The organism is Levilinea saccharolytica (assembly GCF_001306035.1).
Classification (GTDB): domain Bacteria; phylum Chloroflexota; class Anaerolineae; order Anaerolineales; family Anaerolineaceae; genus Levilinea; species Levilinea saccharolytica.
Genome location: NZ_LGCM01000029.1, coordinates 1 through 56009 on the forward strand (window position 1 = coordinate 1; position 56009 = coordinate 56009).

A 56009-nucleotide genomic window follows, 5' to 3' on the forward strand; every position below is an offset into this window, starting at 1 on the left:
TTGGCCAGGAATGGCCAGCGGATTGATGGCTGCGGGGGTCAGGATCCATTAGGTCCCTTTGCCGAATATTCCCAAAAACCGCCTGCTGTTTGCGTGCTAAATCACCAACCGACTTTGGGACAGACACCAAATTATTCCTATTTTGACAATTTTGGTAAAATCATGTATCATAATTTTGTTGTCACACACCAACCAGTCAATCCAATAAGCCAATATCCCCGTTGCGCAGTGTTACGGCTGAACCCGGGTGGATGCATGGGTTCAAATTGAGATCGAAGGCTGTAAGGCCCTGATGTACAGCGTTTCAAAATCATCTTTTGAGGAGAAACGGTATGAAACGACTCGATCCCTGGTACGGCGTCGTCTGGCTGTTCATCACTCTCCTGCTCATCCTGGGGGTCAGCTTCCAGCCTGCCGCAGCCCAGTCCGCTGTAGACGGAGATGTGGCTCGCGGGGCCGCCCTCTATGACCATTGGGCAGCCGTGCTGGAAACTCAGCCCCCTGCCGGCAGCATGCCCCTATGGGACAGCCAGTCCACCAACACCCGTTCCGGCGCGGATACCTGGCGCTGCTCCACCTGTCATGGTTGGGATTACCAGGGCAAAGACGGCGCTTACCGCGCCGGTTCCAATTACACCGGCTTTCCAGGCGTGCTGACCGCCGGGCAAAAAATGGACACCGCCCAAATCATGGCAGCCCTTCAGGGCAAAACCAACCCCCAGCATGACTTTTCCCCCTATCTGGACGATGCCAGCCTGAACGACCTGGCCGCCTTTCTGAAAGCAGGCGCGGTGGACGACTCGCAGTTTATTGACCCCACCAGCCTGAAAGTCCTCGACGGTAACCTAACCCAGGGTCAGACCCTTTACGGGCAGCGCTGTGCCAGCTGCCACGGCAGCGATGGGGCCAAGATCGCCTTCCGCTTTGAAGGCACCGATGCCACCCTGGGCACCCTGGCCGCCGTGGATCCCTGGCGTTTCCTGCACAAAACCCGCTTTGGCACCCCCGGCACGCACATGCCCATCGGTTATGAGCAAAACTGGACCGCCCAGGAGGGCCGCGACGTGCTCCTATATGCCCAGTCCCTCCCCGGCGCCCTCCCCGAAACCACCCAAAACCCGGCCCTGGAAGGCCGCCCCGATCTACCTGCCCCCTCCACCGGCGGGCCAGCCCAAAACTTCTTCACCGCCATCCTCACCGCCCTGGGGGCTATGGCCGCCAGCCTGGGCTTTGCGGTGCTCTTGGGCGGGGCCCTCATCGGCATCCTCCTGCTCATCGTGTGGTTCATCCGCGGACGGAAATAACGTTCACCGCTGCATCCTTTTCCTGATAAGGAGTCATGTATGGATAAAGTCATCGCCTTAACCAAACGGCCCGCCTTCCGCATCGGCGTAGGTTTGGTGCTGCTGGTTCTTCTGGCTGGCGCCGGCGGCGGTCTCTACCTTACCCAAACCCCACCCCCTCAGCCCATCCAATTCCCCCATAACCTGCACGTCGGCATCGGCGCCCAATGCCAATACTGCCACCCTGGCGTGGCCTGGGGGCCGACCGCGGGGCTGCCTTCCATATCCAAATGTTGGGGCTGCCACCAGCAGGTGCAGAAGAAGTCCCCCGAGCTGGAAAAACTGGCCGCCTATGTCAGCCGCAACGAGGCTGTCCCCTGGGTTCCTGTGGCCATCCAGCCCGATTTCGTTCATTTTAACCACCGCCCCCACGTGGCCGCCGGTGTCGCTTGCGAAAGCTGTCACGGCGATATCTCCAAAATGACTGTCGCCGAACCTCAACCCCGCCAAAACATGGGCTGGTGTCTCGACTGCCACAAAACCATGGCCCCCGAGAACTTCACCCGCCTCTCCGACTGCTCCATCTGCCATTACTAATCCTGGCTGCTGCGAAAGGATGCGGTATGACCCAAAAGTACACTCGCCGTGAATTCATCAAATTATCCGGACTCACCGCCGCGGCTGCGGCCGTGCTCACCGGCTGCGGCCCGGCCTCCCGCTACGTGGTGCGCCGTCCCTACACCGACATGCCGGAGTACCAGCAAACCGGTCTGAGCACCTACTTTGCCACCACCTGCCGCGAATGCCCCGCGGGCTGCGGCCTCATCGTCCGCACCCACGAAGGCCGCGCCATCAAGGTGGAGGGCAACCCCGCTCACCCCGTCAACCGCGGCAAAGTCTGCTCGCGCGGTCTCACCGCCGTGCAGGGCCTCTACAATCCCGACCGCATCACCGGCCCGCTTCAGAACGGATCGGAGATCTCTTGGGATCAGGCCGTTGCCCAGGTAAGTGAGGCTCTCAAAGCCGACCCGCAAGGCGTGGCCTTTTTCCTCGGCCTGGCTCCCGACCACCTCTTTGATCTGGTCTCCGAGCTGACCGCCGCCCTGGGCGCGCCGCCCCCTGTTCGCTATGGGGCCTACGGCATGTTCGACGCCCGCCGCACGCTCACCGAGGCGGCCAAGCTCACCTTCGGCGTACCTTCCATGCCCTTCTTTGACCTGGGCGAATCGGATTTCATTCTCTCCTTTGGGGCCAACTTCCTGGAGACCTGGGTATCCCCCCTGGCCTATGCCCGCGGTCTCAGCCAGATGCGCCGCGGCAAAAACAACGCCCGTGGCCGCCTGGTGGTGATTGAGCCGCGCCAATCCGTCACCTCCGGCACGGCGGACCTGTGGCTTGCCCCCGCCCCCGGCACCGAGGCGCTGGTGGCCGCCGCCCTGGCCAATCTGGTGGCAGCCCGCTTGGGTCTGTCACTGCCCGATGACCTGGCCAGCGTAGACCCCAAAGAGGCCGCCGCTGCCGCTGGAATCGCTTTTGAAAAGCTGCAAGAAGTGGCTGCTGGTTTTGCCTCTGCCCGCGCTCCGCTGGCCTTGCCCGGCGGCAGCGCCCTGGCGCATGCCAACGGCCTGGCGGCTGCCCGCGCCGTGCTGGTCCTGAACGCCCTCGTGAAGAACCTGGGCAGACCCGGCGGCGTCTTCCTCACCCCCGCTGACCCCGCCGCCAGCTCCTTTGCGGATGTTCAGGATCTGGTGGCCCGCATGAACGCCGGCAAGATCCACACCCTCTTCATCCACGGCGTTAACCCCGTTTTTGAGCTGCCCGCTGCCCTCGGCTTCGCCGCCGCTCTCAAAAAAGTGCCCCAGGTGGTCTCTTTCGCCTCTTTCCCCGACGAAACTGCCGCCCTCAGCACCCTGGTGCTCCCCGACCACACCCTGCTGGAATCCTGGGGCTACCAGCGCACCCTGGCAGGCGCAGACCGCGAAGCCTATTCCGCTGCCCAGCCCGTGGTCGTCCCCCTGCACAACACCCGCGCCGCCGCGGACGTGCTGCTGTCCGCCGCGCGTCAGCTTCCCACATTGGCCGCAGCCCTGCCCTACGCCGATGAGGTGGAATTCCTCCAGGCGCGCCTGCTGCCTCTGCTGGAAAGCCGCAAAGGTTTCTACGACGCGCCCGAAATCCTCACCTTCTGGTCTCAATGGCTGCAGTACGGCGGCTGGTGGCCGCAGCGGGCCGGGCTGGAAGCGCCCATTGTCGCCGAGCTGTACGCCGCTGCCGCCCCGCTGACCCCGCCTGCCCCCCTGGCCTCCGGCGAGCTGCATTTCTACACCTACCCCACCCAGCTGGGCGACGGCAGCGGGGCCAACCGCCCCTGGCTGCAAGAAACGCCCGACCCCATGACCACCGTCATGTGGAACTCATGGGTCGAAATCCACCCAGAAACCGCCGCCAAACTGGGCATCCACGATGACGACGTGGTGAAAATTGTCTCCGCCAGCGGCGAGATCGAAGCCGTCGCCTATCTGTACCCCGCCATCCGCCCCGACACGGTGGCCGTGCCCTTTGGCCAGGGCCATTCTGCCCTCGGCCGCTACGCCGAAGGACGCGGCGCCAACCCCGCCGCCCTCTTGCCGCTGTCGGTCAACGAATCGGGTGACCTTTCCTTTGGCGACACCCGCGTGTCTGTGCAACCCACCGGTCAGCGCCGCCCCCTCAGCCGCATGGAAAATCGGCACGGGGTCTACGATCACGCTGAATAATGGAATCAGGAGCGCATCTTATGGCTGAAGTGACTGAAGAAAAAATGAAATGGGGCATGGCCATTGATCTGGACGTGTGTACCGGCTGCAACGCCTGCGTCACCGCCTGCGCCATGGAAAACAACATCCCCTTCACCGGCGAAGATGAGTCCGGCTATGGGCGCGGCCTGCACTGGATTCGCATCCAGCGGTATTGGCACGGCGATTATCCTGAAATCAAGCCCGATTACTCCCCCATGCTCTGCCAGCAGTGCGGCAACGCCCCCTGCGAACCCGTCTGCCCGGTTTTCGCGGCGGTGCACAGCGAGGAGGAGCAAATCAACCTCCAGGTCTATAACCGCTGCATCGGCACGCGCTACTGCGCCAACAACTGCCCGTATCTCTCGCGCGTGTTCAACTGGTTCGATTATGAGATCCCCGAACCCATGGCCTATTACCTCAACCCTTCGGTCACTGTTCGCCGCCGCGGGGTGATGGAAAAATGTACTTTCTGCGTCCAGCGTATCCACGCCGGGCAGGAACAGGCCAAAGCCGAAGGCCGGCCTGTGCAGGACGGTGATATCGTCCCCGCCTGCGCCCAGGCCTGCCCCACCGATGCCATCATCTTTGGCGACCTCAGCGACCCGCAAAGCCGCGTCAGCCAAATGGCCCGCAGCCAGCGCAGTTTCCGCCAGTTGGAAGAATTGGGCACCGAGCCCCGCGTCATCTATCTGAAGGGAGGTGGACAATATGGCGGCTGAAGTCAAACCGTACCAGCGCGTCTATAAGCAATCCGAAGCCGAGGAAGAAGACCCCCGGCAGCATCTCATGTTAGACCCGCGCCCGCGCGAGGAGATGAACCACATGGTCATGGAAGCTATGACCACCACCTCCCGCCGCTATTGGATCATCGTGGGCGCCCTGGCCGTGGCCGTGGCGGTGCTTCTCTTCGGCGCCTGGGGCAACATGATCTTCACCGGCATGGGCATGGCCGGCATCCGCCGCCCGGTTTTCTGGGGTGTCTTTATCGTCACCTTCGTCTTCTGGATCGGCATCAGCCACGCCGGGACATTCGTTTCGGCCATCCTGCGCGTTTTTAAAGCCGAATTCCGCCGCCCCTTCACCCGTGCCGCCGAGCTGATGACCACCTTCGGCCTGGCCGCGGGCGCGCTCTACCCCCTCATCCACCTGGGCCGCGTGTGGGTCTTCTATTGGATGATCCCCTACCCCAACAGCCGCTGGCTTTGGCCCAATTTCCGCTCCGCCCTGGTGTGGGACTTCCTGGCCATCACCACCTACCTGCTCAGCAGCACCATCTATCTCTATCTGCCGCTCATCCCCGATGTGGCCATGGCCCGCGACCGATCCACCGGCTGGCGTCACACCCTCTATAAGCTCCTGGCCCTTGGTTTTCGCGGCACCGAAGCCGAATGGACCCGCATCCGCAAAGCGATTAACATCTTCGCCTTTGCCATCATCCCCGTCATGTTCTCGGTGCATACCATCGTGTCGTGGGATTTCGCCTCCACCAAGGTCGTCGGCTGGCAGTCCACCATCTTTGGCCCCTACTTCATCATCGGGGCCATCCTCTCCGGCGTCTCTGCCGTCATCACCATCCTCTTCGTGCTGCGCTACACCCTCAAGAACATGGATTACTTCATCCGCGAAGAGCATTTTGATGCCCTGGGTCTGCTGGTGTTGATTTTCTCAATGGCCTGGGCCTATTTCTTCTACAACGAATATCTCCTGCATTGGTACGGCGGCGGAACGGTGCTGAAACAGCTCCTCACCCTGCACGCCTCAGGTCCCTCGGCCTGGGTGTGGTATCTGATGCTCGCCTGCAACGTGGCCGTGCCCTGGCTGACTCTGTGGAACAAGAAGCTGCGCCGAACCCCCTGGGCCATCTTCATCGTCTCCATCCTCATCAACGTGGGCATGTATGCCGAGCGCTACACCATCATCCCCCTCACCCTCGGTCATCAGCGCTTCCCCTTCGACTGGGGCGAATACACCCCCCGCCTCACCGAAATCAGCATCGCCCTGGGCACGCTGTGTCTGTTCGTCCTCTTATACCTGCTGGCCTCTCGCCTCATCCCCCTCATTCCGGTGTGGGAAGTGCAGGAAGGGCAGGAATCCCATCGTCTGCGCAAGGTGGGTAAAACCCAGGTCCCATCCGTCAGCGAGTTGGAGTAGTCTTAAGGAGGCTCCCCTATGCCAGAAGATCCCGTCCATATCGCTTTATTTGAAGAAGACCGCATTGACCACGCCGCCGAGGCTCTCGACCGCCTGCGCGCCCTGGGGATTCGCGATAAAGATATGTCCGTTCTCTCCGGTGTGCCCTACTCTGATAAGATCCTGGGCCGACCGATGGCCTGGACGCGCGTGCCCATCATCGCCCTGGCAGGGGCGGGCGTGGGTTTTGCCGCCTCCCTCGCGCTGATCCTCATCGCCAACCGTCAATACCCATTGGTGGTCGGAGGCTTCCCCTACGTCGCCATCCCCACCATCATCCCGGTCACCTTTGAGCTGACCATGCTCGGCCTGCTCATCAGCACCTTCCTGGGAGTCTTCGTCGAAATGATCTCGCCCACCTACGGCCCCAAGGCCTACCATCCCAAAATCAGCGACGGCTACATCGGCATCGTCTTCACCTGCCCGCCCAAGCTGGACCAACCCATGCACGCCGCCCTCACCGAATTGGGCGCGGAGCTGGTGCATCAATCGGAGGTGCAGCCGTGACCAAACGTCTCATCCTCATCCTGGCGCTGCTGGCTCTCCCGCTGATTGTGGGCCTGCTTTTCACCTATGATGTCATCAAGATCGAATGGATCAGCCTGATGGAGATCCAACCCTCCTTTAACCCCCAGGAAGACCCCTTGCCGCTGCCGCCCAATTCGGTTCCCATCCAGGGCGCGGCCTACATTCCCAAGTTGGGCGCGCCGGTCAACCCCGTTGCCGCGGATGAGACCTCCCTGGCCCGCGGCGAGCAGCTCTATCAAACCCACTGCGCCCTGTGCCACGGCCCCGAAGGCAAAGGCAACGGGCCTTTCTCCGCCTTTCTGGTCAAAAACCGACCTGCCAATCTGCTGGAGGGCAACGCTGTGACTCAGAGCGACGGCGCTATGTTCATGGTGATCACGGACGGGGTAGCAGAGCGCATGCCCGCCCTCAAAGAAAACTTGCCCACCCCGCAGTCGCGTTGGGATGTGGTCAATTTTGTGCGCTCCCTGCAAAAGAAGGCCGCCCCCTGATCGCCGCATTCAACGATGCAGTCCTCGGGTCTGGAAGATCACTTCCAGGCCCGTTTTTTGTACTCACCCGCCGCGTGCCAGCCGCAGACCGGCGGCCGCCAGCGCCCCCAGCCCCAGCGGATACAATCCCAGCAAAAACACCCACGAAATCCAGCTCACCTGCTGCGCCGCTTTGCCCCAACCCAGTTCGCCTCCCGCCTTGAGGAAGTCGTACCAGGTGCTCAGCCCCAGCGCCCCCGCCGCCAAATTCATGGCCACCGCCCCCACCAACACCATCCAACCTGCCAAAAAAATCGCGCCCATCCGTCACTCCTTCCGTGCTGCGGTCAATCCGGCTTTTTCAGGCGCCAGTTTGGGGCTGACTCCCTGCGCCCGGTCCACCGCGTCGTTCAGGATCATCCGCCCCAGCCGCACCCCATACCCCGCCAGCCGGTCCACCTGATCCGCAGCGTCCATCTCGATCGGCTGCTCCAAATCCACCTGGAAACGCCGGAAATCCAGTTCCGGGAAGTAAGTCTCCACCAGGTGCACCTGTTGGTCGTAGGCCGACTGCAGAAAAGCCCCCAGCATGGGCATCAGCCAATCCCAGGCCCAAAGCTGCCCGGCTTTCTCCGGCGCATAAGCATGCGGCTCGCGCCCTGTTCCCAGGCTGATCAGGGTAGTCTCCGCCGGGTCCCACCCCAGGCACTGCTGGGCCTCATAGGCCGCCAGATAGCACGGGTTGGCATACGACCCCACCCCGCCGTCAATGTAGCGGTCTTCCACGACCGGGAAATAGGTTGGAACTGTGCAGGAAGCCTGCACCGCCTTGACCACCGGCCAATCGGCGTATTCCTCCTTCCAGGGTTTCACAAAGCGTGTGCGGTTCTCAGCCAGATCAAAAGCGGTGATGACCACATCCATCGGCGGTTGGCTGATCCAGAAATCGCCCATGCGCCGCTCCCCAAAATAGGTGTGCAGCGCCTCGGCCAACCCTTCCCCCGGATAGCGCACCTTGCTCAGTGGGAACAGGGCTGTGCGCCACGAGCGGCGGAAGATCTGCGGCCCTTCCTGCCGGTAGAGCTGCGTCATCTCCTGCGCGCGGATATGCGCCCCCAGCCCCGCAGCGATGATCGCGCCGGTGCTGGTACCCACCGCCAGTTGAAACATCTCATGCGCCGGTTTGCCCAGCGCCTCCTCCAACATGGCCAGCGCCTGCGTCACCACCACCCCGCGGATGCCGCCGCCGTCCACCGCCAGCGCCACATGTTTGCGAAAGGGTTTCATCTGCTGCCTCCTATCCTAAAACGGCCCTCTGGGCTGAACGGTGCATACTCAATGCCAGTTCGCTCACTTCATCATACAACATCCCCCGCTCAAACATGCCCCGTTGTAGCAGGTCAACGTTTAAAACAAAACAGCCGACGTATTCCGTCAGCTGTTGGGTCGAGCGGAGAGGGCGGGATTCGAACCCGCGTACCCTTGCGGGTAACGCGCTCTCCAGGCGCGCGCGTTAGGCCAGACTACGCTACCTCTCCAGAAGCCCGTCTTTCTTGGTGGGCGCGTGTGATTATACCATAGGAATTCCAGAACATAGCGTTTTTCCTCCCCGACTTCTTGCCCGTATCCCGTATAATTAACCTATTCAGGAGGCAGTCTCATGACAACCACCAGCCAACAAGACGAGCAGCTTCGCCGCACGTTTAAGTCGTTTAACCCCTTCATGGTACTCATGTGGCGCATGGGTCTGGGTTCCATGATCAACATCTGGCCCTCCCGCATCGGGCGCATCATGGTGCTGGCGCACACCGGCCGAAAAACGGGCCGCCGCCGTCTGACACCGGTCAATTACACCGAAATCAACGGCGAAATCTACTGCGTGGCCGGCTTTGGGGCCGTTGCCGATTGGTACCGCAATCTCCAGGCCAATCCCGCGGTCGAAATCTGGATGCCCAACGGCTGGTGGAACGCCAGCGCAGAGGATATCAGCGACCATCCCAACCGGCTCGACCTCATGCGCCAGGTGCTCATCGCCTCTGGTTTTGCCGCCCCCCTGGCCGGCATCCATCCCCTCACCGACACGGATGAGGCCCTGCAGGCAAACACTGCCGACTACCGCCTGGTGCGCATTCGCCGCAGCGCCGCCCGCACCGGCCCCGGCTGCGCCCGCCGCCTCCGCTCCCGAAATCGAGGCTTTGCGCGTGCGCATCCGCGAGCTGGAAACCGAAAAGTTCCAGCTGGCCCAAAAGGCCGCCCCCGCGGCAGCCTCCGCCGACCGCGACCTGCAATCTCTGCTTTCAGTTCAGGCTGAAGCTCAAAAGCTCATCGAGAAGCTGCAAGAGGAAAACAGCCAGCTGCGCGCCGATCTGGCTGGGCTGGGCACCGCGGGCAGCCAGCCCGTTGGCGGAGAGACCGCCCACATGGAAGCTGAACTGCGCCTGGCTTTGGAAGAAGTCGCCCACCTTCAAAATGTGCTGGCCGGGGCCAATATGAAAATCCTGGCGCTGGAAATGCAGTCGAAAAACCTGGCGGATGACAGCGGCGGCAGCCACGAAGTCATTCGCTCGCTCATTCAAGAGCTGCGCCAACCCCTTACCTCCGTCATCGGCTACACCGAGCTGCTCATGTCCGAATCGGTCGGCATCCTCGGCGCGCTCCAACGCAAATTCATGGAACGCATCCGCGTTTCTGCCACCCGCATGGACACGCTCATGAACGACTTGAGTAAGATTTCGTCCATCGAAACCGGTTCTGCCGCCGCCATCCGTGCCGTAGACCTGTACGAAGTTATGGATCACGCCGTCAGTGAAACGAGTGAGCGCGTCAGCCAGAAAGAGATCGCCCTGGAATTAGACCTCAGCGAAGATTTGCCCAGCCTGATCCTGGATCAAGACGCCGTGGAGCAAATTATCATCCAACTCCTGCAAAACGCGGCTTCCGTCACCCCTCAGGGCGGCACCATTGAGCTGAGCGCTCGTAAACAGGATATGGAGAGCCAAAGCTTTATCCTGGTGCAGGTCACCGATCAGGGCGGCGGTATCGCCGCAGATGACCTTCCCCGTTTATTCTGGCGGCATTACCGCAACGGCTCCCCCACCATCGCCGGCATCAGCGATAACGGCGTGGGTCTGTCCATCGCGCGCACGCTGACCGAAGCCCAGGGCGGGCGCATCTGGGTAGACAGCATCCCCAACAAATCGGCCACCTTCAGCATCTTGCTGCCCGTCACCCGCGCCTTGCCCCAGCCTGTTTTGGCCGATGAAAATCCTGCGTGACCTCTTCTCAGGCGTTTTGTTCGCCGCCGCCTCCTCCATTCTCGTCTTAGGGGCTGCTGCCCTGGCCCTGGTGGAGACCGGCAGCCTGCCCCTCGACCCCGATTCACTGCTGCCTTCGCTCACCCCCACCCGTCCCACCCAGGTGATCCTGTCCATCCGCACCGGAGTGCCCACTCAGATCTTCGCCACCCCCACCCCGGTTTGCCGCCCACCAGCCCGCTGGCAGCTGTACCTCATCCAACCCGGAGACACGTTGGAGAGCCTGGCCAAAGCCGCCGGAACCAGCCCCGAGCGCATCCGCGACAAGAACTGCCTGGTTTCGGATTCTCTGCCCGTCGGGTATGAGCTGTACCTGCCGCCCCCGCCGGACGCAAACCCGCTTGCTGCCAGCCGCACCCCCACCCTCACGCAAACCGTGTACCGCACTCAGCGCGTTTGCGGCCCTCCCGCGGGCTGGGTGACGGTCGTCGTCCAGCCGGGTGAAACCCTTTCCATGCTCAGCCGCGCCTATAATATCTCGATGGATCAGCTCCTCACGGCCAACTGCAAGACCAATGCCGATCTGATTTACGCGGGTGAAACCCTGTTCGTACCCAACGTCCCGCGCCTCACCTCCACCCTGGCGGCCGCCTCCCCCACCCCCATCCCCCCCACGGCCACCCGCACTCTGAACCCGCCCACCCCCACGGCAGCCCCCACGCAGACGTACAGCCTGCCTTCGCCCACCAATACCCCCTATCCCAATACGGACGAACCTCCGGCAGAGGGCGAACCCACCGACGCTGTTACCAATAATGATACGCAGCCCAGCCCCACGCCTTAGTGTTTCTGCCAACCTGCGCAGCGCTCTGATCCTCACGGTTGCGTTAACCGTGATGCTGGCCGCTTGCGGCGTTTTGCCATTCCAGCAAACCGCGCCCGCCGCGCAGCTGCCCGCCCAGGTGGATTTCACCGCCGCCACCCGCACCCCTTTCCAACCCCAGCCGCCCACCCCGGTGGTCACACGCTCGCCTCGGCTTACTCCCCTGGCCACCCCCAGCCCGGCGATCTCCCCCTCGCCCACCTCCGGCGGAACCCCTTTGGCGGCCCTCTACCCCCTGCCGCCCACCAACGCCAACGTCACCAACATCCTCGTCCTAGGTTCCGATCAGCGCCCCTATGACGGCGGTTTCCGCACGGATGCCATTTTGTTTGTCTCCATCCATCCCCAAACGTCCAGCGTGCGCGTGGTCTCTGTTCCCCGCGACCTGTGGGTGTGGATTCCCAACTGGGGCTACAACCGCATCAACACCGCCTTTGGCGTGGGCGGTTTTCCCGCCCTGGCGCAAACCTTTGAGGTCAATTTTGGGGTGCGCCCCGATTACTACCTCATGGTCAACTTCCGGGGCTTTATTGACATCGTCAACACCCTGGGCGGCATTGATGTGCACGCCGAAAAAGGCCTGCGCGACGCCTGTGCCCTGCCGCAGCAGTTGGGTGACGGCACCTGCCGCATCGAGCCGGGGGTCATCACCATGGACGGCGACACCGCCCTCTGGTATGTGCGCGCCCGCTACACCACCAGCGATTTTGACCGCACACGCCGCGAGCAGGAAGTGCTTTTCGCCCTCTTCCGCGCCATGATGAGCCTGGACGCCGTTCAGCGCGCGCCGGAGCTGTTCGCCATCTACTCGCGCAGTGTGGATACCGACCTGACCCTCGACACCATCCTGCCCCTGGCGCAAATTGCCCCTGCCCTGGTGGAAGGCAAGAATATCCAGCGCTACGCGATCGGCCCTGGCGAGGTGTACGATATGTTCATCCCCGAAAGCGGCGCCATGGTGCTGCAGCCCATCCCCGGCGCGGTGCAGGCCGTGTTCCAGCAAGCCGTGGCTGAGCCCTGATTCTGCCCGCCTGGTGTGATTGACATCCCCTTCGGAATCCATTAAACTATACGAAAATTAAGCAAGTGGAGGTTCCGTATGCCGCCCGAATCCACCCCCGCCAGCATCCATCTGAGCGCCCAGTCATCTTTCCTGCCTGCCATCCAGGCCTGGGAACAGTACCTGCAAGATCAGGCTCGCTCCCTCTACACCATCAAAGCCTTCACCGGTGATCTGGAGCTGTTTGCCAGCTACTTGCCCCCCGACCGCACCCTGGGAGCCGTCACCACCCGCGACATCAACCACTTCCTCCAATGGCTGCAAACCGGCCGCAAAGTGCCGTGCAGCCCCAAGAGCCTGGCGCGCCGCGTCACCTCGCTCAAGGCCTTTTTCCGCTGGCTCACCAAATACGGTGTGCTGCTGGTGGACCCCGCCGAAAAAGTGCTCCAACAAACTGTCATCAGCCCCTTGCCTCAAGTGCTGACTGTGGAGGAGCAGGCCAAAGTGCTGGAGATTGCCAACCGCTACCGCACAGCCAAGAAGCCCGATGCCCGTCCCTACACCCTCACCGCCCTGCTGCTGGCCTCCGGCATTAAAAAAGGTGAATGCCTGGGCATTCACCAAAATCATATTGACCTCGACACCCCCGACGGCCCGGTGCTGTTCATCCGCTACCCCGAGCCGCATAACCGCTACAAAGAGCGCAAGATCAACCTGCCTGGCGAATGGGTGGGCGCCTATCACGAATATTTAGCTCAATATCAACCCACCAGTCAGGTGTTCGCCTGGTCGCCCCGCCGCCTGGAATACATCCTGGAAGATCTGGGCAGCGCCGCCGGGCTGAGCAAGCACCTGTCTTTCGACATGTGCCGCTGGACCTGCGCCCTCAACGACTACCGCACCGGCACAGAAGCCGATCAAATCCGTCAAAAACTGGGGATTTCCAAAATCCAATGGCGTGAAATTGGCCTCAAGCTGCGCAAACTGGCCGAGAACGAAGCCGATTCTCCCCCCGCGGTGTAACCTCAGGCGGCCTTAGCCTTCGGCTGGGTTTCGGCTCAGCCGCAGATGAACCCAACGCCGTGTGGTTTCACTCACCCGGCAAAACTCCGCCGTCCGCCCCCCCGGAATCCAGGCGATCTCATCCGCGCTGCACACCAGCGGCCAGCCCGCCCGCGCTTCGCGCGGCACGCGTTGGTTCACCCAAAAGTCGGATAGTTTCTGCGAATGCCCCCCCATGCCGAACGGACAGAAACGCTCCCCCGGCCGGCCCGTGCGCACGCGCAGGGGCAGCCGCACCTGCTCCAGGTCCAGCCAGGCCTCCCAGGGGTCACCGCCCAGGTTTTGCGGCACCTCCTCAACCGCGGCCGCCGCCAGAATCCACCCCCCGCCCAAGGGCACCTCCCCGGGCACGCTCAAAACCACCTCACTGCCGGCTTCCATCTGCGGGTAATTGCGCCGCACGTCCCTGCGCTCCGGTTCGATGAACTGCACCTCACCGTAGCGCAGCCGCATTTCCAACCCGCCCGTCAGCTCCAAACCGCCCGTCTCCCCATCCTGCTGAATCAACCCCACCGCCTGCTCCACCTGAGAGAAGTCAAAATCGCGCAGTCCCGGCCGCAGCCAGCCCACCGCCCGTCGGATGATGCCCCGCTGCACGCCCAAAGGCGCAGCCCGCAGCCCATCCGCGCGCAGCCGCACCCAGCCGGGTTCCGCCCGAATCAGGCAGTCTTCCCAGGCGTGCTGCACCCGCTCCTCCACCAGCGCATAATCCGCCGCCAGCACCGCCGCCGTGCGCCACAGGCGTTCTTTGATCTGCGGGTTATACTCAGCCAGATACGGCAGCAGCTCATGGCGCAGCCGGTTGCGAAAATAGGTGGTGTCCGCGTTGCTGGCGTCCTGCACCGGCTCCAATCCGCGCGCCTGACACCAGGCTTCTGTCTCGGCGCGCCACACCCCCAGCAAGGGCCGCACCAGGGGTAGCTCTGATTCCCATTCATGCGCTGTCATGCGCGCCGCCATCCCCCGCAGTCCGGCCATACCCGCGCCGCGCAGCAGGTGCATGAGCACGGTTTCCACCTGATCATCCGCCGTGTGCCCCACCGCCACGGCCTGCGCCCCCAATCGCTGCGCCTGCCCAAACAGGGCCTGATAGCGCAGTTTCCGCGCCGCTTCCTCCACCGAAAGATGCTGGCTGGCCGCCGTCCCGCGCACATCCGCGTCTTCCACCATCACCCGCACCCCCCACTTCCGCCCCCAATCCACCACCCGCTCTGCTTCTGCCTCGGCTTCAGGCCGCAGCCCGTGGCGCACATGCACCGCTGCGGTCTGAAAGCCAGCTTCCACCATAATCCCCCACAAACTCAGGCTGTCGGCTCCGCCAGAAACACCCACCAAAGTGAGTGCGCTGGCATCCAGCTTGCACGTCTTTACCAAATGCAGCCTCATCCATTCCATATCCATACCGAAAATTATACGCCTTTTGGGGCACATCCCCTCGCTGTAAATGGGCGCAGCATCGCGCTTGCAAGCTTTTGCACTTTATGCTAGACTGACTTAACTATCAAGGGTGCACATTAAGGATTAGGCAGAATGGCGGAAAAGATTCTAATCGTCGATGATGATGCAGAAACCCTGCGCCTGGTGGGCTTAATGCTCCAACGGCAGGGTTATCAGGTTGTGTCTGCTGCGAACGGCACTCAAGCCATCCAAATGGTCACCGCCGAGAAACCCGACCTGGTCATTCTGGATGTGATGATGCCGGATATTGACGGCTTCCAGGTGACGCAGCAGCTGCGCGCCAACCCGGAAACAGCCTATGTGTCCATTTTGATGTTCACGGCCAAATCCCAGGTAGAGGATAAGGTCGTCGGTTACGAAGCGGGCGTGGACGATTACCTGACCAAGCCCATCCACCCCGCAGAATTGACCGCTCATGTGCGCTCCTTATTGGCCCGCGGCAAAACCCGCCCGGGCGGCGCCAAATCGGACCGGGGCTACACCCTGGGCGTCATCGCCCCTCGCGGCGGCATGGGCGCTTCCAGTCTGGTGCTCAATTTAGGTATTGCCCTGCACACCGCCATGAGTACCGAGGTGGTGGCTGCCGAACTGCGCCCCGGCCAGGGCAGTTGGGCCATTGACCTGGGCTTTGCCAAGCCCACCGGCCTCAACAACCTGCTGCGCCGCAAGCCAGCCGAGATCACCGCTTCGGTCATCGAACAAGAGCTGGTGCGCACTACTCTGGGCCCGCGCCTGCTGATGGCCTCCAATGACATGAAAGACGTGGAGCTGATCGCCGCCTCGGCCCAAATGCAGGCCATCCTGCAAAACCTGCCCACCCTCAGCCCCATCACCCTGCTGGATTTTGGTCACAACGTCCTGCCCAATTTTGAAAGCCTGATGGCCTTCTGCACTGAAGTCATCGTCCTCTCCGAGCCTTTCCCCATCAGCATTCAGCGTTCGCGCTTGCTCATGGATGAACTGGCCGCCCTGGGCTTTGGCAAGTCCAAATTGATGAGTGTGGTCGTGCTCAACCGCGTGCGCGCGGATATGCAGCTTTCCATCCCCCAGATGCAGGAAATGCTGGGGGTCAACCCCCTGGTGGTCATCCCGCCCGCACCCGAACAGGCCTATCAGGCTGGGCTGCGCAATATCCCCCTCATCAATGTCCAGCCGGACGGCCTGGTTGCCCTGCAATTCAAGAAGCTGGCCGAGATTTATTCAGAACGCATTCAGACCAAATGAACCCTGCGGTGGAGCCAGCCCTTCAAAAAGCGGCTGATTTATTCGCGCGTGCCCGTCATGCCGTCGCCTTCACCGGAGCGGGTTTTTCCACCCCCTCCGGCATTCCGGACTTTCGTTCGCAATCCACCGGTCTGTGGACCCGCTTTGACCCCATGCAAGTGGCCTCACTCAGCGCCTTTCGTCAGCGTCCCGAGGCCTTTTTTAATTGGCTGCGGCCGCTGGTGTCTGCCGTCTCCGCTGCCCAGCCCAATCCCGCCCACCAGGCTCTGGCTGAGCTGGAAAAACGCGGTTTGCTGCGCGCAGTCATCACCCAAAATATTGACAGACTGCACCAAAAAGCCGGTTCGCAAACCGTCATCGAAGTCCACGGCTCCCTCAACCAGTGGGACTGCCCGTCCTGCCGAGCCGCGTTCACCGCGGACGAAGCTCTGGGATCTTTCCTTCCCGACGGCCCTCCCCCGCGCTGCCCCCGCTGTGATGTGCGCCTGAAACCCGGCATCGTCTTGTATGAGGAAATGCTCCCGCCAAAAGCCTGGCAGGCAGCCGAAAGCGCATGTCGGCGCGCCGACCTGGTGCTCATCGCCGGCACCTCGTTGGAGGTAGCCCCCGCCAGCTATTTGCCCTCGTATGCGCTGGAAAACCGCGCCCGTTTGATCCTGGTCAACCTCTCGCCCACTCCCCTCGATCCGCAAGCGGATGTCTGTTTACCGATGGACGTAGCCCAGGCCCTTCCAGCGGTGGTGGAGCGCATCCAATGAGCGAACAGCTTTTCGCCAATCAGGATCAGCGCGTGCAGCGGCTGCTGCAAATTGCTGTGGATCTGGCCTCCACCCTCAACATCAACGAGCTTTTGCAGCAAATCCTCAGCGCCGCGGTGGAATTCAGCCACGCCGAAGAAGCATCCATTTTGCTGTACGATGCACAGCGCCGAGAATTATTCATCCGCGCGGCCACCAACGACGAAACCGAAGAAACACTGCGAGAAATTGCCGTGCCCACCGAAAGCATCGCCGGTTGGGTGGCCCTCAACCGCCAGCCGATCATCGTGGACGACGTGCATCAAGACCCTCGCTGGTTCTCGCAAGTTGGCGAAACCCTGCAATTCCCCACCCGCAGCCTGCTGGCCATCCCCATGATCGCCAAAGAACAGCTCATCGGCGTTCTGGAACTGCTGAACAAAAAAGAAGGCCGGTTTAACGAAGAAGATCTGGAAATCCTCACCGTCCTCTCCGCCCAGGCCGCTGTTGTCATCCAAACCGCGCAGCTCTTCGCCCAAAGCGACCAGATTTCGACACTGGTACACGAACTGCGCACCCCGCTGGCTTCCATCAACACCATCGCCTACCTGCTCCAACACCCCGGCCTTTCCAACAGCAAACGTCTGGAATTGACTCAAATGATCCAAACCGAAACCGACCGTCTGAACAAAATGACCACGGCTTTTTTGGATCTGGCCCGCATGGAAACCGGCCGGGCGGCGTTCAACTGGAGCAGTTTCAGCCTGGCAGAGCTGGCTCAGGAATGCCTCAACTTATGTCAGCCGCGCGCTGCACAGCTTTCCATCGCCCTCAGTCTGGATAGCCCCCCCGGCCTGCCTGCCGTCCTGGCCGATCGGGATAAGATCAAGCAGGTTCTGCTGAATCTGCTCAACAACGCTGTCCAATACAACCACCCCGGGGGTCAGGTGACCCTGCACCTGCGCCATCAAGATGCCGCTTTCGAACTTCGCGTGCAAGATACCGGCCCCGGCATCCCGCCCGAGGATCTGCCCAAGCTGTTCACCAAATTCTACCGCGCGCCCAAAAATGAAAAAGCCTCCCCCGGAACCGGGTTAGGCTTAACCATTTGCAAACAGATTGTCGAAAGCCACGGGGGGAAAATTGGAGCAGAAAGTCAGCCAGACGTGGGCACAACCTTCTGGATCTACCTTCCCCAAACGCCTAAATCAGCTCGCGTGCCACGGCAGCTCCGCAAATAATTCCCACGGCCCCACCGACAACCCCACCAGGCTGGGGCCGGTGTGCGCACCCAACGCCGGCGCAACAGGAACGGTTGGTTCCCAATGGATTTCAAACCGGTCTATTAAACTGGCCTTGAGAATCTCGACCCCTTCCAAATTCAACCCATGCAGAAGCTGCACGCGAAGAGCGCTGCCTTCGCCGTACAAAGACGCCACCTGATCCACAAGCTTATGAATGGCGCGCTTCAGGGTAATCTCTTGTCCCAGGTTGGTATACGTTCCCCCGACTTTCTCCACCCCAATCACCGGCTTAATGTTCAGTAAAGACGCCAACAGCCCCTTCAAATGGCTGATGCGTCCGCCGTGGATGAGGTACCGCAGGCTGGCCAGTGTGTACATGCCTTCACAGCGCTGGTTGATTTTTTCCATCAAAGCAATCGCCTGCTCTAATGACCACCCAGCTTTCAATGCCTTCGCCCCCGCTTCCACCTGCCACCCAAACGGGCAGGAAAGCGTTTTTGAATCCACGATGGTCACTTTGGCTTCCGGGACCATGGCTGCCCCCGCTCTCGCCGCGTTGACCGTGCCGCTCAGCCCTGAGGAAATGTGGATGGATAAAATCTCGGGGTCCACCTGTGCCAGCGAGCGGTAAATTTCAGCAAATTCCCCCGCCGAAGGCTGGGATGTGGTCGGGTACGCTTCCGTTTCCGACAACATACGGTAAAACGTTTCCGGGTCAATGTCCACCCCGCTGGAGTAGGTTTTACCTTCCAGCGTGATCCTCAATGTTGCAAATTTTAACGATAACCCTTCCATCTGCTGTGCAGAAAGGTCCATGCCTCGATCCGTGACGATTTGCATGCGGCGTGCTCCACGAACGTAGAATCTGGAAATCTCTCAAGTTGATGCACTTGCCCCTCAAGATTTTTCCAATGTTCAGTGTATCTTACCCCCCGCCGTCTTGTGATGTGCCCCCAGTCACACCAGCGCTCACATTCTCGCCAGTGGGTTTTCTGTGACCCAGCCGCCGCCTAACGGCTGCCGCGCCGCCCAAACTGGCGCTCCAACACGTCCACCGTCAGGTGAATCATGGTCGGGCGGCCGTGCGGACAGGTGCGCGGCGAAAAACACGCCTCCAAATCGCGCAGCAAGGCCCGCTGCTCTTCCGGGCTGAGGCTTTGCCCGCCTTTCACCGCCGCGCGTTTGCAAATGCGCGCCACCAGGCGCGCCTCGCGCTCGGCCTGCAGCGGGGTTTCGTCCTCTTCAAAATCTTCCACCAGCACCCGCACCGCCGCAGCCGGGTCGCTGCCGGTGATCAGCGCCGGGATGGCACGCACGCGAAACGTGTTCGGTCCAAACGGCTCAATATCAAACCCCAGGCGGCTCAGCAAAGGGATTTGTTCGTTCAGCAAAGCCGCCTGCGCCGCGGGAAGCTGCACCACCGCCGCTTCTAAAAGGGCCTGCCCCGCCAGAGGAGCCGTCAGCCCGCCCATCATGCGCTCAAATAAAACCCGCTCGTGGGCGGCGTGCTGATCAATCAAATACAGGCCGTCCGGCCCCTCCGCCACCAGATAGGTGCCCCCCACTTGCCCCACCAGTCGCAGCAGCGGCAGCATCCCCGAAGGCGGCAGCGCAGCGGGATTCTGCGCGCTCGCCGCGTTGACGGCCGCCCCCTCGCTTTTTTCGGCTCTCGCCAAATCCGCGGCCATGTCCCAGGCCGGGTCAATCGCCGGGCGGCTGGCGCTGTGCAAATCGAATGCCCCCTGACCCAACGCTGTGGGTTGGGGCGGCTGCCAGCCGCTGGAAACCTGCGGCACGGGCGAAGAGGTCAGCAAAGCCCGCCGCACCGCCCGCTGCACCCCGCTGAAGACCGCATCCGGACTGCGGAAGCGCACCTCAGCCTTGGCCGGATGCACGTTCACATCCACGGCTTCGGGGTCCAATTCTACAAACAATACCGCCAATGGGAAACGCCCCACCATCAGCAGAGTGCGGTACGCCTGCAGCAGGGCCGTGCTTAAGGCCGAGTCCTGCACCCAGCGGCCGTTTACAAAAAAGGTGATCTCCCGCCGGTTGGAACGCGTCAGCGCCACCGGGCTGATGTATCCCTGCACGCGCACATCCTGGTCTTCCAGCGCCACCTCAATCATCTGCCGCGCCGTGTCCACCCCCAACAGGGATGCCAGAATCTCGCGCCGGTCGCCGTTCCCGCTGGTTTGCAGCACCGCGCGCCCGTCCTGAAACAGCGAAAAACGCACCTGCGGGTATGCCAGGGCGTAACGCGTCACCAAAGCGTCAATCTGCTGCCGTTCGGTGATATCCCGCTTGAGAAATTTCAAGCGCGCCGGTACGTTGAAGAACAGGTTTTCCACGCGCACCACCGTGCCCTCCGGCGTGCCCAGCGGCTCGTTGGCCCGCAGCGTCCCACCCTCCACCACCAGCCGCGCCCCCACCGCGTGCTGGGCCGGGCGCGAGGTCAGCGTCAGGCGTGAAACCGAGCCAATCGAAGCCAACGCCTCACCGCGGAAACCCAGGGTTTGAATGTGGAACAAATCCTCTGCGCTCCGCAGCTTGCTGGTGGCGTGGCGCGTCACCGCCAGGGGCAGTTCTGCCGCCGCAATCCCAGCCCCGTCATCCGCAATCTCCATCAGCCGTCTGCCCGCGTCCTCCACGCGCACGGTCACCTGCCGCGCGCCGGCATCCAGCGCGTTCTCTAGCAGTTCTTTCACCACCGAAGCCGGGCGTTCAATCACCTCACCGGCGGCAATTTGCGAAGCGACAGCCTCAGGTAAAATTTGGATGGCGTGCATCATTTGACCTCATCTCCCGCCATTATACCAATTTCGCTCACCTCGCTGGGGACAAGTGAGGGTAAAATCAAACCATCTCGTTTTGGAGCCTGCCCCATGCGCGTGACCCTTTTTGCCAATTTCCGCGAACATGCCGGCGTCAAGTCCTTTGACCTGGACCTGCCCGCGTGCACCACCGTCCAGCAGGCCGTGGAAGCCATCATCCAGCGCTACCCGGCCCTGCGCCGCCATTGGCTCAACGAGGCGGGGGAAATTCACGCGCATGTGCATATCTTCGTCAACGGTGAAGAATATCTCACCCTGCCGGAGGCCGAGCGCACCCTTTTGCAGCCCCAAGACAGCCTGGATTTCTTCCCTCCCGTGGCGGGCGGTCAGCTCTAGACCGCTTTCGCGCCCACGGTTGACGGCGCGCCCCGAAGGCGGTATCATCACCTTACCCCAGGTCGGCCGGGAGATCGCGGCTTCGCTATGTCGAAGTCGAGGAAAGTCCGCGCTCCACAGGGCAAGATGCCGGGTAACCCCCGGGGCGGGGTAACCTGCCGGATCGGGCCACAGAAACATACCGCCCTCACGGGCAAGGGTGAAACGGTGGTGTAAGAGACCACCGGCGTCCGCAGCAATGCGGCGGCCAGGCAACCCCCATCTGGAGCAAGGCCAAGCAGGCGCAAGCGCCCCTTGTGGGCGCAGGAAGCGGCTCGTTTCCTTTGAGCGTCGGGTAGGCTGCTTGAGCGCATCGGAGACGGTGCGCCTAGAGAGATGATCTCCAAAACCGAGGCAGTCCCCGCGTGGGATACCCCTTGGTTGAACAGAACGCGGCTTATAGGCTGACCTGGGGCCTTTTTCCCTTCCATCCCCCAATATCAGATTTCAGGCCGTCCGCTCCGAGTGGGTCTTGCCCAGCCCGGTTCTGCGCACGCCCCAGGCCAGCACCCCACCCGCCGTCAGCGCCAGGACGATATACAGCCCGTACAGCGTGGACCCACCCCAATGATCAAATACCCAGCCGCTCAGCGGTGCGCCGCTGACCGTGGCCAGGCTGACCACCGAAGTGACCAGGCTTTGGGCGGTGGTTTGGTATTCCGGCGGGGCGATGGTGTTGATGTACACCACCGCCGAGACCCAAAACATGCCGAAGGTCAGGCCGTTCAGCAGCCCCACCAACAAAGCCCATTCTGCCGAGGGCATCCAGCTGTACAGCACAAAGCGCAGCGCATACGCCCCGCAGGCCAGCAGCAGCATCCTGGGGGCTCCCAGGCGCTTCAGGAAAAACTGGCTGAAGCGCATCACGGGCAGCTCCGAAACAGCCCCAATCCCCACCGCCATGCCCACCAGGCTTTCCCCGGCCCCCAATTCGCGCATATACACACCCAGAAAATGGTTCATGCCCGTGCTGGAGATGCTGAGGATGAACTGCCCTACGGTGAAGATCATCCAGGCCGGGTTCGTGACCAGCAGCCTCAGCCCGCCGGATGACCCCCGCCGCTCGGTGCGCAGCCCGGCAGGCAGGCGCAGCACCCCCACCAGCATACCCAAAAAAGCCGCCCCGCAGACGGCGAACATGGTATGCAGTCCAAAGCGCTCAAACAGCCAGCCGGTGCTCAGGGTGGTGAAGATAAAGCCCAACGACCCCCAAATGCGCTGTTCGCCGTACCGTTCGCGCTGCCCCTCCAGCAATTTCAGGTTGACCACATCCACCACCGGCATCAGCATGCTGTAAAACGCGCCCAAGACCCCCACCGCCCCCAAAAGCTGCACAAATGAGGACGCCGCGTTCATCCCCACCAGGCTGCCCAGCGTACCCGTCGTCGCCAGGGCCAGAATTACCTTGGGGTTGCCCAGACGGTCGTTTAAATACCCCCACAAGGGCGCAAAGATCATCCCGACCAAAGGAAAGGCTGCCGTCAGCGTGCCGATCTGCAAGCCGCTGATCCCCCGTGAACGGTAATACACGTTCAGGAATGTCATCAGAATGCCGAAGCCGCTGAAGAAGAAGAAATACACCATTCTTCCCGTGTGCAGGTCTTTGGTGGAAAACCGCTTTGGTTCCATCCTCATCTGCCCCCAGATCTTATGAAACAGCCACCAGATATGCGCCAATCAAATAAAACAAGATTGCGCCTGCCAAAGCGGCATACACCCGCCGAGAAGCGCCCCGAAATTCGCCGTACGCCAACCCCCACAGCTGAGTCCACAGGTTGGCCGTCACCCCCAAAGGCCACGAGATCGCCGCGCTCAAAAAAGCGGTTCCAAACGTGTGCAAAATATTGCCGCCGTAATGTGCCAACCCGCTGAGCATGCCGAATTTGTGCACCGAGAACGGCGCGCGCAGCACCCTACCCCACTCTTTGCGCACCGTCAGCGGGATGCCGCTGGAAAGCAGCGCCCCCACAAACGCACCGCTGGCCAGCAGGGCCATGAAGGGCAGCACCGCCAGCCCTGCCGGTTGGGTCACGGATTTCAGCCCGTAGGACAGCGCCATGGTGTAGCTGGGGGTAAACGCCGCCGCCACCGCCATCAACCCCAGCGACTTCCACAATTCGCTGGGGGTAAACTGCACCGTGCTGCGGTTTTCCGCCTGCTGATCGCGCGCCTTCCAGTTGCCTGCCGTCATTGAAGCCCCCACGGCCGCCAGCAGGAACAGGGTGGAAGCCGCCAGCCGCCCCACCGAAAGGGTCTCCGGCATGCCCCCCACCAGCGCCGAAACCGCCGTGCCCGCCAGAATATTGATCGAAGCCTGAATCGGCTGGGCCAGCAGCAGCCCAATCTTAGAAAGCACCACCAGCGAAAGGCGCATGCCAAACACATACAGCATCCCGCACAGGAGTGTGATCCACACCCGGCTGGGGTCCTGCGCCCAAACGCTCTGGATATGAGTCCACAGGTTCGGCCCCTCCAAAATGCCCGCTACGCCCCACACAAATATCAGCGAAGTGGCAAACAGGGTCAGATAAAATCCGTCAATCGGATAATCCTTGAGATATTTCAACGAAATAAACCACGTACCCCACAAAAAAGCCGCCGTCAGGCTCATCATGACAGCGGCTCCCGTTGTCAGCTCAGGCTGAAAGTTCATTGTTCTCTCCAATAAAAGAATGGATTACAACCGGTAGGCGGTCTCAATCGCCCGCTCTAGCCCTTCCACGGCCTCTGTGCGCAGTCCTGGCCGCCAGGAGGGAGTGCCGGGGGTGCGCACCACAAACATGGCTGAAATGGCTGCGTACGCGCCTGCCAAACGAGCTTCTCGGCCCAGCGCCCAGCCCACGCACAACCCGCCGCCGTAGGCGTTGCCCGCGCCGGTGGGGTCCACCGCCGCCACAGGCACCGGCGGGAGGCACCACATCTCGTCGTGCTCCCGATCCCACACATACGACCCGTGCGACCCGTGCCGTACCGCCACCAGGGCCGGGCCGAGTGTAGACCAATAACGCATCACCGTCAAGGGGTCATCGCTGCCGGCGATGCCGCTGGCCGCGGGCCAATCGGGCGTCACCGTGTCGGCCAGCCGCACCAGAGCCAGCATCTCCTCGCGGTTGCGCCAATCGTCCGACCAAATCAGCGGCTCCAGCGAAAAAATGCTGCCTGCCGCCTGCAAGGCCAGGGCATTTTGCACCATCGGCTCATCCGCGAACTCGGTGATGAGGTGAATGCAGCGCGGATTCTGGTAGTCCGCCGGCAGCCCGATTGGATGCACGATCAGTTTTTCAATCGCCAGGGTCAACCCCGCCAGATCCAGCCCCAACTGGGGGTCGTCTGCGCGGTATTCTGAATCGGTATACTGCAGCCCGCCGTGCGGCGTGGGGATGCCCGCAAAACGCACAACCCCCTGCAAATCCACCCCCACAGCCTCCAGCTCGGCCTGATTGCCCGCCGGAAAGTCATCCCCCACGCGCGAAAGCAGGCCGACCGAATCGTGCCAGACGCGCGCCCCAAAAGCCGCCTGCGGCCCGCCCCCGCCCAAAACCCGCCGCACCACGCGCCCATCCAACAGACGGATGCTGTCCAGGATGATTTTTCCGTAAATGGCAAAATCTATCATAGGCCCGATCTTTACCGCTCCAGTTGGCGCACCAGCTCCACATAGCGCCGCACTTTTTCCACATCCACCGCGCTGCCCCAACGGCCTTTTTCCAGGCAGCTGCCCACAAAAACCCCATCCGCTTCGGCCATGCGCCGCTGCACATTTTCGTGGTTGGTGAACCCGCCCAAAAAGACCGTCAGGCCAGGGTTGGCCGCCTTGATATCGCGCACCAGGGCCGCGTTTTGCGCCTCATCCGCATGGGCCACTTCCACCGCGTCGGCTCCCACCATCGCTGCCATGCGCGCCACCTCTGCCGCCGGTTTGGGTTCCCCGGCCCAATGGAAATGCATCCCCGATACCTCGGCCACCAGTTTCAGCCCCTGCGCGCCAATCGCCCGGCGGTAATTCAAAAACGCCAGCGGGTTGGCCTCCACCCTGCCAAACGGTGATTCCGTGCATCCCACCAGGGCCGTGCAGCGCAAAAAAGAGCCGCCCGCCACCCGGGCTGCCGCTGCCGAAGCGCTCAGTGCGTTCCACATGATCTGCACACCAATTTGAAAATCTTCACCGGTGGCCTGCGCCACCGCATGGGTGATCACCGCCACGCCGGCCGTACGTACCGGATCGGCCTCATCCTGAATGGGATAGACCTTATCCACCGTCTGAATCAAACAGCCGTCCGCGCCGCCTTCATACAAGGCGCGCGCATCCTGCACGGCCTTCTCCAGCGAACGCTCAAAATCGCCTTCCTGAAAGAAAGGCGTGCCCGGCATGGGCAGCAAATGCACCAGCCCAATCACCGCTTTTTTCTTCCCCAGTGATTCAAAATTTCGCATGGTCATCCCCGGTAAACTCACCCTCGCCCCCGGCTCCCATCCCTGGGCGCTACTCGGGCTGGATCGGCTCGCTCTTCAAGCGGTAAATACTGGTGGAAAACTGGAACATGTTCCCGTTGAACGTAGCAATACACACCTCAACGGGCACGTTCCCTTCGATGTAGCTCACCCCGCGAAAGTGGAAATGCGGAGACCCAGGGCGCACTTGCAGCATTTGCGCCACCTCGGGTGTGGCGGTGATGGGCACCAACGTGGCATCGTTGCGCACGACCGGCGCCCCCATTAATTCCTCATACAACTGATAAAAGGACGCCCGCTCCAGGTCGAATTTTTGCATCTTCAGCCCCAGCGACTCGCGCACCACGTTGGTCATGATCACCGCCGGGGTGTCGTTGACAAAGCGCAGGCGGCGAAAGCGGATGAAGCGGTGTTCCCGATCCGGCGGCAGCCCGAATTCGCGCGCGAGCGTATCGCTGCCGATCACCGGCTCCACCGACAGCAGCTTCGATTGGGTGTAATTCCCCGCGTCCTGAATGTTACGCGAAAAACCGCTGATCTTTTTGAGCGTGTCCTGATACTTCGGGTAGGTGATCAGGCTGCCTTTGCCTTGGATGCGCTTAATGAACCCCTCGCGTTCCAAATCGTCCAGGGCGCGCGTCACCGTGATGCGGCTGACGGCATGAGTCTCGCAGTAGGACTGTTCCGAGGGCAGCAAAGACCCCGGCGGCATATTCCCTTCCAAAATCTGGTCGCGGATGATCAATTTGAGCTGTTCATATAAAGGAACAGGGCTGTCACGGTGAATTTTTCCAGTCACACATACCCTCCCGAGGAAAAATAAGGTCGAAGCCGGGGACTGCGTGCAGCAGCGCTCCGGCTTAAGTTGCTATAGTAAGATTATAGCCCAACCTGGGGGGATGTCAAATCGGAAAAGGGGCAGGCATTTCTGCCTGCCCCTTCGGGTGTCAAATCGGACTTCCCACCAGCCTACCCCAAAGCCACATCCAGCAGCATCATCAGCGCAAAGCCCAGCATGGCCCCAATCGTTGAAATATCCGTGCTGCCTGTGCGCTGTGATTCAGGGATCAGCTCTTCAATCACCACGTAGATCATGGCTCCCGCTGCGAAAGCCAGCGCGTACGGCAGCAGCGGCCGGATAAAAATCACCAGCGCCGCCCCAAACACGCCCGCCATCGGCTCCACCACGCCCGAAAGCTGCCCATAAAAGAAGCTGCGCCAACGCGAAAAGCCCTCCCCCCGCAGCGGCATGGAGACCGCCAGACCTTCGGGGAAATTCTGCAGGCCAATACCGATCGCCAGCGCCACCGCCGAGGCCAGGGTCGCCGTGGGTATGCCCGCTGCCGCCGCACCAAAGGCCACCCCCACCGCCAGCCCTTCGGGGATATTGTGCAGGGTGATCGCCAGCACCAGCAGCACGCTGCGCTGCCAGGTGGTCTTCAAACCCTCGGCCTGATCCCGGGGCAGGTCCATGTGCAGGTGGGGCAGCAGCTTATCCACAGCGTACAAAAACCCGCCGCCCAACAGGAAACCAATCACCGCCGGAAGCCAGGCGATCTGCCCGTTATCCTCCGCCATAGCGATGGCCGGAGAGAGCAGCGACCAAAAACTGGCGGCGATCATCACCCCTGCCGCAAACCCCAGCATGGCGTTTAAGAACGAACGATTCACTTTCTTGGTGGTAAACACCACCGCCGCCCCCAGGGCCGTTAACCCCCAGGTAAACAGAGTGGCCAAGAGGGCCTGCAAAATTGGATTTAAAGAACCTAAGGTTTCTAACATACGGTTCAACTCCTTCGATAAAAGCGGTCACTTGATGCTACAATTCAGTGATTGTTATTCCTATCGTGCCATTGATTATAGTCATCCCAGCCAAAATTTCACCCCCTTTTAGGGTGATCTTTCGGAGCTTTCTCCAACAAAAAAGCCATTTTCAAAATGAGGTTTTCGGTATATAGTGAACCTATGTCAACCATCGGCCCAACCTCACTTTCGGTCATAGAAGGTCTTGCCCTGTGGCGTGCCCGGCCATTTGGAGACGCTCTGCGCCTGGATTTCGGTGCCGTCGTAGCAGATCCCTGCTGCGGGCGGCTCGATCAAACCCGCGGTTCTTATTATATTGAAGCCTCCGCCCCCTGGCACGCCCAGACCCCCCAGAACCAGGTCTGGCACGGCTCCGTCAGCGACCAAAGCGCCGCCGCCGCCCTCGCCAGCTATCTGGCAAGCTGCTCCGATTCCGACAACAGCGTCCAAACGGCCGCCCTCACCGCCGCCCATACTCTGCACATCCAGTTAGCCAGCGGTCTCACTCTGGAAATTGATTCGGCCGCCGTCCCAGGTGAAGAAGCCTGGCGCCTGGCCTCCGGCGAGCCCTACACCAGACCTCTGATCTTCACCCTGGATTTGCCAGGCTGAGAACCCGCAGCCATGCACCTCATTCTCACTCACGAACAGGCAGATTTCGACGGCATCGCCTCCCTCTTAGGCGCCGCCCTGCTCCACCCGCAGGCCGTGGCCCTCTTGCCGCGCCGCATGAACCGCAATGTGCGTTCATTCATTGACCTGTACGGCCAGGATCTGCCCTTCACCGAGAATCGAGATCTCCCCAACCGCCCCATTCAAACCATCACCCTGGTGGATACCCAGTCTCTGGCCACCCCCAAAGGCATGAGCGCCGCCACGCGGGTCAATGTCATCGATCATCATCCCCTGCGTCCCGACCTGCCCGCCGAATGGGAACAATCTCTGCACGAGCTGGGCGCCTGCACCACCACCTTCGTTCAAGCCCTGCAAGAGAAAGAGATCTCCCTGTCTTTCGTGCAGGCAACCTTGCTCCTGCTGGGCATCTACGAAGATACCGGCGCTCTGACCTACGCCAGCACGACCCCCCAGGATATCCGCGCCGCGGCTGACTTGCTCGAGCGCGGGGCCAGCCTGCGCATTTTGGCCAATTTTCTCAATCCGCCGCTCTCCCCTGAGCAGCGCAGCTTGCACGACCGCCTGCTGGCCTCAGCCCGCAGCCTGACCCTCAACCACCAGAATATCGTCATCGCCGCCGCCTCTGGGGAAGAGATGACCGAAGAAATCTCTTCCATCGCCCATAAACTGCGCGATTTCCTCGACCCCGACGCCCTCTTTCTGCTGGTGCAAACCAACGAAGGCATTCGCCTGGTGGCCCGCTCCACCACCGATCAAATTAACGTGGGTCAGGTGTCCGCGCATTTTGGCGGCGGCGGCCACGCCCGCGCGGCTGGGGCTCTCATCCATCCCGGCTCGCTCTCCCTCCAACCGGATGAATCCCCCTTGGAGGCAGTCTACCGCGAACTGAGCACCGTCCTTTCCCAACACGTCCGCCCGCCCATCACCGTGCGGCGGCTCATGTCACGCCGTCCCCTGGTGCTGAACCCTGAAACCTCGGCTCAGCACGCCGCGCACCTCATTCAACGCTACGGCTACGAAGGCTATCCCGTGGTGGAAAAAGGCCGCGTCATTGGGCTGCTCACCCGCCGCGCCGTAGACCGCGCCATCGCCCACAAACTCGACCTCAAAGTGGCCAGCCTGATGGACGCAGGCGAAGCCTCGGTTCACCCCCACGACACCATCGAACACTTGCAAAAAGTGATGGCTTCCACCGGCTGGGGACAGATCCCCGTCACCGACCCCGAAAGCGGCGAAGTCATCGGCATTGTCACCCGCACCGATCTGCTCAAGACTCTTGCGGGCGGTTCCCAGCCTGTTTCGGAGCGGCAGAATTACGCCCTGCGCCTTGAGGCTGCCCTGCCCCCTGCGCGTCTGTCTCTGCTGCGCGCCATCGCCGAAGAAGCCCACGGCCGCCGTCAGGCCGTTTACATCGTGGGTGGTTTTGTCCGCGACCTGCTCCTAGACCGCCCCAGCCTGGATTTTGACATCGTGGTCGAAGGGGATGCCATTCTGTTGGCCAACGCCCTGGCCGCCCGCTTGGGCGGGCGCGTGGTCAGCCATGCCCGTTTTGGCACCGCCAAATGGTGGATCGCTGAAACCCGCGCCGACCTTGTCCAGCGCCTGCCCGAAGACGGCCACCTGGACCCCCAGGACTTGCCCGAATTTTTGGATCTCATCACCGCCCGCACCGAATTCTACGACCATCCCACGGCCCTGCCCACCATTGAGCGCAGCAGCATCAAGCTGGATCTGCACCGCCGCGACTTCACCATCAACACCCTGGCCCTGCGCCTCGACGGTCATCATTACGGCGAACTGTACGATGACTGGGGCGGCTTGCTCGATCTGCGCCGCGGCTGGGTGCGCGTGCTGCACTCGCTCTCTTTTGTGGACGACCCCACCCGCATGATTCGCGCCGTGCGCTTTGAGCAGCGTTTCCATTTTAAAATCGAGCCGCGCACCCAGCAGTTGATGAGCGAGGCGCTGCCCCTGCTGCGCCAGCTCTCCGGCGCGCGCCTGCGCCACGAGATGGACCTCATCCTGGCCGAAACCAACGCCCACCTCATGCTCACCCGCCTGGAAGAACTCGGCCTGCTGCAGGCCGTTCACCCCAGCCTCACTTACACCCCCGCCATGCAGCCTGCCCTGCTGACCGCTCTGCAAACCACACCCTCCGCGGATTGGCAGCTCCCCGACTTCCACAGCGGCCTCTCCACCCCTCAGCGCCTGGCTTATGCCGTGTGGATGCTCCAGCTTCCTTCTCAGGCGCTCATCCCCATCGCCGACCGCCTGCGTTTTCCGGCGGATCTCACCGCCGCCGTTCACGCAGCCCAGCGCCTCTCGGAACGCTGTGATGCCGTCAGCGCACAATCGCCCAGCCAGATCAGCGAAGAGTTGGATAAAGTCCCCCCCCTGGGGCGCTATGCCCTGTATCTCACCTGCTCCAGCCCTCAGGCTCGCCAGCTCTTGGAAACCTACACGCAGATCTGGTCTAAGGTTCAGCCCACCCTCAGTGGCGACGATCTGCGCGCCCGCGGCTTGCCCCCGGGCCCGCTTTACCGCCAAATTCTCACCATGCTGCGCGCCGCCTGGCTCGACCAGCACATTCATACACCCGCCGAGGAATGGCCTCTGGTGGAAGCCTGGCTGAAAGCTCACCCCCTGCCTGCAGAGTAAGGATCGCGTCCTCATGCAGCCCTCACCCCCCCACCCGCTCCACGCCCAACCCGCCTGGCTCTCCGGCGTGATCATCCGCCGGGCGGTCTTCACCGACCTGGCCCGCATGGAATGGGAAGGGCAGTACCAGCATTTCCGCAACGTCTATGCCGAAGCCTACCGCCGCGCTCGCGACGGGCTGTCGGTGCTGTGGGTGGCGGATCTGCCGGAGGTGGGCCTGATCGGGCAGGTCTTTATTCAATTCATCTGCGATCGTTTGGAACTGGCTGACGGCGTGGACCGCGCCTATCTCTATGGTTTTCGCATTCGCCCCACCTACCGCGATGCCGGCCTGGGCTCGCGCATGATGGAAATAGTCGAAGACGATCTGCGCAGCCGCTGCTTCCGCTATTTAACGCTGAACGTGGCTAAAGACAATTTTCGCGCCATCCGCCTATACACCCAAAAGGGCTACCACATCGTTGCGCATGAACCCGGCATCTGGTCTTACCCCGACCATAACGGCGAATGGCAGACTGTGGAAGAACCCGCCTGGCGCATGGAAAAAAAGCTTTAGCCCTCGGTCTTCGCGAACACAAACCAGGTTGAAGGCTGCCCGGCATGTTCCCAGCCGTCCGCGCGCTGCACCAGCCGGAAACGCTCTTGAATGCGTGCGATCCCCTCGGCATTCACCCCCATCCCTGCTCCCACCTGAATCCAGGCATACAGCAAGAATTCTCCTCCAGGGGTCAAAAGCTGCTCCAATCGGTCTAAAACTGCCTGCTGCCCCTGCGGCGAAAGGGTGTGAAAGCAGCCGATATCCAAAACCAGATCAAACGGCCCTTCCACCCCCTCCAGACGAGTCACATCACCGGTCAAAAAGCGCACCCGCCCCTGCACTCCCGCCTGGGCTGCCCGCTGCCGCGCCCGCCCCACCGCGCGCAGCGCAAAATCAACCCCCACCACCTCCCAGCCCGCCCGGCCCAAACGCACAGCGTTCAGCCCGCTGCCGCAGCCCAGTTCCAGCGCCCGCCCAGCCGGGTGCTGCTGCACATAGGCTTCCACCTCCGGTGGGGTCATTTCTGTATCCCACGGAGGCCGCTGCAAATACCAACCGTTAAACAGCAGCCATTTTCTCCAGCGTTCCAGAATGATCTTCATCTTCAAATGCTCCTGTCCATGTGTACCGAAAAGCCCCAAAAACGCGCCAAATATCATCTTTTAAGGAATCCACTAAGCGATTTCGCTCACTCTGTCAACCCAAAACCGCTAACTCTTGATATAATAATAAGGTTTGCACCCCCAGTCACGTACCTGTCTTCTGTAGACAGGACCCACGACTTTCTTAACATTTGCGAGTCACTAAACTCCAGTTTGAAAAGAGAAGGATTGGATTCATGAAAGAGTATACCGCCGAATTTATCCGCAATGTTGCTCTGGTCTCCCATTCCAGCGCTGGGAAGACCATGCTGACTGAGGCGTTCCTGCATTTCACAGGCGCCACCACACGCATGGGCAAGATCGAAGATGGCACCACCGCCTCCGACTACGATGATGAAGAACATCGCCGCGGCATCTCCCTCTACACCACGGTCATCCCGATCGAATACAAAGATGTTAAGATTAACCTGCTGGATACGCCGGGTTACACGGACTTTGTCGGCGAGGTCATCTCCGCCTTACGCGTTGCGGATGCGGCCGTCGTGCTTTTAGACTCGGTCTCTGGCCGCGAAGTCGGCACGGAAATCGCCTGGAACTACTGCAACGAATTCAAACTGCCGCGCTTCCTGGTCGTCAACAAGATGAACCGCGAAAACGCCAACTTCCAGAAGGCCCTGGCCACCATGGAAGAGTATTCCGATATTCGCCTCATCCCCGTTCAGCTCCCCTGGGGTGAAAAAGCCGACTTCCAGGGCGTCATTGACCTGCTCTCCCTGAAAGCTTACAAGGGCGACGGCAAAACCGTGGTGGATATCCCCGCCGAGTACAAAGACGCCGCCGAAAGCGCCCACACCGCCCTGGTGGAAGCCGCTGCCGAAGGCGAAGATGAACTCCTGGAAAAATATCTGGAAACCGGCGAACTGACCCAAGAAGAGGTCATTCGCGGCTTCCGCAAAGCCATCATCAACGGCAGCTTCGTGCCTGTGCTGGTTTCCGCCGGCACCGCCATGATCGGCCTGGCTCCCCTGCTCGATGCCATCATCAACTTCCTGCCCTCGCCCAAGGACGTTCCCCCAGCCAAAGCTGCCGGGAAATCCGGTGAAGAGACCCTCGAAGCGGTGGATTCTGGCCCGTTGGCCGCTTATGTGTGGAAAACCACCGCTGACCCCTTTGTGGGCAAGCAGACCTTCTTCCGCGTTTACTCCGGCATGATCTCGGCCGATTCCCGCGTTTGGAACCCCAAGCACAATAACGAAGAACGCATCGGTTCCGCCTTCATCTCCCGCGGCAAAGAGACCATCAACGTCAAGCTGATCCACGCTGGTGATATTGGCCAGGTAGCCAAGCTGGGCGAAACCGTCACAGGCGACACCCTGTGCGACCGTGCCCACGTCCTCAGCCTGCCGATCCCCACCTACCCCAACGCTCTCTTCCGTGTGGCCGTCAACCCCAAGACCCAGGCCGACTCCACCAAAATTAGCTCCACCCTCACCCGCCTGTGCGAAGAGGATATGACCCTCTCTTGGATGATGGAACCCGCTACCTCGCAGACCATTCTGCAGGGCATGGGCGACCAGCACATCGAAGTCGCCGTACGCCGCGCCGAAGCCAAATTCCAGGTCAGCCTGCTCACCGATATTCCCCGCGTTCCCTTCCGCGAAACCATCACCAAGAAGGGCCAGGCCATGTACCGCCACAAGAAACAGACCGGCGGTTCGGGCCAGTTCGGCGAAGTCCACCTGCGTGTGGAGCCCGCCCCCAACGGCGAATTTGAACTGGTGAACGACATTTTCGGCGGTGCCATCTCCGCTTCCTACCTGCCCGCCATCGAAAAAGGTATCCGCAGCACCATGAAAGAAGGCATCCTGGCCGGCTATCCGGTGCACAGCATCCGTGTGTCGGTCTTCGACGGTAAGGAACACCCCGTCGACTCCAAACCGATCGCCTTCGAAATCGCTGGCCGCGAAGCCTTCAAACTGGCCTTCGCCGAAGCCGGCCCCGTGCTGGAAGAACCCATCATGATGGTCAAGATCATCGTCCCCGAAGCCAACATGGGCGACGTCCTCGGCGATCTGAACACTCGCCGTGCGCGTGTGATGGGCATGGAGACCGAAAAAGGCCACTCCATCGTCAACGCCACCGTCCCGCTGGCCGAAATGCAGCGCTACACCACCCAGCTCCGCTCCATCACCGGCGGCCGCGGTATCTTCGAGATGACCTTCAACTCTTATGAAACCGTCCCGGCGCACATTGCCCAAGAGGTGATCGCCGCGCGCCAGAAGGAAATTCAGGACAAGAAGGACGAATAACCCTTCTTCCCCCAAAAACCAAAGGCTGGGTGGGCGATCTCGACCCACCCAGCTTTTTCGTAAGCAAACGTTTGCGATTATAATAGACCCATTCACCGGCAGACCCGCCGAGAGGGAAGCGAAACATGCAACTGCAAGAGTTAACCCAGGCGATGGACGATTTGGTGCGCACCAAGGGCTGGTATCAGCCCCACAGTCAGCGTCCGCAGACCCCGCGCAATATCGCCATCTCCCTCTCTTTAGAAGCCGCTGAGGTGTTGGAGCACTTCCAATGGACTGACAGCGTCCAAGACCGTGAAGCCCTGGCTTCTGAACTGGCGGATGTCACCCTCTATCTGCTCCAGCTGGCCAAGATTGCTGACATCAATCTGGAACAGGCCGTGCTGCAAAAAATTGCCCAGAACTACCAGCGCACCTGGGATCAGAACCCGGCCGGGTCCACCGGCCAATCTTAAGGACTCTTCATGAAAATTACGGTATTTGGCAGCGCCTCGCCCCGCCCCGAAACCCCGGCTTATGACGAAGCTCTTCGCCTGGGGCTGCTCTTAGGCCAGGCCGGACACACCGTGCTCACCGGCGGCTACATGGGCACGATGGAGGCGGTCTCGCGCGGCGCTGCGCAGGCTGGAGCCAAAGTCATCGGCGTGACCTGCACGGAGATCGAGCAGTGGCGGCCCATCCAGGCTAACCCCTGGGTCAACGAAGAATGGCGCATGCCCACCCTCGCCGAACGGCTGGATCAGCTCATCACCCAATGCGATGCCGCCCTGGCCCTATCGGGCGGAGCCGGAACCCTGGCTGAAATTGCCCTCATGTGGAACCGGCTGATCATCGGGTCACTTCCTCCCCGCCCGCTGATCCTCATCGGCCCCGCCTGGCACGCTGTCTTCGACGCCCTCTACACCCATCAAAACGGCTCGCTGGGCGAACGCGAAAAGCAGTGGATCCGCTTTGCCGACACGGTGGACCAAGCCGCCGCCTTGCTTGCCTGATTTCTTTCATCCAACTGCGGCTCCGGCCGCCCGAAAAAAGTAAACTTGACGAAAGCAGAGTACCAACATGAGCGAAGATAAACTGACCCCCCGCGCCGAGAATTATTCTGAATGGTACAACCAGCTGGTGCAGCGCGCCGAGCTGGCCGATTACGCCCCTGTCCGCGGCTGTATGGTGGTGCGCCCCTACGGTTGGGCCTTATGGGAAAATATCCAGCAGGCTCTGGACGGCCGCTTCAAAGCCACCGGCCATGTCAACGCCTCCTTCCCCCTCTTCATCCCCATGTCCTTCCTGGAAAAAGAGAAAGAGCATGTGGAAGGCTTCTCCCCCGAGCTGGCCGTGGTCACCATCGGCGGCGGGCAAACCCTGGAAGAGCCTCTGGTGGTGCGCCCCACCTCTGAAACCATCATCGGCCACATGTATTCCAAGTGGATCAAATCCTACCGCGACTTGCCCGTCCTGATCAACCAATGGGCCAACGTCGTCCGCTGGGAAATGCGCACCCGCCTCTTCTTGCGCACCCTGGAATTCTTCTGGCAAGAAGGCCACACCGCCCACGCCACCGCCCAGGAAGCCGAAGAAGAAACCCGCCGCATCCTCGACCTATACACCGATTTCGCCGTCAACGAAGCCGCCGTGCCGGTCGTGCCGGGCCTCAAATCCAAGACTGAGAAGTTCGCGGGCGCCCTGCATTCCTATTCCATCGAAGCCATGATGGGCGACACCAAAGCCCTCCAATCCGGCACCTCGCACAACCTCGGCCAGAACTTCGCCAAGGCCTTTGAAATTCAATATCTCGACCAGAACAACCAGCTCCAGCACTGCTGGACCACCTCCTGGGGTGTTTCCACCCGCTTCGTCGGCGCCATCATCATGACCCACGGCGACGATCAGGGCCTGATTTTGCCCCCGCGCCTGGCCCCCATCCAGATCGTCATCGTGCCCATCTTCCGCTCAGACGAAGAATTCTCCCTGGTCATGCCCGTGGTCGAGCAGGTCAAAGCCGCCCTGGCGGGTTTCCGCGTCAAAGTGGACGACCGCAGCGAAGTGACTCCCGGCTTTAAATATCACGATTGGGAAATGCGCGGCGTGCCTCTGCGCCTGGAAATTGGTCCCAAAGATGTGCAAAACGGAACCGTCATGGCCGCCCGCCGCGACATCCCCGGCAAAGCCGGTAAGACCCTCATTCAACAGGATCAAATCGCCGCCCAGGTCAGCGAACTGCTCAAGACCATTCAGGCCAGCCTGCTCCAGCGCGCCACCGAATTCCGCGACAGCAACATCCACGAGCCGAAGGACTACGCCGACCTGCAAAATATCGTGCAGAACGGCTGGGCCTACGCCTGGTGGTGTGAAGACGCCGCCTGCGAAGCCAAGGTGAAAGAAGATACCAAGGCTACCACGCGCTGTATCCCCCTGGATCAGGAAGGCGGATCCGGCCGCTGCATCGTCTGCGGTCAGCCCGCTGCCCGCAAAGTGTATTTCGCCCGCGCCTACTAAAGCACCCCTGGGGGGCGGTGAGCACTCACCGCCCCCCTTTTTCCCCATGCCCGCCGTACAGCTCACCCGCCTCCGCACTCAGCTGCAAGACCTCCGCTGGCACTTCACCCAGCCGGAAGCCTATGCCGCTGCCCTGCGCGGCTTATTTGAGGAATATTCCGACCTGACCTACCGGCCCAGTCCGGCGCTTCAGTCTGCGAATATTCTGCCCTCCTTCCACATTCCGCCGGTCATCCTGCAGCAGCTTGAACTCAGCCTTTTCCCCCTCATCCAGGAAAATCCATCGGCTGCCCTGGCGGTGGCGGATGCGCTTTGGCGCGACGATCACATTGAAATGCGCCGCAGCGCTGCTTACATCTTAGGTCAAACCCCCACCAGCCACCTGAACGAGGTGCTCAACCGCCTCACCCTGTGGTGCCGCCCCCAGGAGGCCCGCACCTATCTGGAAGCCCTGCTCACTCTCGGCAGCCAGCGTCTGCGGCGCGAAGCCCCCAAAGCCTACCTCAATTTGATCTACACCTGGTTGGAAGACCCTGCTCCCGCCGCCAAATCATTGGGGCTGCTGGCTCTGCACGGCCTGGTGCAGGATATCTCCTTTGAAAACCTGCCCCTGCTCTACCCCCTCCTGACCTCCCCCCTGCAAAAGGCCCCCAACGCTCTGCATGCTGAATTGCAGCAGGTGGTCAAAGCCCTCATGCACCGTTCCCCCAACGAAACCACCTTCTACCTGCGCCAGGTGCTGGGCACAGCCTCCGCCGACAGCCCCGTCCAGCGCATTGTCCGCCGCCTTCTGCCAACTTTCTCCCCCGAAACGCAGGAAAAGCTGCGCCCCCTGCTGCATTCCAGCCTGAGCGCCGCCGATGAGCTGCCCTCCGCCTGAGACGCGTGGATATTATCTTCCCCCCCTCCCAATTCTCTGGTATAATGATGGTCTGACTGGTCCTCTCCGCGGGTACGCCTGCGGTTAAGGAGACTTGCTACATATTTTTTCAAGGAGAAAGCAGCGTCATGCCTCTGTCTAAAGAAGAGAAATCCAAACTGATCGGTGATTACAAGAAGCACGATACGGACACCGGTTCCCCCGAAGTCCAGATCGCCTTGCTCACCAAGCGCATCGTCCAGCTCACCGAGCACCTGCGCGCCAACGAGCACGATGAATCCTCGCGCCGCGGCCTGCTCAAGCTGGTCGGTCAGCGCCGCCGTCTGCTGTACTACGTGCGCGGCAAAGATTTTGCCCGCTACCTGGCCATTACCGAACGCCTCAACCTACGCCAGAAGTAAACAGCGTCCATCAACGGGTAGATGGAGACAACTTCATCTACCCGTTTTTATTCAACCCCCAGGAGGTTCCCCAGAAAACGTCACTTTTGTCCTTAGGCCGCATCGAATGAAATAACATAAGCCGCCGTTGGTTGGGAATTGAGATCTGCTGAGAAACTGCGTTCTCGGTCGCTCTCAGTCCCTAACCAGGCGGGATTTATAGGGAGACTATAAAAATGAAACCAGAAGCAAAACAATACACCGCCGTTGTAGGTGGTCGTGAAATCGTGTTTGAAACCGGAAAACTGGCCCACCAGGCAGGCGGGGCCGTTACCGTTACTTTGGGTGAATCGGTCGTCTTTGGCGCCGCCACCATGAGCGCCAAGCCCCGCCTGGGGTTGGATTTCTTCCCCCTCTCCGTGGAATACGAAGAGCGCATGTACGCGGGCGGGCGCATTCCCGGCTCGTTCTTCCGCCGCGAAGGCCGCCCCAGCGAAGATTCCATCCTGGTTGCCCGCCTCACAGACCGCCCTCTGCGCCCCCTCTTCAACCAGGAAATGCGCAACGACGTGCAGGTCATCCTCTATTCCTTCTCCGCTGACCCGGAAAATCCCCTCGATATTCTGGCCACCAACGCTGCTTCCGCCGCATTGATGATCTCCGATATCCCCTGGGGCGGGCCGGTGGGCGCGGTGCGCGTGGGCCTCATTGACGGCGAATTTGTCATCAACCCCACCTTCAGCGAAATGGAAAAATCCACCCTCAACCTGCGCCTGGCCGGAACCAAAGATGCCATCCTCATGGTGGAATGCGGCGCCGAAGAGATCAGCGAAGAGGTCATGGTCAAAGCCCTCATCGCCGGTCACCAGGCCATTCAGCCCCTGGTTGAGGTGCAGGCCCGCATGGCCGCCGAGATCGGCAAAGCCAAGCGCGAAGTGACCCTCTACACCCTCGATGCCGGTATGGTGGAAAAAGCTGCCGAGCTGTTCGCCCAGCGTATCGAAGACGTTCTCGACGCCCCCCACACCAAAGCCGAAATGTACGCGGCCGTGGATGAAATGGAAGCCGAAGCTGTTGCGCAGTTCGCCGGAGAGGATGAAACCCTCGTCGGCCAGGCCAAAGAAGCCTTCCACGCCGTTTACAAGCGCGTCATTCGCGACCGCATCACCAACCGCCACATCCGCCCGGACGGCCGCGGCATCACCGAGATCCGCCCCATCTGGTGCGAAGTTGGCGTCAGCCCGCGCGCCCACGGCTCCGGCCTCTTCACCCGCGGTGAAACCCAGGTGCTCACTCTGGCCACCCTCGGCACGCCCAAAGAAGCGCAGGAAATTGACAGCCTCACCCCCACCGATTCCAAGCGCTATATGCACCACTACAACTTCCCGCCCTTCTGCACCGGCGAGGTGAAGCCTCTGCGCGGATCTTCCCGCCGCGAAATTGGCCACGGTGCGCTGGCCGAACGGGCCCTCCTGCCTGTTTTGCCCTCCGAAGCCGAATTCCCCTACACCCTGCGCCTGGTCTCCGAAGTGCTGGCCTCTAACGGCTCCTCTTCGATGGCCTCGGTGTGCGGTTCAACCCTGGCCCTCATGGACACCGGCGTGCCGATTAAAGCCCCCGTGGCGGGCATCGCTATGGGTCTCATCAAAGAAGGCGACAGCTACGTCATCCTCACCGACATCCAGGGCGCCGAAGATCACGAAGGCGATATGGACTTCAAGGTGGCCGGAACCGACAAGGGCATCACCGCCCTGCAGATGGACATCAAGATCACCGGCATCACGCCTGAGATCATGACCGAAGCCCTCGCCCAGGCGCATGAAGCCCGCCTGAATATCCTCGATCAAATGCTGGCCGTCATCCCCGCCCCGCGCCCCGACCTGAAGCCCCACGCGCCGCGCATCACCACCGTCAAGATCCCGGTGGATAAGATCGGCGCCATCATCGGCCCCGGCGGAAAGATGATCCGCGCCATCCAGGAAGAGACCAACACCAAGATCGACATCTCCGACGACGGCACGGTCTTCATTGCGGCCACCAGCGGCGAAAACGAAGCCGCCGCCCGCGAACGCATCCTCGGCCTCACCGAAACCGCCCAGATCGGCCGCATCTACACCGGCAAGGTCGTGCGCATCACCGATTTCGGCGCCTTTGTCGAAATCCTTCCCAACATGGACGGCCTGGTGCACATCTCCCAGCTGGACACCGAGCGCGTGCGCAGCGTGGAAGATGTCGTCTCCATCGGCGATGAGATCACCGTCATGGTCACGGCCATTGACGAAAACGGCAAGATCCGCCTGTCCCGCACCGCGGTGCTGGAAGGCTGGACCCCCGAAGAAGCCCTCGAACACGATCAGCCCAAGCGCCCCTCCGGCGGCGACCGTGGTGGTGATCGCGGCGGGCGTCCCTTCAACGGCAGCCGCGGCGGCGACCGCGGAGGTCGCGGCGGCAGCGGCGGTCGTGGTGACCGCGGCGGCTCCCGGCGCTAAACTGCTTTTGCAATAGAATTCAAAACCGGTGCTTTCAGCTTCGAAAGCACCGGTTCTTTTTATGTTGGTTTCGCCTGCGCCCAGGTCTCACACCTCAGGCAGCAGCGGCATAGACGGCCCCTCCACCCCCAGGTGTTCCGCCAGCGCCGAACGCAGCGCCGTACGGTCGTCCCACGGGTATTCCACCGTCCCAAAGCACATAGACTGCTCATGCCCCTTGCCGCAGGCCATGACCACATCCCCAGGCCGCGCCAAAGCCACCCCCGCGCGCAGCGCAGCCCGCCGGTCGGCCACCCGCCAAAAGGTCTCCCCCTCCACGCCGCCCGTGTCCCGTGCAGCCTGGGCCATTTCTTCCAAAATATCATCCAGCGACTCGGTGCGCGGATCCTCCGCGGTTAACACCGTGAAATCTGCCAGTTTGGCCGAAACCTCGGCCATCATGCGCCGCTTTTGCCGGTCGCGCAGGCCCGCCGAGCCAAAAATGGCAATCACCCGCCCCTGGGTCATCTCGCGTGCCGCCCGCAGCGCGCTTTCCAGCGCAAAGGGTGTGTGGGCAAAATCCACAATGGCGGTGAAATCCTGCCCCAGGTCAATCCGTTCCATCCGCCCGGGGATAGCCGCCAGCTGGCGCACCCCCTCGGCCGCATCCTCCGGTGCAATCCCCAGCCCAAAGACACACGCGCTCAGCGCCGCCAGGATGTTGGCGATGTTAAACGCCCCCACCAGGTGCGAATCGATCTTCACGCGAAAATCGCGGCTCACCGCCCAAAAATGCAGCCCGCTGGCGTCATAGTGAATATCCTCAGCCCACAGGTCAGCCCCGGCATCCGCCCGCAGACTGTAACCCACCTGCCGTGCCGAGGTCACCGCCTGCAAATAGCTGTAAGAACGGTCGTCGCAGTTCAGCACCGCCAGGCGCGGGTTGCCCTGCGCCTTCACGCTGGTTTCGCTCAGGCTGGTGAACAGGCGCGCCTTGGCCGCCCGGTAGGCCTCATAATTCCCGTGGTAATCCAGATGTTCGTGGGTGATGTTGGTCACCACCGCCACATCAAATTCACAGGCACTCACCCGGTGCTGGGCCAGGCCGTGCGAGGTTGATTCCAGCACCACATGGGTCAGCCCCGCCGCCACCATGCGCGCCAGATACCGCTGCACCTCCGGGGCCTCCGGCGTGGTCACGTGAAAGCCCGTGTCCAGCGTTTCACTGCCAATCTGGGCGTTGACGGTCGAGATCATCCCCGCCCATTTGCGCCCCGCCAGCAGCATGTGGTAAATCAGGTTCGACGTGGTGGTTTTCCCGTCCGTACCGGTCACCCCCACCACCGTCATCTGCCGCGCCGGATAGTCGTAGAACGCCGCCGAAAGGTAAGCCAGTGCCTCGCGCGGTTCCACCACCTGCACATACGGCACGCCCGGTTCCAACCCGGCCTGCATGCCCACCACCGCGCTGGCCCCGCGCTCCACCGCGTCTGCAATAAAGCGGTGTCCGTCCACAGAGCCGCCCTGCAGGGCCACAAACACATAGCCCGGCTGCACCGCCCGCGAATCAAACACCACGCCGGTGACAGGCGTTTCGGGGATCAGCGCCGGGGACAACACCGCCAGCGGAAACCCCTGAAACAACTGAGCCAGGTTTTTCTTCACAAAGCCAGTCACATCTTCTCCTTCTTGATCCGTCGTCCGCTTGTCCTGCGTTTTCATTCCCATTGTACCATCCCCAAAAAGCCTCAGAACCACGTGCTTAAAGCAACACACTTTGGCAGAACGGGAACCAATTCCGCCAAAGTGTGCAGGGAGTCAGTTCGAATTACTGCAAGCTCTGCCGCAAACCAGCCAACTGCCCGGCCACCGAGCCGTCCACCACACGGTCGCCCACGCGCACCACCAGGCCGCCCAAAATGGCCGGGTCCACGCGGAAGGTGATCGTCCCGCCGCTGTCGAGCGTCTTCAGCAAGTCGCGGCGCACCGCTTCCTGCTCCGCTTCAGTCAGGGGCAGGGCTGAGGTAACCTCAGCCGAGGCGCCGCGCAGGCCGGATTCTTCCACCAGCGTCACCTTGCCGGAACGCACGCCGGAGAAGAACTCATCCACCAGCGCGCGCTGACGGGTCTCATCTGCCTTCAGCGACTCGCCAATCAAGCGCTGCGTCGCCGCAATCGCCAGGCTGGCCACCTGACTGCGCAGACTGGCCAGAGCCACATTGCGTTCCGAGGCCACTTCTGCCAGGGCCACTTCGCGGGCTTTGGCGGTTTCCGCTTCTGAGGCTGCGCGCACTTCACGGGCAGCCACTTCGGCCCGGTCAGTCGCTTCGCGCACAATCTCCGCGGCTTTGGTTTGCGCTTCAGACAAAATCCGGCTGGCCTCTCGCTCTGCATTTGCGCGGGCGTCCGCCGCCACACGGGCGTCTTCCAAACCCTGCGCAATCGTCTCGCGCCGCTTTTCCAACATGCGGATAATCGGCTTGACCACCCAGGCATTGATCACCACAAACATGATCAAGAAGTTGAACAGCTGTACCAACAGATAGCCGAGGCTAATTCCCAATCCTTCCAAGGCGGTACTCCTTCCTTTTTAGCGGTGGTCTTCGGACTAAAGAACGAAGAGCATTAAGAATGCGATCACCAAGCAGTAGATCGCGATCGCTTCTGAAAAAGCGATGCCCAGGATCATGTTCGTCAAGAGGGTCCCGTAGGTATCTGGGTTGCGGGCCATGCCTTCCAAAGCCCCTTGCACGCTCAACCCAATGCCGATACCCGCACCCAACGCGCCGATCATCGCCAGACCAGCTCCAATGAATTTTGCAGCCATTACGATATCGCCTGTCATTCGAACGTCTCCTCCTGAGTCTCTAGGTTCAATCTAAACTGGTTTCAAGCGTGGTCGCTTCGGTATTTCCGCTTACGAATGTTCCTCGCCGCCGTGCCCCACCGTGGCCTGCGCCATGAACACCATGGTGAGCATGCCAAAGACGAAGGCCTGGATCAAGCCGATGAAGAACTCAAACAAATAGATGCCCGAGGGCAAGAAAGTCGGCAGCATGGTGCCGATCAAAATCAACAAGACCAACCCGGCGAACATATTGCCGAACAACCGGAAGGCAAACGAGAGAATTTTCGCCAGCTCTGAGATCAGTTCCAGTATACCCACGGCCAGGTCAATGGCGCCAAAACCGGGTTTGGTGAAGATCGTGCGCACATTCAGAAATTTGAGGAAATAGCCCAAACCCTGCGCGCGAACGCCGATCACCTGGGTCATAAATACCGAAAACAGCGCCAATGCCACGGTGAAGTTCAGGTCCGTGGGCAGTCCGCGCAGGAAGCCGATCAGCGCATACCCATCGTGGGTTTCGGCGTGGGCATCTCCCTGCACCAGCGAATAAATCCCAGGCAGAATCTCCTGCACCGGGTTGCCGTGATCCGAATGATGCAGCAGGCCGATGGTTTCATACCCCGGCAGCAGCTTGCTCCAGTTGGCCACCAGCACCACCAGGGTGATCGCCGCGAAGTAGGGGAAAATGCGCTTGGTCCACTTGCCCGCTGAAGATTCGGTCAGGTTGTACAGCGCTTCCATCAAAGCTTCCACCGCGCCGTAGATCCCCTTCGGAACTAGGCTGTCGCCCTTGGCGAAGCTGCGCACCGCCAGCGCCAGCGCCAGGATGATCGCATCCATCACCAGCATCGCCAGCATGGTGTTGGTCAGGTACACATCCCCACCCAACGAAAACAGCGGCTTCTTGGATACAGCTTCTGCGGCAACCTGAATATGCGGCCGCACCGGGAAGAAGTAGTTCACCGAAACAGCCGTTAATATGGCAAAGAGCAGCACCAACCAGCGGTTCACCCCCCAGCGCCACTTACGAGTTTTGGTTTCTTCCAACGCTTGCCTCCTTCTGTTGCGAAGATGGGGATCCAATCTGCGTCTTAATGCGCGCAACCGCTCCCCGAACAATGACCAACATTAGCACGATGGAAATCGGTACGCTGACCGCCACCAAAATCAGGGTGATCACCGGTCGGGTCTGAAATTGCTGGTCCAACCACAAACCCAAAAGAACAGAACCGAGCACAACGACCAGGGTTAAACAACCCACCTGCCCAGCAACCGCCGCCAATGCCAAATTGATGGCTTTTTGTTTCCCGTTGTTCGCGCCAGGAGCAGGATCAATCATAACGTAGAGATTATATCAAAAGCGAAAATTCAAGTCAATAAACGATGAGACTTGCTGCTGCCTGACTGGCCCAGGTGTAAAACGGCGACACCAAAACGCCCAGCACCACCACCAGCACAACGCAGCCCACCAAGGCCGCCTTCCAGGCCGATGTCATGTTCAGCGGCTGAGTCTCATTTTCCGCGCGGTCCAAATACACCACCTTCAGCACGCGCAGATAGTAGTACAGCGCCGCGACAGAGTTGACCACACCCACCACCGCCAGCCAGGCCATGTTGGCTTCCACCGCCGCGCCAAACACCAGCAGTTTGCCGATGAACCCAGCGAAGGGGGGAATGCCGCCCAAAGAAAGCAGCACCGCCAGCAGGATCAAGGCCGTCCCCGGCGAGCGGCGGCTGAGGCCCGCGTACGCGCTGATCTCGTCCGAACCCACCGCGCGCCCCACCACCATCACCACGCCAAAGGCGGCCAGGTTGGTGACCAGATAGGCCATCAAATAGTACATCGTGGCCGTCACGCCAAAATCGCTCTGTGCCGCCGCGCCGATCAAGATCGTCCCGGCCTGGGCGATGGAAGAATAGGCCAACAAGCGTTTGATATTCTTCTGGTTCAGCGCCTGTAAATTGCCCACCACCATGCTCGCCACCGCCAGCGCCGCAATCAGCCCCGTCCACAGGCTGCTCAGCGCCGGGTACACCACCAACAGCACGCGCAGCAGCACAGCAAAGCCCGCCGCTTTCGACGCGGTGGATAAAAAGCCCGCCACCGAAGTGGGCGCACCTTCATACACATCCGGCGCCCAAAAATGCAGCGGGGCCGCCGACACCTTGAAAGCAAAGCCCACCGTCACCAGCAGCGCCGTCAGCACCGCTAATCCCGCGGGCAATTGTCCCGCACTCAGCTGCGCACCGATCTCATATAAATTCGTGCTGCCGGTGAAGCCGTACAGCAGGCTGAAACCGTACAGCATCACTGCCGAGGTCATCGCCCCGAACAGCAGGTATTTCACGCCGGATTCCACCGACTTCTTGTCGCGGATCAGGAAACCCGCCAGCGCGTACAGCGGGATCGAAGCGGTTTCAAACGCCAGATAGATCATGATCAGATCCACCACCGAGGCCATCAAGGTCATCCCCAGGGTGGAAATGACCAGCAGGGTGAAGAACTCACCGTGCTCGCAAATGCCCTCGTTCTCGGTGGCAAACAGCGCCGTGATGGCCATGCCGGTCACAAACAGCATGCGAAAGACAAAGCCGGTGCTGTCCAGGCGCATCATCCCACCCCACAACAGCAGCGGCTCCGGCCCTGGGCGGGCAAACAGCAGGCTCAGCAGAATCACCACCGCGCCGCCCCCCGCCGCGATCCAGCCCAAAAACCGGCAGCGGCGGCTGCGCCAGAGCAAATCCAGGGTCAGCAGCACCGCCGCCAACACCAGCAAGCCCAATTCTGGCAGGATCTTCAGCAGCATGTCACCCAATGGAACAGTCATCATTGCCTACCCTCCCAGCAGCCCAAGAATATTCTGAACTCCCGGCTGCAGCACCGAGGTCATCAGCGACGGGAACCAACCCAAACCAATCATGAATGCGGCCAACAACCCAATCGCCAGCTTATCCATCCAGGTGATATCCGGAATGTTCTGGAACTGCTTGGGCAGCTCGCCAAAGAACACCCGCCGCACCACCAGCAGAATATAACCCGCCGTTACCACCACCCCCAGGATGGCGATGATCGCCACCAGCGGGGCCGTGCGCCAGGCCCCCATGAAAATGGGGAATTCCGCCACAAATCCGCTGAACCCAGGCATGCCCATGCTCACCAGACCGGCAATGATAAAGCCCACCGCCGCCCAGGGCATCTTCTGCACCAAACCGCCCAACTGGCTCAGCTCGCGCGTGTGGGTGCGGTCGTATACCATGCCGACCACAGAGAAGAAGAGAGCCGTCATAATGCCGTGCGAGAACATCTGCATCCCCGCCCCCAACAGGCTGTCGTGGTTGAGGCATGCAAAGCCAATCAGCACCAGGCCCATATGCGAAACGGATGAAAAGCCGATGACGTACTTGAAATCGCTCTGAATCAGCGCGATCAGCGCACCGTAGACCACATTGATGGTGGCCAAAACCAGCACCGCCGGAGCCCAAAAGCGCGCCCCATCCGGCAGCAGCATAATGGCCACGCGCAGGGCCGCAAACGCGCCCACCTTCATTTCCACACCCGCCAGCAGCATGGAAACCGCCGTGGGTGCGGCCACGTGGCCGTCCGGCGCCCAGCTATGGAAGGGGAAAATGCCGCTCAACACGCCGAAGCCCAAGAAGAGGAAGGGGAACCACAGCTGCTGAAAAGCGATGGGGAAGCCGGCCTTTTCCAGCACCAGCATGTCAAAGGTGCGCAGCCCCGACCCAAAGTAAATCGCCAGCGCGCCCACCAAAGCCAGCACCGAACCGGCGAACAGGAACAGGGTCAGCTTCATGCCGCCGTATTCGCGCGTCTTGGGCGACCCCCACAGGATGATCATCAAGTATTTGGGAAAGACCGCCAGTTCAAAGAAGAAGAACAGCTGAAACAGGTCCAGCGAAGCGAACACGCCCAACACGCTGGAACCCAGGAACATCAAATAGGAGAAGAACTCCCGCGGTCGCTCATCCACATGCCACGAAACCAGCACACCGGTGAACACCACCAGCCCCGAGAGCAAGATCAAGGGCAGGCTCAGCCCATCTACCCCCACATGGTATTGAATCCCCAAAGCCGGAACCCAGGGCGCGGTCTCAACAAACTGATACCCCGCCTGGGCCACATCGTAAAGCGCATACACCGCCACGCTCAGCACCAGCACAACCGCCGCGCTGCCCAGGGCGATCCCGCGGATCCAATCTTTGCGCTGGGCTGGCACCATCAAAAGCACAATCCCGGCCAGCAGTGGTATGAAGATTAAGACGCTCAAGATAGGAAACTGCATCGCTCACCTCTCAGAACCACAGGCTCATCGCCAGGCTAATCATGCTCACGGTGCGATTGATCACATCCAGCGCCCAGGCCGGCCACACGCCCAGGATCAGCATCAAGACCATCAACGGGGCGATCACGATCCCTTCGCGCAGGCTCATCTCCGGCAGTTTCCCCTTCCAGCGCTCGTTCAGCGGCCCGTGCAGCACCATCTTGAGCGCCTTGAGGATGTACGCGCCGGTGAAGAACAAGCCGATCATGCTCAGCGCTGTGGCCAGCGTGAACACCGGCCAGGCTCCCCGCACCACCAGGAACTCCGATACAAACCCCGCCAGACCCGGCAGCCCCAGTGAACCCATCGCCGTGAACAGCAGCACCCCGCCGTACACCGGCATCTGCGCAAACAGCCCGCCAAATTCCGTCAGGTCGCGCGTGTGGGTGCGCTCATAGATCACGCCCACCAGGAAGAACATCCCCGCCGCCGAAAGGCCGTGCGTCACCATTTGCAGCACCGCGCCGTTCAGCGCGATGACCGCATCCTGGCTGCCCACCGCCGCGGCCGCTGCGGCGATCCCCAAAACCACAAAACCCATATGGTTAATGGATGAATAGGCCACCAGCCGTTTAAAGTCTTTTTGCCCAAAGGCGCCCAGCGCCCCAAAGATGATCGCCAAAGCCCCCAGCGCCGCCAGCCAGCCCGCGAACAGTTTCGATTCCAGCGGATACAGCGGCAGCACCAGGCGCAGGAAGCCGTACGCGCCCAGTTTCAGCAGCACACCGGCCAAAATCATCGAACCGGCAGTCGGCGCTTCGGTGTGCGCGTCGGGCAGCCAGGTGTGGAACGGCCACACCGGCACCTTGATGGCAAAGGCGATCACAAAAGCCCAAAAAGCCACCGCCTTCACCGTTGCCATCGGCAGCCCCAGCAAAGTGCCGCTGTTCAGCGCCGGCCAGATCTGGAACAATTCCGTCAAGTCAAAAGTGCCCGCCACCACTCCAATCATCTGAGTGGCCAACAGCAGCCCCAAAGAGCCGCCCATGGTGTACAGGATGAATTTCAGCGCCGCATAGTTGCGCCGCGTCCCACCCCACTGCGCGATCAGGAAATACATGGGCACCAGGCCCACCTCCCAGAACACGAAGAACAGCAGCAGATCCAGCGATAAGAAAACGCCCAGCATGCCCGTTTCCAGCAGCAGGAACAGGAACATATAGGCCTTCACCCGCTCCGTCACCGTGAAAGAGGCCAAAACCGCCAGCGGAGTCAGCACCACGGTCAGCAGCACCATCATCAGCGAAATCCCATCCACCCCCAGATGGTATGAGGATTGAATCGCCGGATACCACGGCATCATTTCGACAAATTGAAAGCCCTCCGCCGAAGGGTCAAAGCGCGCCCACAGCCCCAGCGCCAGCCCAAAAGGAACCAGACTGGCCGCCAAAGCTGCCCAGCGCAGCACCCGGATGTTTTTCGCAGGCAGGAACAGCAGTACCACCGCGCCCACCACCGGCGTGAACAAAATCAGGGTCAGGAGATGATTGGTCAAGAGATCCATCGTCCGCGCTCCCCTTATGCCATCACAAAGAAAAAGTAGATGATCGCGCTGGCCGCCAGCACCACCGCCAACCCCATCAGCATGTACTGCTGCAGCCGGCCGGTCTGAATCTTGCTGGTCTCCGCGCCCAGTTTGCGCGTGCCCCCCGCCACCACTGTATCCCCCAAAAATCGGTTGATCACCGGCAGGTCAAAGCCGTTGCGCAGCACGCCGCCCAGCCACAAGCCCGCTGCGGCAATGCCGTGGAGAATGCCGTCAATCACACCCCGATCCAGCCAGCGGTCGGTGAACACCTCCGACACCCAGCGGGAGAAGCGCACCACGGTGGCCCCGTACAGCTCGTCAAAGTAGTACTTGTTCTGCAGCAGGGTGTACACCGGCCCCAGGGGCTTTTGCAGGGGGTCTTTTTGCCCCGCGCGCACATCCCGGTACACCCACCAGCCCAGCGCCAACCCACCCAGCGCCACCACCAGCGAGGTGATCAGCGGCACCAGGCTGTGATGTGCCGCCTCACCGTGCACCAGCAGCATCTCACCCACAAATTCCTCAAACCAGTTGGGCACCAACCCGCCCAGCCCAGGAAAGGCTTTGGGGATGCCCACCCAACCGGCGGTGATCGCAAAAAAGGCCAAAACCACCAGCGGCGCCGTCATCACCGCGCGCGATTCGCTGGCGTGTTCGGCCGCTTCGCTGCGCGCCTGGCCCAAAAAGGTCAGGGTGATCTGCCGCGCCGTGTAAAAGGCCGTCAACAGGGCCGCCAGGGCCAAGATGACGAAGACCCACACATGCCCGCCGTTAAACGCCCCGGATAGGATTTCATCTTTCGACCAAAAACCCGCCGTCACCAGAGGGAAGCCCGAAAGAGCCAGCCCGCCCGCCAGGAAAGTCCAAAACGTCACCGGCATTTTCTTGCGCAGGCCGCCCATGTGCTGCATATCCTGCGGGTCAATGTGCTGGTGGGTATGCAGCACACCGTGTTCCATGCCGTGGATCACCGAGCCCGACCCCAGGAAGAGCAGCGCTTTGAAGAAGGCGTGCGTCACCAGGTGGAACGCCGCTGCCACATACGCCCCCACCCCCAGGGCCGCTATCATGTAACCTAATTGAGAGATGGTCGAATAGGCCAGCACACGCTTGATGTCATTTTGAGCCACGGCGATCGTAGCCGCAAACAGCGCCGTCACCGCCCCCACCACCGCCAGGGTCATCATCGCCGGGGTCAGCGCCCCACCGCCGTCCCAGCCCGCCGAAATCAACGGGAAGAAGCGGATGGAAAGGTACACGCCCGCCGAAACCATGGTGGCCGCGTGGATCATGGCCGAAACCGGCGTGGGGCCTTCCATCGCGTCCGGAAGCCACACGTGCAGCGGGAACTGGGCGCTCTTGCCCACCGTGCCCATGAAGATCAAAATGCCAATCAACCCCGCCCACGACAGCCCCAAAACAGGCGCCGCCTGGCTGGCCAGCATCTCCAGCACAGTCGGGTTGGCCAGAATCTCCTGGTAATTCAGCGTGCCGGTCATCTTATACAGGGCCGCCATGCCCAGGAGCATGAACATATCCCCCACGCGCGTGGTCAAAAAGGCCTTCACAGCCGCGTCGCGCGCCGAGGGCTTGGCATACCAGAAACCAATCAGCAGATAAGAGCACAGGCCCATGATCTCCCAGGCCATGTACAGGGTCAGCAGGTTATCCGTCACCACCAGCAAGAACATGCCAAAGGCGAACAGCGAGATCATGGCAAAGAAGCGGCTGTACATCGGCTCCACCGACGGAACCTGATGGCCGTGCCCCTTGACCTTCACCGTCGCCCCGTGAGGCGGCAGGCCCGGCTTATCATGATCGCCCGCGGGCTGACCAAAGTTGTGGTAGCCCACGCTGTACACAAAGATCATCAGCACCGTCCAGGCCACGAAGAACAGGATCACCGCTGACAGCGGATCGACCTGCACGCCGATCTTGAACGCGCCGTCGCCCAACGGCAGCCAGTTCACCTTCAGGTCTACCCCCAGCGGATGCTTGGCCAGCTCTTCACGGCCTACCGCCGTGAAGAACACCACCATGCTCGCCAGCCAGGATAACCCCGCCGCCCCAATCGCCAGGCTGTGGCTTAGCGCTTTAGAGCGGTTGGTAAACAGCACAATCGCCGCGAATGCCAGCAGCGGGGGAAGCGGGATGAGCCAGATCAACAAGTCCATATTCATACGCCCTCCGCGGCCTAGCCTTTCATCAGGTTCAATTCGTCTGCCATCACGGTTGTGCGCCGCCGGTAAACGGAAATGATCAGCGCCAAACCCACAGCCGCCTCAGCTGCGGCAGCCGCAAAGACAATGGCCACAAATACCAGGCCGTTCATCTGCCCCGCGTACCGATAAGCCCAAAACGCCAACAGATTAATATTGACCGCGTTGAGCATCAATTCCACGCCCATCAACATGCCGATGGTGTTTTTGCGCGCCAACACACCGAACAAACCAATGCAGAATAACGCTGCGCTGAAAATGAGGAACCAGGAAATAGGGATCATCGCTTGCCTTCCTTCCGGTCGGTCGCCAGATAAATGGCCGCCACCATCGCCCCCAGCAGCAGCGCCGAGGCAATCTCAAAGGGAAGCACGAAACCGTTGGGGTCCACCAGGGCCTTGCCTAATTCCATCACATTCTCGCCTTCGGCCCCCACCGTGCGCGTGCTCAAGCCAAAATCGCCCCAACCGGATAGAACCACCACCAGCCCCACGAACAGCAGCACCACAACCACCAACGGCAGCCACCATCCGCGGTTCACCTGCGGCCCCACATCTTCCATCGAATTGCGCGTCAGCATCACCGCCACAATGATCAGCGTGGCGATAGCGCCGATGTACACGAACACCTGAATCACCGAGAAGAAGCGGCTGCCCAGCATGGCAAAGGTGGCGGCCACCCCCATCAGCGCCAGCACCAGCCACAGGGCCGCGTGCACCAGCTTGCGCGAGCTGACCACCTTGACTGCCGCAAACAATGTGATCAGCGCGTTAACCAGGAAAAAAGCTTGCAGTCCAGTTATCATCGTCTTCAATCCCCTGGGTCAGTTGGAGCGGGTTGTACATAATGCGCCACAGGCCGCGGAGCCTGGGCCACCTGCCGCCGCGCGGAGCGCCGCCGGGTCATCAGCCGGTCCGCAGCCGCGAAAATGATCCCGTTCAAAGCCAGCATCACCACCAGCCGCAGCCCCGCCATCTCCGCCGGAACGATCTTTCCAGCCACCGCCGTTGCGGCCACCAGCACCAGAGCCAGCGGCGTCAAATACTTCCAGTTCAAATCCATCATCTGATCAATGCGGAAGCGCGGCAGGGACGCCCGCATCAGAATGCCGATGAAATACACCACTGCGGTTTTCAGCGCGAAATACACAAAACCCAGCATGGGGTACTGCTCAGCCCCAGGGCCGCGCCATCCGCCCAAATATAGGGCGGCAAACAGCAGTGAAATGGTGAAGGCATGCAAAAAGTCCGCCACATAGAACATGCCGAACTTCAAGCCCGAATATTCAATGTTGAAGCCCGAAACCAGCTCTGATTCCGATTCCACCAGGTCAAAAGGCGTACGTCCCACCTCGGCAATAGAAGAGATGAAGAAAATCAGCGCAGCCACCGGAGCCAGAAAGATAAACCAGATATCCTGCTCTTTCACCAATGCCTGCAAACTCATCGAACCGGTGAACATCACCGGGATCATCAATGCCAGCACCATCGGCACTTCGTAAGAGATCAGCTGCGCCACCGCGCGGAAGGCGGCCAGCATGGCATATTTGTTGTTGGAACCCCAACCCGCCAGGATGACGCCCATTTCGCCCAGCGCGCCCACCGCCATCAGGTACAGCACGCCCGCGTTGAAATCCACGCCGACCACCGTAGCGGTGAAGGGGATCACCGCCCACACCATCAGCACCGCCCCCACCGAGATCACCGGCGCCAGGTTATAAGCTACACCGTCTGCCCCATCCGGGGTGATGTGCTCTTTGGTGAAAATCTTGAGCATATCCGCAAAGGTTTGGAAAATGCCCCACGGCCCCAGCCGGTTCGGCCCCAGGCGGTCTTGCACGCGGCCAATCAGCTTGCGTTCCAACCAGATCAGGAACACCACCAGCAGCATGGCCAGCAGCGTGGTCACAAACGCGCCAATCAAATACATCACAAAAGTCACCAGGCCGGGCTGTAACCCCCAGGATTCCAGCAGCCCCTTTAACCAGGCGATCACAAAATTGATGGGATCAATCCAGAAGCTCATGCCACCTCCAGCTTTCGCGGGCTATGCCCACTCCAAAGCGCCCTTCCGCCAGGCATAGAGCAGCCCGCCCAGCAAGATGGCAATGAACAGCAGCGCTTCTACCACGGCAAACAAGCCCACCTGGTTATACGCCACCGCCCAGGGGTACAGGAAAATCGTCTCCACATCGAACACCAGATAGACCAGCGCATAGACGTAATACTGCGGCTTGAACTGGATCCAGGTTTCGCCCACGGTTTCCATACCGCATTCGTAAATGGATGTTTTGAGTGGATCGGGTTTCTTGGGGGATAACAGCGCCGCGATGGTAATGGCTGCGGCGGGAAGGAAAAGGGAGATTACCGTAAAAATTCCCAGGTAAAGCCAGTCATCCAGCATGAGGCTCCTCCATTCACCACGCTTAAGTTGAATTTGAGCGGTCTCATACACCGCTGAGGCCTGTAAATTTTATCACAAGTTGACCAACTCAGGCTGTTTTTGTCTGTTTTCGCCGCGTCCGCTTCCAGGCCCAACCCAACGCCTGTTCCAAGAAGGGGATGCCCAACACCGTGCTGACGGCGGTTCCGATCCCGCCTAAAATTCTCACCGTCTGGGCTGGCAAGCCCCACACTGAACGTACCTCAATCTCCACCGGCGCGGCCAGCAGCACCCGGCGAGTGCGTTCACCACCCGCCTTTGGAACCAGATTCAACGCCACCCACAGCGTTCCCCGGTAATTCCCTGCCTCTTTGCAGCGCACCGTCCAACGAAACACCACTTCTTCCCCCGGCCGCAGCGGTTCGCTCACCTCGCCCTGGGGCGTCATTTCAAAACCCACCAGGTCCAAACGCGCCTCAACCACCAGATTGTGCGTGTCGTACAAATTGGGAATTTTTACGCCCTGCCCTTCCACCACGTGTCCCCCCACCTGCGCCGTGGGAGTCAGGGTTCCATGCGCATCCATCTTCAAGCGCAAATCCACCACATCCGAGTCCCCCTCGCGCAGCCGGTCAGGCCATTCCCACACCAGCTGCCGCCGCTCCAAAAGCTGAGCCGGGGCCGGGGAAGCCTGAGGTTCAGGAAGGCTTGCTGCCGGTGTGGGCGTCTCTGGCAGCTCCGACGGTTCTTCCGCCGCGGGGGGTGCGGTCGGGGCTGCCGCCGGCGCACAGGCCGCCAGAATCAGCACCAGCAGAGCCGCCGCGGTCAACCCCACAGCCAGGCCTTTTTTCAGCCTGCTCAGGCCTGCCATATTTCCTCATACAACGAAAGTGTAGGGGTCACCAGCGCCGGAACTTCAATCGTCGGCAGCGGCACTTGCTGAAGCCGGCGCGGCTGCGGCCACCAACTGACCGCCAAGGCGATCAACGACAGAATCAGGATCACCACTGCCGCCCCCAAACGGATTTTTTGCCTCGCGTTCATCCGCACGCCTCCAGGGTTTCTTCCGCTGGATTCATTATACAAACAAACCGACGCCCCTGTCTATAAGCATCCCGCAGCGATTTCTTCATACCGCGCTGCAAAGCAAACAGCCCCGGCTGGGCGCCAGGGCTGGTAAAGATATCCGGGAGATGGGATTCAGGCTTTACCCACCAGCAGCACTTCCACATGCTCGCCGTCTTCGTCATCCACCACCACATGCATGGGCGCCTCCGCCTGCAAATGATCTTCCAGGTCGCGCAGCACAGCGCTGGCCTTACCGCCGCGCATCTCTTCCGGCAGGCGCGAGTCAAAAAAGTGCGTGCCCCAGGCGGCCCAACGGAAGGGCAGCGGCAGGAAGAAGGTCAGGTTCTGGGGCGATTCACCAGGTTTTTGGCGGATGTGAATGTACAGCCAGGGCGCTTTCTGCGCCTCCCAGCCCAGGGCCGTCAGCGCGGCTCCCAGCAGGAAGGGGATCCACGACAGCCAGAAGCCCCAGCTTAACCCCGCCGCCTGCAAGCCCTGATACATCCAGGTCCCGCCAAAAACCAAAAGCAGCAAACCCACCCCAAAGGGCAGCAGCCACCACTGCCGCCAATGGTTTACCCGCGCACGGATGTGCTCATCCCCTGCGTCAAGGCTCTCTTCCTCCCCAGCCCAAGCAGCGGACTCACCCGCCGCGGGGTGCAGCGCCTCTTCCACCTGCGGCGCGGGTTCAGGCGTAAACGCAGGCTGCGGGGCGGGATCCCCGCCTTCTAAAGCCGCCAAAATTTCCGAAGCGGCCTCCACCGAGATGTTGCCGGCTTCCACTTCGCGCAAAATCGCCATTCGTTGCTCTTTGGCTCCCATCCTTCTCTCCTTTTTTGAAGCGTTTTCCCTAGCCCCGCAAAGCCGACAGCAGTAAATCGGCCTGTTCTGCGCTAATCTTACCCTCTTGCAGCATCTGCAGCACCATCAAGCGTTCCTCGCTGCTTACCCCCTCGCGCGGCTCAGCCTGCGCTTCTCGCCGCTGCGCTCCGCCGCCCATCTTGGGTTCCATCGGCACGGGGGGAATCGGGGGGATCGGCGGCACGGGGGGAATCGGCGGCACGAACATCCCTTTGCGTGCCATTC

The 56009-nt window shown here is 61.2% G+C and carries 56 protein-coding genes, 1 tRNA gene and 1 other RNA gene (1 of these 58 running past the window's edge); 28 read left to right on the forward strand and 30 right to left on the reverse strand.

Annotated features, from left to right (window positions below):
* The 8 genes from ADN01_RS20060 to ADN01_RS07555 form a co-directional block, all read left to right on the forward strand.
* A partial coding sequence (locus tag ADN01_RS20060; protein WP_236690991.1) for a hypothetical protein occupies positions 1-270 on the forward strand: 270 nt, incomplete at its 5' end.
* Positions 271-332: 62 nt separating this feature from the next.
* Positions 333-1304 (forward strand): c-type cytochrome, encoded by a 972-nt coding sequence (locus ADN01_RS07525; RefSeq protein ID WP_062418780.1) that lies wholly within the window; start codon positions 333-335, stop codon positions 1302-1304.
* A gap of 39 nt (positions 1305-1343) precedes the next feature.
* The gene (locus tag ADN01_RS07530) at positions 1344-1880 is read left to right on the forward strand and encodes a cytochrome c3 family protein (protein WP_062418781.1); all 537 of its coding nucleotides are present in this window, start codon (positions 1344-1346) and stop codon (positions 1878-1880) included.
* A gap of 26 nt (positions 1881-1906) precedes the next feature.
* Positions 1907-4039 (forward strand): molybdopterin-containing oxidoreductase family protein, encoded by a 2133-nt coding sequence (locus tag ADN01_RS07535; protein ID WP_062418782.1) that lies wholly within the window; start codon positions 1907-1909, stop codon positions 4037-4039.
* A gap of 20 nt (positions 4040-4059) precedes the next feature.
* A complete protein-coding gene (locus ADN01_RS07540) occupies positions 4060-4779 on the forward strand; it encodes a 4Fe-4S dicluster domain-containing protein (RefSeq protein ID WP_062418783.1) in 720 nt (239 codons plus the stop codon).
* Positions 4769-6211 carry an NrfD/PsrC family molybdoenzyme membrane anchor subunit gene (gene nrfD / locus ADN01_RS07545; RefSeq protein ID WP_062418784.1) on the forward strand — a complete coding sequence of 481 codons (1443 nt, stop codon included), beginning with the start codon at positions 4769-4771 and terminating at the stop codon, positions 6209-6211. Before ADN01_RS07540 ends, nrfD begins: the two co-directional genes overlap by 11 nt.
* 18 nt (positions 6212-6229) lie before the next feature.
* Entirely contained in the window at positions 6230-6757 is a 528-nt protein-coding gene (locus ADN01_RS07550; RefSeq protein WP_062418785.1) for a quinol:electron acceptor oxidoreductase subunit ActD, read from the forward strand.
* The gene (locus tag ADN01_RS07555) at positions 6754-7269 is read left to right on the forward strand and encodes a c-type cytochrome (RefSeq protein WP_062418786.1); all 516 of its coding nucleotides are present in this window, start codon (positions 6754-6756) and stop codon (positions 7267-7269) included. The genes ADN01_RS07550 and ADN01_RS07555 overlap by 4 nt, the downstream gene beginning before the upstream one ends.
* A gap of 63 nt (positions 7270-7332) precedes the next feature.
* Here ADN01_RS07555 and ADN01_RS07560 read toward each other — a convergent pair whose 3' ends face one another.
* From ADN01_RS07560 to ADN01_RS07570, 3 genes are all read right to left on the reverse strand, one after another.
* Positions 7333-7572: a DUF7672 family protein gene (locus ADN01_RS07560; RefSeq protein WP_062418787.1), complete on the reverse strand. Its 240-nt coding sequence runs from the start codon at positions 7570-7572 to the stop codon at positions 7333-7335.
* 3 nt (positions 7573-7575) lie between these two features.
* Positions 7576-8535: a patatin-like phospholipase family protein gene (locus tag ADN01_RS07565; protein WP_062418788.1), complete on the reverse strand. Its 960-nt coding sequence runs from the start codon at positions 8533-8535 to the stop codon at positions 7576-7578.
* A gap of 164 nt (positions 8536-8699) precedes the next feature.
* Positions 8700-8786 (reverse strand) — tRNA-Ser (locus ADN01_RS07570).
* Between the two features lie 122 nt (positions 8787-8908).
* On the opposite strand from ADN01_RS07570, the gene ADN01_RS07575 reads away from it, so the two are divergent.
* The 5 genes from ADN01_RS07575 to ADN01_RS07595 all read left to right on the forward strand — a co-directional run bounded on the left by ADN01_RS07575 (position 8909) and on the right by ADN01_RS07595 (position 13408).
* Complete coding sequence (locus ADN01_RS07575) at positions 8909-9559, forward strand: nitroreductase family deazaflavin-dependent oxidoreductase (RefSeq protein ID WP_075071046.1); 651 nt, start codon at positions 8909-8911, stop codon at positions 9557-9559.
* The gene (locus ADN01_RS07580) at positions 9450-10523 is read left to right on the forward strand and encodes a sensor histidine kinase (RefSeq protein WP_075071047.1); all 1074 of its coding nucleotides are present in this window, start codon (positions 9450-9452) and stop codon (positions 10521-10523) included. The genes ADN01_RS07575 and ADN01_RS07580 overlap by 110 nt, the downstream gene beginning before the upstream one ends.
* Positions 10507-11346 (forward strand): LysM peptidoglycan-binding domain-containing protein, encoded by an 840-nt coding sequence (locus ADN01_RS07585; protein ID WP_075071048.1) that lies wholly within the window; start codon positions 10507-10509, stop codon positions 11344-11346. The genes ADN01_RS07580 and ADN01_RS07585 overlap by 17 nt, the downstream gene beginning before the upstream one ends.
* A gap of 52 nt (positions 11347-11398) precedes the next feature.
* The gene (locus tag ADN01_RS07590) at positions 11399-12406 is read left to right on the forward strand and encodes an LCP family protein (RefSeq protein ID WP_075071049.1); all 1008 of its coding nucleotides are present in this window, start codon (positions 11399-11401) and stop codon (positions 12404-12406) included.
* Positions 12407-12484: 78 nt separating this feature from the next.
* The gene (locus ADN01_RS07595; RefSeq protein WP_062418940.1) at positions 12485-13408 is read left to right on the forward strand and encodes a tyrosine-type recombinase/integrase; all 924 of its coding nucleotides are present in this window, start codon (positions 12485-12487) and stop codon (positions 13406-13408) included.
* A 12-nt stretch (positions 13409-13420) separates the two neighbouring features.
* Here ADN01_RS07595 and tilS read toward each other — a convergent pair whose 3' ends face one another.
* The gene (gene tilS / locus ADN01_RS20200; RefSeq protein ID WP_062418941.1) at positions 13421-14848 is read right to left on the reverse strand and encodes a tRNA lysidine(34) synthetase TilS; all 1428 of its coding nucleotides are present in this window, start codon (positions 14846-14848) and stop codon (positions 13421-13423) included.
* 129 nt (positions 14849-14977) lie between these two features.
* Here tilS and ADN01_RS07605 point away from each other — a divergent pair, with 129 nt between their 5' ends.
* Genes ADN01_RS07605 through ADN01_RS07615 form a run of 3 tightly spaced genes read left to right on the forward strand, consistent with a single transcriptional unit; the run spans position 14978 to position 18107 of the window.
* The gene (locus ADN01_RS07605) at positions 14978-16129 is read left to right on the forward strand and encodes a response regulator (protein WP_075071051.1); all 1152 of its coding nucleotides are present in this window, start codon (positions 14978-14980) and stop codon (positions 16127-16129) included.
* Positions 16126-16887, forward strand: coding sequence for an SIR2 family NAD-dependent protein deacylase (locus tag ADN01_RS07610; protein ID WP_062418942.1), 762 nt, complete (start codon positions 16126-16128; stop codon positions 16885-16887). The genes ADN01_RS07605 and ADN01_RS07610 overlap by 4 nt, the downstream gene beginning before the upstream one ends.
* Positions 16884-18107, forward strand: a complete 1224-nt coding sequence (locus tag ADN01_RS07615) for a sensor histidine kinase (protein WP_062418943.1) — start codon at positions 16884-16886, stop codon at positions 18105-18107. Before ADN01_RS07610 ends, ADN01_RS07615 begins: the two co-directional genes overlap by 4 nt.
* Here the strand turns inward: ADN01_RS07615 and ADN01_RS07620 are convergent.
* Positions 18075-18950 carry a DegV family protein gene (locus ADN01_RS07620; RefSeq protein ID WP_062418944.1) on the reverse strand — a complete coding sequence of 292 codons (876 nt, stop codon included), beginning with the start codon at positions 18948-18950 and terminating at the stop codon, positions 18075-18077. The two genes, ADN01_RS07615 and ADN01_RS07620, sit on opposite strands and share 33 nt — an antisense overlap.
* 170 nt (positions 18951-19120) lie before the next feature.
* Positions 19121-20902: a DNA mismatch repair endonuclease MutL gene (gene mutL, locus ADN01_RS07625; RefSeq protein ID WP_062418945.1), complete on the reverse strand. Its 1782-nt coding sequence runs from the start codon at positions 20900-20902 to the stop codon at positions 19121-19123.
* A gap of 93 nt (positions 20903-20995) precedes the next feature.
* On the opposite strand from mutL, the gene ADN01_RS07630 reads away from it, so the two are divergent.
* Both ADN01_RS07630 and rnpB read left to right on the forward strand, forming a co-directional pair.
* Positions 20996-21280 (forward strand): ubiquitin-like small modifier protein 1, encoded by a 285-nt coding sequence (locus tag ADN01_RS07630; RefSeq protein WP_062418946.1) that lies wholly within the window; start codon positions 20996-20998, stop codon positions 21278-21280.
* 58 nt (positions 21281-21338) lie between these two features.
* Positions 21339-21735, forward strand: an RNA gene (gene rnpB / locus ADN01_RS07635) — RNase P RNA component class A.
* A 31-nt stretch (positions 21736-21766) separates the two neighbouring features.
* Here rnpB and ADN01_RS07640 read toward each other — a convergent pair.
* The 6 genes from ADN01_RS07640 to ADN01_RS07665 all read right to left on the reverse strand — a co-directional run bounded on the left by ADN01_RS07640 (position 21767) and on the right by ADN01_RS07665 (position 27553).
* Positions 21767-22948, reverse strand: a complete 1182-nt coding sequence (locus ADN01_RS07640) for an MFS transporter (RefSeq protein WP_062418947.1) — start codon at positions 22946-22948, stop codon at positions 21767-21769.
* Positions 22949-22967: 19 nt separating this feature from the next.
* Positions 22968-23972: a hypothetical protein gene (locus ADN01_RS07645; protein ID WP_062418948.1), complete on the reverse strand. Its 1005-nt coding sequence runs from the start codon at positions 23970-23972 to the stop codon at positions 22968-22970.
* A 24-nt stretch (positions 23973-23996) separates the two neighbouring features.
* Positions 23997-24935: a carbohydrate kinase family protein gene (locus ADN01_RS07650; protein ID WP_062418949.1), complete on the reverse strand. Its 939-nt coding sequence runs from the start codon at positions 24933-24935 to the stop codon at positions 23997-23999.
* Between the two features lie 11 nt (positions 24936-24946).
* Positions 24947-25759 carry a BtpA/SgcQ family protein gene (locus ADN01_RS07655; protein ID WP_201778654.1) on the reverse strand — a complete coding sequence of 271 codons (813 nt, stop codon included), beginning with the start codon at positions 25757-25759 and terminating at the stop codon, positions 24947-24949.
* A gap of 43 nt (positions 25760-25802) precedes the next feature.
* On the reverse strand, positions 25803-26570 hold the full coding sequence (locus ADN01_RS07660) for a GntR family transcriptional regulator (protein WP_062418950.1): 768 nt from the start codon (positions 26568-26570) through the stop codon (positions 25803-25805).
* 170 nt (positions 26571-26740) lie between these two features.
* Complete coding sequence (locus tag ADN01_RS07665) at positions 26741-27553, reverse strand: ZIP family metal transporter (RefSeq protein WP_062418951.1); 813 nt, start codon at positions 27551-27553, stop codon at positions 26741-26743.
* A gap of 183 nt (positions 27554-27736) precedes the next feature.
* On the opposite strand from ADN01_RS07665, the gene ADN01_RS07670 reads away from it, so the two are divergent.
* Genes ADN01_RS07670 through ADN01_RS07680 form a run of 3 tightly spaced genes read left to right on the forward strand, consistent with a single transcriptional unit; the run spans position 27737 to position 31424 of the window.
* Positions 27737-28186 (forward strand): hypothetical protein, encoded by a 450-nt coding sequence (locus tag ADN01_RS07670; protein WP_062418952.1) that lies wholly within the window; start codon positions 27737-27739, stop codon positions 28184-28186.
* Positions 28187-28198: 12 nt separating this feature from the next.
* Positions 28199-30868 carry a CBS domain-containing protein gene (locus tag ADN01_RS07675; RefSeq protein ID WP_062418953.1) on the forward strand — a complete coding sequence of 890 codons (2670 nt, stop codon included), beginning with the start codon at positions 28199-28201 and terminating at the stop codon, positions 30866-30868.
* Positions 30869-30881: 13 nt separating this feature from the next.
* Positions 30882-31424, forward strand: a complete 543-nt coding sequence (locus ADN01_RS07680) for a GNAT family N-acetyltransferase (protein ID WP_062418954.1) — start codon at positions 30882-30884, stop codon at positions 31422-31424.
* Here the strand turns inward: ADN01_RS07680 and ADN01_RS07685 are convergent.
* Positions 31421-32008: a class I SAM-dependent methyltransferase gene (locus ADN01_RS07685; protein WP_062418955.1), complete on the reverse strand. Its 588-nt coding sequence runs from the start codon at positions 32006-32008 to the stop codon at positions 31421-31423. The genes ADN01_RS07680 and ADN01_RS07685 overlap by 4 nt on opposite strands.
* Positions 32009-32244: 236 nt before the next feature.
* Between ADN01_RS07685 and fusA the strand changes: the two genes are divergently transcribed.
* From fusA to ADN01_RS07720, 7 genes are all read left to right on the forward strand, one after another.
* Positions 32245-34317: an elongation factor G gene (gene fusA, locus ADN01_RS07690; RefSeq protein WP_062418956.1), complete on the forward strand. Its 2073-nt coding sequence runs from the start codon at positions 32245-32247 to the stop codon at positions 34315-34317.
* A 125-nt stretch (positions 34318-34442) separates the two neighbouring features.
* Positions 34443-34772, forward strand: a complete 330-nt coding sequence (locus ADN01_RS07695; protein WP_062418957.1) for a nucleotide pyrophosphohydrolase — start codon at positions 34443-34445, stop codon at positions 34770-34772.
* A 9-nt stretch (positions 34773-34781) separates the two neighbouring features.
* Positions 34782-35309, forward strand: a complete 528-nt coding sequence (locus ADN01_RS07700; RefSeq protein ID WP_062418958.1) for an LOG family protein — start codon at positions 34782-34784, stop codon at positions 35307-35309.
* 67 nt (positions 35310-35376) lie between these two features.
* Complete coding sequence (proS, locus tag ADN01_RS07705; RefSeq protein ID WP_062418959.1) at positions 35377-36810, forward strand: proline--tRNA ligase; 1434 nt, start codon at positions 35377-35379, stop codon at positions 36808-36810.
* 46 nt (positions 36811-36856) lie between these two features.
* On the forward strand, positions 36857-37690 hold the full coding sequence (locus ADN01_RS07710; protein WP_062418960.1) for a hypothetical protein: 834 nt from the start codon (positions 36857-36859) through the stop codon (positions 37688-37690).
* A 128-nt stretch (positions 37691-37818) separates the two neighbouring features.
* Positions 37819-38091 carry a 30S ribosomal protein S15 gene (rpsO, locus tag ADN01_RS07715; protein ID WP_062418961.1) on the forward strand — a complete coding sequence of 91 codons (273 nt, stop codon included), beginning with the start codon at positions 37819-37821 and terminating at the stop codon, positions 38089-38091.
* A gap of 215 nt (positions 38092-38306) precedes the next feature.
* A complete protein-coding gene (locus ADN01_RS07720) occupies positions 38307-40559 on the forward strand; it encodes a polyribonucleotide nucleotidyltransferase (protein ID WP_062418962.1) in 2253 nt (750 codons plus the stop codon).
* 87 nt (positions 40560-40646) lie between these two features.
* Here the strand turns inward: ADN01_RS07720 and ADN01_RS07725 are convergent, their stop codons facing one another.
* From ADN01_RS07725 to ADN01_RS07805, 17 genes are all read right to left on the reverse strand, one after another.
* Positions 40647-42260: a UDP-N-acetylmuramoyl-L-alanyl-D-glutamate--2,6-diaminopimelate ligase gene (locus ADN01_RS07725; RefSeq protein ID WP_160318398.1), complete on the reverse strand. Its 1614-nt coding sequence runs from the start codon at positions 42258-42260 to the stop codon at positions 40647-40649.
* Positions 42261-42366: 106 nt separating this feature from the next.
* The gene (atpF, locus tag ADN01_RS07730; protein ID WP_062418964.1) at positions 42367-43110 is read right to left on the reverse strand and encodes a F0F1 ATP synthase subunit B; all 744 of its coding nucleotides are present in this window, start codon (positions 43108-43110) and stop codon (positions 42367-42369) included.
* A 36-nt stretch (positions 43111-43146) separates the two neighbouring features.
* A complete protein-coding gene (atpE, locus tag ADN01_RS07735; RefSeq protein ID WP_062418965.1) occupies positions 43147-43383 on the reverse strand; it encodes an ATP synthase F0 subunit C in 237 nt (78 codons plus the stop codon).
* Positions 43384-43455: 72 nt separating this feature from the next.
* Positions 43456-44433, reverse strand: coding sequence for a F0F1 ATP synthase subunit A (gene atpB / locus ADN01_RS07740; RefSeq protein WP_062418966.1), 978 nt, complete (start codon positions 44431-44433; stop codon positions 43456-43458).
* Positions 44411-44725 (reverse strand): AtpZ/AtpI family protein, encoded by a 315-nt coding sequence (locus ADN01_RS07745; RefSeq protein WP_062418967.1) that lies wholly within the window; start codon positions 44723-44725, stop codon positions 44411-44413. Before ADN01_RS07745 ends, atpB begins: the two co-directional genes overlap by 23 nt.
* A 34-nt stretch (positions 44726-44759) precedes the next feature.
* Positions 44760-46217 carry an NADH-quinone oxidoreductase subunit N gene (locus tag ADN01_RS07750; RefSeq protein WP_062418968.1) on the reverse strand — a complete coding sequence of 486 codons (1458 nt, stop codon included), beginning with the start codon at positions 46215-46217 and terminating at the stop codon, positions 44760-44762.
* A gap of 3 nt (positions 46218-46220) precedes the next feature.
* On the reverse strand, positions 46221-47687 hold the full coding sequence (locus ADN01_RS07755; RefSeq protein ID WP_062418969.1) for a complex I subunit 4 family protein: 1467 nt from the start codon (positions 47685-47687) through the stop codon (positions 46221-46223).
* A 10-nt stretch (positions 47688-47697) separates the two neighbouring features.
* Positions 47698-49230 (reverse strand): complex I subunit 4 family protein, encoded by a 1533-nt coding sequence (locus tag ADN01_RS07760; RefSeq protein ID WP_062418970.1) that lies wholly within the window; start codon positions 49228-49230, stop codon positions 47698-47700.
* A gap of 14 nt (positions 49231-49244) precedes the next feature.
* Positions 49245-51434 carry an NADH-quinone oxidoreductase subunit L gene (gene nuoL / locus ADN01_RS07765; protein WP_062418971.1) on the reverse strand — a complete coding sequence of 730 codons (2190 nt, stop codon included), beginning with the start codon at positions 51432-51434 and terminating at the stop codon, positions 49245-49247.
* Positions 51435-51448: 14 nt separating this feature from the next.
* Complete coding sequence (gene nuoK / locus ADN01_RS07770) at positions 51449-51757, reverse strand: NADH-quinone oxidoreductase subunit NuoK (RefSeq protein ID WP_062418972.1); 309 nt, start codon at positions 51755-51757, stop codon at positions 51449-51451.
* Complete coding sequence (locus tag ADN01_RS07775) at positions 51754-52278, reverse strand: NADH-quinone oxidoreductase subunit J family protein (protein WP_062418973.1); 525 nt, start codon at positions 52276-52278, stop codon at positions 51754-51756. Before ADN01_RS07775 ends, nuoK begins: the two co-directional genes overlap by 4 nt.
* Positions 52279-52283: 5 nt before the next feature.
* Complete coding sequence (gene nuoH, locus ADN01_RS07780; RefSeq protein WP_062418974.1) at positions 52284-53498, reverse strand: NADH-quinone oxidoreductase subunit NuoH; 1215 nt, start codon at positions 53496-53498, stop codon at positions 52284-52286.
* Positions 53499-53519: 21 nt separating this feature from the next.
* Complete coding sequence (locus tag ADN01_RS07785) at positions 53520-53876, reverse strand: NADH-quinone oxidoreductase subunit A (protein ID WP_062418975.1); 357 nt, start codon at positions 53874-53876, stop codon at positions 53520-53522.
* Positions 53877-53964: 88 nt separating this feature from the next.
* Positions 53965-54726: a hypothetical protein gene (locus tag ADN01_RS07790; protein WP_062418976.1), complete on the reverse strand. Its 762-nt coding sequence runs from the start codon at positions 54724-54726 to the stop codon at positions 53965-53967.
* Positions 54714-54899: a hypothetical protein gene (locus ADN01_RS07795; protein ID WP_062418977.1), complete on the reverse strand. Its 186-nt coding sequence runs from the start codon at positions 54897-54899 to the stop codon at positions 54714-54716. The genes ADN01_RS07790 and ADN01_RS07795 overlap by 13 nt, the downstream gene beginning before the upstream one ends.
* Before the next feature lie 156 nt (positions 54900-55055).
* Entirely contained in the window at positions 55056-55745 is a 690-nt protein-coding gene (locus ADN01_RS07800) for a hypothetical protein (protein WP_062418978.1), read from the reverse strand.
* A gap of 28 nt (positions 55746-55773) precedes the next feature.
* On the reverse strand, positions 55774-56009 hold the 3' portion of the coding sequence (locus ADN01_RS07805; RefSeq protein ID WP_062418979.1) for an SHOCT-like domain-containing protein. The gene runs 850 nt beyond the window's last position; 236 of the gene's 1086 nt are visible here — the last part of the coding sequence; its start codon lies off the right edge, out of view; its stop codon occupies positions 55774-55776.

What these genes read in the sequence shown, in the direction of transcription:
- ADN01_RS07590 (WP_075071049.1), top strand. Translation starts at nt 11,399, where the DNA reads ATGCTGGCCGCTTGCGGCGTTTTGCCATTCCAGCAAACCGCGCCCGCC.
- rpsO (WP_062418961.1), top strand. Translation starts at nt 37,819, where the DNA reads ATGCCTCTGTCTAAAGAAGAGAAATCCAAACTGATCGGTGATTACAAG.
- ADN01_RS07685 (WP_062418955.1), bottom strand. Translation starts at nt 32,008, where the DNA reads ATGAAGATCATTCTGGAACGCTGGAGAAAATGGCTGCTGTTTAACGGT.
- ADN01_RS07700 (WP_062418958.1), top strand. Translation starts at nt 34,782, where the DNA reads ATGAAAATTACGGTATTTGGCAGCGCCTCGCCCCGCCCCGAAACCCCG.
- ADN01_RS07720 (WP_062418962.1), top strand. Translation starts at nt 38,307, where the DNA reads ATGAAACCAGAAGCAAAACAATACACCGCCGTTGTAGGTGGTCGTGAA.
- ADN01_RS07665 (WP_062418951.1), bottom strand. Translation starts at nt 27,553, where the DNA reads ATGTTAGAAACCTTAGGTTCTTTAAATCCAATTTTGCAGGCCCTCTTG.
- ADN01_RS07755 (WP_062418969.1), bottom strand. Translation starts at nt 47,687, where the DNA reads ATGCAGTTTCCTATCTTGAGCGTCTTAATCTTCATACCACTGCTGGCC.
- atpE (WP_062418965.1), bottom strand. Translation starts at nt 43,383, where the DNA reads ATGACAGGCGATATCGTAATGGCTGCAAAATTCATTGGAGCTGGTCTG.
- ADN01_RS07565 (WP_062418788.1), bottom strand. Translation starts at nt 8,535, where the DNA reads ATGAAACCCTTTCGCAAACATGTGGCGCTGGCGGTGGACGGCGGCGGC.
- tilS (WP_062418941.1), bottom strand. Translation starts at nt 14,848, where the DNA reads ATGGATATGGAATGGATGAGGCTGCATTTGGTAAAGACGTGCAAGCTG.
- ADN01_RS07560 (WP_062418787.1), bottom strand. Translation starts at nt 7,572, where the DNA reads ATGGGCGCGATTTTTTTGGCAGGTTGGATGGTGTTGGTGGGGGCGGTG.
- ADN01_RS07525 (WP_062418780.1), top strand. Translation starts at nt 333, where the DNA reads ATGAAACGACTCGATCCCTGGTACGGCGTCGTCTGGCTGTTCATCACT.
- nrfD (WP_062418784.1), top strand. Translation starts at nt 4,769, where the DNA reads ATGGCGGCTGAAGTCAAACCGTACCAGCGCGTCTATAAGCAATCCGAA.
- ADN01_RS07790 (WP_062418976.1), bottom strand. Translation starts at nt 54,726, where the DNA reads ATGGCAGGCCTGAGCAGGCTGAAAAAAGGCCTGGCTGTGGGGTTGACC.
- ADN01_RS07675 (WP_062418953.1), top strand. Translation starts at nt 28,199, where the DNA reads ATGCACCTCATTCTCACTCACGAACAGGCAGATTTCGACGGCATCGCC.
- ADN01_RS07620 (WP_062418944.1), bottom strand. Translation starts at nt 18,950, where the DNA reads ATGCAAATCGTCACGGATCGAGGCATGGACCTTTCTGCACAGCAGATG.
- ADN01_RS07725 (WP_160318398.1), bottom strand. Translation starts at nt 42,260, where the DNA reads ATGAAAACGCAGGACAAGCGGACGACGGATCAAGAAGGAGAAGATGTG.
- ADN01_RS07650 (WP_062418949.1), bottom strand. Translation starts at nt 24,935, where the DNA reads ATGATAGATTTTGCCATTTACGGAAAAATCATCCTGGACAGCATCCGT.
- fusA (WP_062418956.1), top strand. Translation starts at nt 32,245, where the DNA reads ATGAAAGAGTATACCGCCGAATTTATCCGCAATGTTGCTCTGGTCTCC.
- ADN01_RS07760 (WP_062418970.1), bottom strand. Translation starts at nt 49,230, where the DNA reads ATGGATCTCTTGACCAATCATCTCCTGACCCTGATTTTGTTCACGCCG.
- nuoK (WP_062418972.1), bottom strand. Translation starts at nt 51,757, where the DNA reads ATGATCCCTATTTCCTGGTTCCTCATTTTCAGCGCAGCGTTATTCTGC.
- ADN01_RS07640 (WP_062418947.1), bottom strand. Translation starts at nt 22,948, where the DNA reads ATGGAACCAAAGCGGTTTTCCACCAAAGACCTGCACACGGGAAGAATG.
- ADN01_RS07585 (WP_075071048.1), top strand. Translation starts at nt 10,507, where the DNA reads ATGAAAATCCTGCGTGACCTCTTCTCAGGCGTTTTGTTCGCCGCCGCC.
- ADN01_RS07785 (WP_062418975.1), bottom strand. Translation starts at nt 53,876, where the DNA reads ATGCTGGATGACTGGCTTTACCTGGGAATTTTTACGGTAATCTCCCTT.
- ADN01_RS07540 (WP_062418783.1), top strand. Translation starts at nt 4,060, where the DNA reads ATGGCTGAAGTGACTGAAGAAAAAATGAAATGGGGCATGGCCATTGAT.
- ADN01_RS07655 (WP_201778654.1), bottom strand. Translation starts at nt 25,759, where the DNA reads ATGACCATGCGAAATTTTGAATCACTGGGGAAGAAAAAAGCGGTGATT.
- ADN01_RS07610 (WP_062418942.1), top strand. Translation starts at nt 16,126, where the DNA reads ATGAACCCTGCGGTGGAGCCAGCCCTTCAAAAAGCGGCTGATTTATTC.
- mutL (WP_062418945.1), bottom strand. Translation starts at nt 20,902, where the DNA reads ATGATGCACGCCATCCAAATTTTACCTGAGGCTGTCGCTTCGCAAATT.
- proS (WP_062418959.1), top strand. Translation starts at nt 35,377, where the DNA reads ATGAGCGAAGATAAACTGACCCCCCGCGCCGAGAATTATTCTGAATGG.
- ADN01_RS07645 (WP_062418948.1), bottom strand. Translation starts at nt 23,972, where the DNA reads ATGAACTTTCAGCCTGAGCTGACAACGGGAGCCGCTGTCATGATGAGC.
- ADN01_RS07695 (WP_062418957.1), top strand. Translation starts at nt 34,443, where the DNA reads ATGCAACTGCAAGAGTTAACCCAGGCGATGGACGATTTGGTGCGCACC.
- ADN01_RS07750 (WP_062418968.1), bottom strand. Translation starts at nt 46,217, where the DNA reads ATGATGACTGTTCCATTGGGTGACATGCTGCTGAAGATCCTGCCAGAA.
- ADN01_RS07530 (WP_062418781.1), top strand. Translation starts at nt 1,344, where the DNA reads ATGGATAAAGTCATCGCCTTAACCAAACGGCCCGCCTTCCGCATCGGC.
- ADN01_RS07630 (WP_062418946.1), top strand. Translation starts at nt 20,996, where the DNA reads ATGCGCGTGACCCTTTTTGCCAATTTCCGCGAACATGCCGGCGTCAAG.
- ADN01_RS07795 (WP_062418977.1), bottom strand. Translation starts at nt 54,899, where the DNA reads ATGAACGCGAGGCAAAAAATCCGTTTGGGGGCGGCAGTGGTGATCCTG.
- ADN01_RS07745 (WP_062418967.1), bottom strand. Translation starts at nt 44,725, where the DNA reads ATGATTGATCCTGCTCCTGGCGCGAACAACGGGAAACAAAAAGCCATC.
- ADN01_RS07595 (WP_062418940.1), top strand. Translation starts at nt 12,485, where the DNA reads ATGCCGCCCGAATCCACCCCCGCCAGCATCCATCTGAGCGCCCAGTCA.
- ADN01_RS07775 (WP_062418973.1), bottom strand. Translation starts at nt 52,278, where the DNA reads ATGATAACTGGACTGCAAGCTTTTTTCCTGGTTAACGCGCTGATCACA.
- ADN01_RS07710 (WP_062418960.1), top strand. Translation starts at nt 36,857, where the DNA reads ATGCCCGCCGTACAGCTCACCCGCCTCCGCACTCAGCTGCAAGACCTC.
- ADN01_RS07670 (WP_062418952.1), top strand. Translation starts at nt 27,737, where the DNA reads ATGTCAACCATCGGCCCAACCTCACTTTCGGTCATAGAAGGTCTTGCC.
- ADN01_RS07535 (WP_062418782.1), top strand. Translation starts at nt 1,907, where the DNA reads ATGACCCAAAAGTACACTCGCCGTGAATTCATCAAATTATCCGGACTC.
- ADN01_RS07550 (WP_062418785.1), top strand. Translation starts at nt 6,230, where the DNA reads ATGCCAGAAGATCCCGTCCATATCGCTTTATTTGAAGAAGACCGCATT.
- ADN01_RS07615 (WP_062418943.1), top strand. Translation starts at nt 16,884, where the DNA reads ATGAGCGAACAGCTTTTCGCCAATCAGGATCAGCGCGTGCAGCGGCTG.
- nuoH (WP_062418974.1), bottom strand. Translation starts at nt 53,498, where the DNA reads ATGAGCTTCTGGATTGATCCCATCAATTTTGTGATCGCCTGGTTAAAG.
- ADN01_RS07800 (WP_062418978.1), bottom strand. Translation starts at nt 55,745, where the DNA reads ATGGGAGCCAAAGAGCAACGAATGGCGATTTTGCGCGAAGTGGAAGCC.
- ADN01_RS07605 (WP_075071051.1), top strand. Translation starts at nt 14,978, where the DNA reads ATGGCGGAAAAGATTCTAATCGTCGATGATGATGCAGAAACCCTGCGC.
- ADN01_RS07680 (WP_062418954.1), top strand. Translation starts at nt 30,882, where the DNA reads ATGCAGCCCTCACCCCCCCACCCGCTCCACGCCCAACCCGCCTGGCTC.
- nuoL (WP_062418971.1), bottom strand. Translation starts at nt 51,434, where the DNA reads ATGAATATGGACTTGTTGATCTGGCTCATCCCGCTTCCCCCGCTGCTG.
- ADN01_RS07575 (WP_075071046.1), top strand. Translation starts at nt 8,909, where the DNA reads ATGACAACCACCAGCCAACAAGACGAGCAGCTTCGCCGCACGTTTAAG.